The organism is Streptomyces sp. WAC 04229 (assembly GCF_003947455.1).
In the GTDB taxonomy this organism is placed as follows: Bacteria; Actinomycetota; Actinomycetes; order Streptomycetales; family Streptomycetaceae; genus Streptomyces.
Genome location: NZ_QHJH01000001.1, coordinates 56,395 through 114,065 on the forward strand (window position 1 = coordinate 56,395; position 57,671 = coordinate 114,065).

The 57,671-nt window shown below is 72.5% G+C and carries 43 protein-coding genes and 2 pseudogenes (2 of these 45 only partly in view); 26 read left to right on the forward strand and 19 right to left on the reverse strand.

Annotated features, from left to right (window positions below; all coding sequences use genetic code 11):
• Positions 1-562 carry the 3' portion of a calcium-binding protein gene (locus tag DMH12_RS00255; RefSeq protein ID WP_125489453.1) on the forward strand. 209 nt of this gene lie to the left of the window's left edge, so the window shows 562 of its 771 coding nt (coding positions 210-771); the start codon falls outside the window, past its left edge; the stop codon is at positions 560-562.
• 186 nt (positions 563-748) lie between these two features.
• Here DMH12_RS00255 and DMH12_RS39525 read toward each other — a convergent pair.
• Positions 749-868: pseudogene (locus tag DMH12_RS39525) on the reverse strand (TetR/AcrR family transcriptional regulator); the annotation flags it as partial.
• Between the two features lie 397 nt (positions 869-1,265).
• Entirely contained in the window at positions 1,266-1,892 is a 627-nt protein-coding gene (locus tag DMH12_RS00265) for a TetR/AcrR family transcriptional regulator (RefSeq protein ID WP_125489454.1), read from the reverse strand.
• A gap of 162 nt (positions 1,893-2,054) precedes the next feature.
• Between DMH12_RS00265 and DMH12_RS00270 the strand changes: the two genes are divergently transcribed.
• Positions 2,055-2,834, forward strand: a complete 780-nt coding sequence (locus tag DMH12_RS00270; RefSeq protein WP_125489455.1) for an SDR family NAD(P)-dependent oxidoreductase — start codon at positions 2,055-2,057, stop codon at positions 2,832-2,834.
• 82 nt (positions 2,835-2,916) lie between these two features.
• Here DMH12_RS00270 and DMH12_RS00275 read toward each other — a convergent pair whose 3' ends face one another.
• Positions 2,917-4,725, reverse strand: coding sequence for an NAD(P)/FAD-dependent oxidoreductase (locus tag DMH12_RS00275; RefSeq protein ID WP_125489456.1), 1,809 nt, complete (start codon positions 4,723-4,725; stop codon positions 2,917-2,919).
• Between the two features lie 171 nt (positions 4,726-4,896).
• Here DMH12_RS00275 and DMH12_RS00280 point away from each other — a divergent pair, with 171 nt between their 5' ends.
• Positions 4,897-5,925 (forward strand): SMP-30/gluconolactonase/LRE family protein, encoded by a 1,029-nt coding sequence (locus tag DMH12_RS00280; protein WP_125489457.1) that lies wholly within the window; start codon positions 4,897-4,899, stop codon positions 5,923-5,925.
• Between the two features lie 12 nt (positions 5,926-5,937).
• On the opposite strand, the gene DMH12_RS00285 is transcribed toward DMH12_RS00280, so the two are convergent.
• Both DMH12_RS00285 and DMH12_RS00290 read right to left on the reverse strand, forming a co-directional pair.
• Positions 5,938-6,531, reverse strand: coding sequence for a TetR/AcrR family transcriptional regulator (locus tag DMH12_RS00285; protein ID WP_125489458.1), 594 nt, complete (start codon positions 6,529-6,531; stop codon positions 5,938-5,940).
• Between the two features lie 78 nt (positions 6,532-6,609).
• Positions 6,610-7,344: a D-Ala-D-Ala carboxypeptidase family metallohydrolase gene (locus DMH12_RS00290; protein WP_125489459.1), complete on the reverse strand. Its 735-nt coding sequence runs from the start codon at positions 7,342-7,344 to the stop codon at positions 6,610-6,612.
• 178 nt (positions 7,345-7,522) lie between these two features.
• Here DMH12_RS00290 and DMH12_RS00295 point away from each other — a divergent pair, with 178 nt between their 5' ends.
• Positions 7,523-8,080 (forward strand): glycoside hydrolase family 25 protein, encoded by a 558-nt coding sequence (locus tag DMH12_RS00295; RefSeq protein ID WP_122617579.1) that lies wholly within the window; start codon positions 7,523-7,525, stop codon positions 8,078-8,080.
• A gap of 4 nt (positions 8,081-8,084) precedes the next feature.
• Here DMH12_RS00295 and DMH12_RS00300 read toward each other — a convergent pair.
• The 7 genes and pseudogenes from DMH12_RS00300 to DMH12_RS00330 form a co-directional block, all read right to left on the reverse strand.
• Positions 8,085-8,756, reverse strand: a pseudogene (locus tag DMH12_RS00300) (NADPH-dependent F420 reductase); the annotation flags it as partial.
• 188 nt (positions 8,757-8,944) lie between these two features.
• Complete coding sequence (locus tag DMH12_RS00305; RefSeq protein ID WP_064729931.1) at positions 8,945-9,160, reverse strand: EF-hand domain-containing protein; 216 nt, start codon at positions 9,158-9,160, stop codon at positions 8,945-8,947.
• Positions 9,161-9,252: 92 nt separating this feature from the next.
• Positions 9,253-9,864, reverse strand: a complete 612-nt coding sequence (locus DMH12_RS00310; protein WP_125489461.1) for an ADP-ribosyltransferase — start codon at positions 9,862-9,864, stop codon at positions 9,253-9,255.
• A gap of 98 nt (positions 9,865-9,962) precedes the next feature.
• Entirely contained in the window at positions 9,963-10,466 is a 504-nt protein-coding gene (locus tag DMH12_RS00315; protein ID WP_163015966.1) for an ATP-binding protein, read from the reverse strand.
• Between the two features lie 262 nt (positions 10,467-10,728).
• Entirely contained in the window at positions 10,729-11,496 is a 768-nt protein-coding gene (locus DMH12_RS00320) for an enoyl-CoA hydratase/isomerase family protein (protein ID WP_125489463.1), read from the reverse strand.
• Positions 11,497-11,601: 105 nt separating this feature from the next.
• Positions 11,602-12,810: an Ig-like domain-containing protein gene (locus DMH12_RS00325; protein WP_125489464.1), complete on the reverse strand. Its 1,209-nt coding sequence runs from the start codon at positions 12,808-12,810 to the stop codon at positions 11,602-11,604.
• 149 nt (positions 12,811-12,959) lie between these two features.
• Positions 12,960-14,186 carry an Ig-like domain-containing protein gene (locus tag DMH12_RS00330; RefSeq protein WP_125489465.1) on the reverse strand — a complete coding sequence of 409 codons (1,227 nt, stop codon included), beginning with the start codon at positions 14,184-14,186 and terminating at the stop codon, positions 12,960-12,962.
• A gap of 155 nt (positions 14,187-14,341) precedes the next feature.
• Here DMH12_RS00330 and glgX point away from each other — a divergent pair, with 155 nt between their 5' ends.
• Entirely contained in the window at positions 14,342-16,609 is a 2,268-nt protein-coding gene (gene glgX, locus DMH12_RS00335) for a glycogen debranching protein GlgX (RefSeq protein ID WP_125489466.1), read from the forward strand.
• A 27-nt stretch (positions 16,610-16,636) separates the two neighbouring features.
• Here glgX and DMH12_RS00340 read toward each other — a convergent pair whose 3' ends face one another.
• Genes DMH12_RS00340 through DMH12_RS00355 form a run of 4 tightly spaced genes read right to left on the reverse strand, consistent with a single transcriptional unit; the run spans position 16,637 to position 20,244 of the window.
• Positions 16,637-17,326: a response regulator transcription factor gene (locus DMH12_RS00340; RefSeq protein ID WP_125489467.1), complete on the reverse strand. Its 690-nt coding sequence runs from the start codon at positions 17,324-17,326 to the stop codon at positions 16,637-16,639.
• Complete coding sequence (locus DMH12_RS00345) at positions 17,316-18,569, reverse strand: sensor histidine kinase (RefSeq protein WP_185832068.1); 1,254 nt, start codon at positions 18,567-18,569, stop codon at positions 17,316-17,318. The genes DMH12_RS00340 and DMH12_RS00345 overlap by 11 nt, the downstream gene beginning before the upstream one ends.
• 26 nt (positions 18,570-18,595) lie before the next feature.
• The gene (locus DMH12_RS00350; protein WP_125489469.1) at positions 18,596-19,345 is read right to left on the reverse strand and encodes an ABC transporter permease; all 750 of its coding nucleotides are present in this window, start codon (positions 19,343-19,345) and stop codon (positions 18,596-18,598) included.
• Positions 19,342-20,244: an ABC transporter ATP-binding protein gene (locus DMH12_RS00355; protein WP_185832069.1), complete on the reverse strand. Its 903-nt coding sequence runs from the start codon at positions 20,242-20,244 to the stop codon at positions 19,342-19,344. Before DMH12_RS00355 ends, DMH12_RS00350 begins: the two co-directional genes overlap by 4 nt.
• A 171-nt stretch (positions 20,245-20,415) precedes the next feature.
• Between DMH12_RS00355 and DMH12_RS00360 the strand changes: the two genes are divergently transcribed.
• The 7 genes from DMH12_RS00360 (at position 20,416) to DMH12_RS00390 (ending at position 32,583) form a co-directional block, all read left to right on the forward strand.
• Positions 20,416-22,281, forward strand: coding sequence for an ABC transporter ATP-binding protein (locus DMH12_RS00360; RefSeq protein WP_125489470.1), 1,866 nt, complete (start codon positions 20,416-20,418; stop codon positions 22,279-22,281).
• Complete coding sequence (locus tag DMH12_RS00365) at positions 22,278-24,149, forward strand: ABC transporter ATP-binding protein (protein ID WP_125489471.1); 1,872 nt, start codon at positions 22,278-22,280, stop codon at positions 24,147-24,149. The genes DMH12_RS00360 and DMH12_RS00365 overlap by 4 nt, the downstream gene beginning before the upstream one ends.
• 37 nt (positions 24,150-24,186) lie before the next feature.
• On the forward strand, positions 24,187-25,959 hold the full coding sequence (locus DMH12_RS00370; protein ID WP_125489472.1) for an ABC transporter ATP-binding protein: 1,773 nt from the start codon (positions 24,187-24,189) through the stop codon (positions 25,957-25,959).
• Positions 25,956-27,725 (forward strand): ABC transporter ATP-binding protein, encoded by a 1,770-nt coding sequence (locus DMH12_RS00375; RefSeq protein ID WP_125489473.1) that lies wholly within the window; start codon positions 25,956-25,958, stop codon positions 27,723-27,725. The genes DMH12_RS00370 and DMH12_RS00375 overlap by 4 nt, the downstream gene beginning before the upstream one ends.
• A gap of 291 nt (positions 27,726-28,016) precedes the next feature.
• Complete coding sequence (locus DMH12_RS00380; RefSeq protein WP_185832070.1) at positions 28,017-30,065, forward strand: M4 family metallopeptidase; 2,049 nt, start codon at positions 28,017-28,019, stop codon at positions 30,063-30,065.
• A gap of 303 nt (positions 30,066-30,368) precedes the next feature.
• A complete protein-coding gene (locus tag DMH12_RS00385) occupies positions 30,369-32,006 on the forward strand; it encodes a M4 family metallopeptidase (protein ID WP_125489475.1) in 1,638 nt (545 codons plus the stop codon).
• A gap of 70 nt (positions 32,007-32,076) precedes the next feature.
• Entirely contained in the window at positions 32,077-32,583 is a 507-nt protein-coding gene (locus tag DMH12_RS00390; protein ID WP_125489476.1) for a DUF1990 family protein, read from the forward strand.
• A 37-nt stretch (positions 32,584-32,620) separates the two neighbouring features.
• Here DMH12_RS00390 and DMH12_RS00395 read toward each other — a convergent pair whose 3' ends face one another.
• Positions 32,621-35,239 carry a glycosyltransferase family 1 protein gene (locus DMH12_RS00395; RefSeq protein ID WP_185832071.1) on the reverse strand — a complete coding sequence of 873 codons (2,619 nt, stop codon included), beginning with the start codon at positions 35,237-35,239 and terminating at the stop codon, positions 32,621-32,623.
• Between the two features lie 414 nt (positions 35,240-35,653).
• On the opposite strand from DMH12_RS00395, the gene DMH12_RS00400 reads away from it, so the two are divergent.
• The 7 genes from DMH12_RS00400 (at position 35,654) to DMH12_RS00430 (ending at position 46,830) form a co-directional block, all read left to right on the forward strand.
• On the forward strand, positions 35,654-37,702 hold the full coding sequence (locus DMH12_RS00400) for an alpha-1,4-glucan--maltose-1-phosphate maltosyltransferase (protein ID WP_125489478.1): 2,049 nt from the start codon (positions 35,654-35,656) through the stop codon (positions 37,700-37,702).
• On the forward strand, positions 37,699-39,417 hold the full coding sequence (gene treS / locus DMH12_RS00405) for a maltose alpha-D-glucosyltransferase (RefSeq protein WP_125489479.1): 1,719 nt from the start codon (positions 37,699-37,701) through the stop codon (positions 39,415-39,417). The genes DMH12_RS00400 and treS overlap by 4 nt, the downstream gene beginning before the upstream one ends.
• A 28-nt stretch (positions 39,418-39,445) precedes the next feature.
• Complete coding sequence (locus DMH12_RS00410) at positions 39,446-40,807, forward strand: maltokinase N-terminal cap-like domain-containing protein (RefSeq protein ID WP_125489480.1); 1,362 nt, start codon at positions 39,446-39,448, stop codon at positions 40,805-40,807.
• Between the two features lie 3 nt (positions 40,808-40,810).
• Positions 40,811-43,033, forward strand: a complete 2,223-nt coding sequence (glgB, locus tag DMH12_RS00415) for a 1,4-alpha-glucan branching protein GlgB (RefSeq protein ID WP_125489481.1) — start codon at positions 40,811-40,813, stop codon at positions 43,031-43,033.
• Positions 43,034-43,105: 72 nt separating this feature from the next.
• Positions 43,106-44,197: a glutamate--cysteine ligase gene (locus DMH12_RS00420; RefSeq protein WP_125489482.1), complete on the forward strand. Its 1,092-nt coding sequence runs from the start codon at positions 43,106-43,108 to the stop codon at positions 44,195-44,197.
• 132 nt (positions 44,198-44,329) lie between these two features.
• On the forward strand, positions 44,330-46,240 hold the full coding sequence (locus tag DMH12_RS00425) for a long-chain fatty acid--CoA ligase (protein ID WP_125489483.1): 1,911 nt from the start codon (positions 44,330-44,332) through the stop codon (positions 46,238-46,240).
• Between the two features lie 155 nt (positions 46,241-46,395).
• Positions 46,396-46,830, forward strand: a complete 435-nt coding sequence (locus tag DMH12_RS00430; RefSeq protein WP_125489484.1) for an ATP-binding protein — start codon at positions 46,396-46,398, stop codon at positions 46,828-46,830.
• Positions 46,831-46,839: 9 nt separating this feature from the next.
• Here the strand turns inward: DMH12_RS00430 and DMH12_RS00435 are convergent, their stop codons facing one another.
• Together DMH12_RS00435 and DMH12_RS00440 are read right to left on the reverse strand one after the other, a co-directional pair.
• Positions 46,840-47,292, reverse strand: a complete 453-nt coding sequence (locus DMH12_RS00435) for an ATP-binding protein (protein ID WP_125489485.1) — start codon at positions 47,290-47,292, stop codon at positions 46,840-46,842.
• Between the two features lie 53 nt (positions 47,293-47,345).
• Positions 47,346-47,711 carry a PRC-barrel domain containing protein gene (locus DMH12_RS00440; protein ID WP_125489516.1) on the reverse strand — a complete coding sequence of 122 codons (366 nt, stop codon included), beginning with the start codon at positions 47,709-47,711 and terminating at the stop codon, positions 47,346-47,348.
• A gap of 312 nt (positions 47,712-48,023) precedes the next feature.
• On the opposite strand from DMH12_RS00440, the gene DMH12_RS00445 reads away from it, so the two are divergent.
• From DMH12_RS00445 to DMH12_RS00475, 7 genes are all read left to right on the forward strand, one after another.
• Positions 48,024-52,022 (forward strand): HAMP domain-containing protein, encoded by a 3,999-nt coding sequence (locus DMH12_RS00445; RefSeq protein ID WP_125489486.1) that lies wholly within the window; start codon positions 48,024-48,026, stop codon positions 52,020-52,022.
• A gap of 217 nt (positions 52,023-52,239) precedes the next feature.
• On the forward strand, positions 52,240-54,654 hold the full coding sequence (locus tag DMH12_RS00450; protein ID WP_125489517.1) for a SpoIIE family protein phosphatase: 2,415 nt from the start codon (positions 52,240-52,242) through the stop codon (positions 54,652-54,654).
• A 114-nt stretch (positions 54,655-54,768) separates the two neighbouring features.
• Positions 54,769-55,161: an STAS domain-containing protein gene (locus DMH12_RS00455; RefSeq protein ID WP_125489487.1), complete on the forward strand. Its 393-nt coding sequence runs from the start codon at positions 54,769-54,771 to the stop codon at positions 55,159-55,161.
• 151 nt (positions 55,162-55,312) lie between these two features.
• Entirely contained in the window at positions 55,313-56,203 is an 891-nt protein-coding gene (locus DMH12_RS00460; protein ID WP_125489488.1) for an STAS domain-containing protein, read from the forward strand.
• Positions 56,200-56,631: an STAS domain-containing protein gene (locus DMH12_RS00465; protein WP_125489489.1), complete on the forward strand. Its 432-nt coding sequence runs from the start codon at positions 56,200-56,202 to the stop codon at positions 56,629-56,631. The genes DMH12_RS00460 and DMH12_RS00465 overlap by 4 nt, the downstream gene beginning before the upstream one ends.
• Positions 56,631-57,071 (forward strand): anti-sigma regulatory factor, encoded by a 441-nt coding sequence (locus DMH12_RS00470; protein ID WP_125489490.1) that lies wholly within the window; start codon positions 56,631-56,633, stop codon positions 57,069-57,071. The genes DMH12_RS00465 and DMH12_RS00470 overlap by 1 nt, the downstream gene beginning before the upstream one ends.
• Positions 57,071-57,671, forward strand: partial view of an ATP-binding SpoIIE family protein phosphatase gene (locus DMH12_RS00475; protein WP_125489491.1) — the 5' portion only. It continues 464 nt past the right edge of the window; 601 of the gene's 1,065 nt are visible here — the first part of the coding sequence; the start codon lies at positions 57,071-57,073; its stop codon lies off the right edge, out of view. The genes DMH12_RS00470 and DMH12_RS00475 overlap by 1 nt, the downstream gene beginning before the upstream one ends.

The window sequence follows — 57,671 nt, forward strand, 5'->3', positions numbered from 1 at the left end:
GCGGATCGGCATCAGGGACGTGGTCCCGCTCGAACCGGGCGACCACTGCGCGTACGCCAGAGCCGAGGACACCACCTCCGTCGTCTGCAAACTGCCCGCCGACAGCCCCCGGCCCGACCGGATCGACGCCTTCCTCGGCGACGGCGACGACACGATCGCCGCCTTCACCCCCGGGGTCAACACCGTCAGCGGCGGCCCCGGCGACGACGAACTGCACGCCCACACCGCACGTACGGTGCTGGGCGGCGCGGGTGACGACACGGTCATGGGCCCCGCCACCCTGCACGGCGGCGACGGCATGGACCACCTCATGGGGGACGACGGCGACCAGCGGATGTGGGGCGGCCCGGGCGACGACATGATCGAGGGCTACGGCGGTGACGACACCGTGTACGCCGGCTCTGGCGACGACCACGTCATGGGCGGGGACGGCCGCGACAGTGTCCTCGGCGGCCCCGGCGACGACATGCTGCACGGGGAGGACGGCGACGACCTCGTCTGCGGCGGCACCGGAAAGGACACCCTCGACGGCGGGGACGGCCGCGACATCGTCCTCCCGTGAAGGCACCTCCCCCCGGCACGAAGAGCGTCGCGGGCGCCGAGCCGCCGTCGTCGGCCACCGCCGTCCGAGCCGCGTCAACCAGGCCCAGGGCTCCACCCAGGGGTCCCGCACGGTCACACCGTCAGCGGTCCCGCCGGCGGCAACCTGTACGCCTTCGAGGCACTGGGGCGGGGCGTACGGCAGTCCAACGGCGGCGATGTCCGCTCCCTGCTCCGCCGCTGCCTGCTCGATCTGCCGCACGTTCTCGTCCAGGACCGCCGTCGCCACGGCGGCCCGGTCGGGGAAGTGGCACGCGGACTGGCCTACTGGGCCGCCGGCCGGCGCACCGCGCCGCAGTCGGGCCCACGCACGGGAACCGCCACACCGGCCGCGGCCCTCGGCCTCGTACCCCGCCTGGCCGGCGGCCCGGGCAGCATGCGCACCTACTTCGCCCGCCTCGCCGAAGACCCCCGGTGGTGGACAGCGGCCGGGAGCCTGCGGGCGGCCACCGAACCGCGGGACGCCGCACGCCTGCTCGACGAACTCGTCCACTCCGCAGTCGGGTTCTACGCGGCCAACGGCCGGGGCATCATGCTCGTCCACGCCGCGACCGCCCCGAACGGGATCGCCCGAGTCCTGCCGGTCCTGCCGAAGCAGCTGTGGGCACCCAGCGTGAACGCCGCATGGACGGCCTCAGCCGCCGTGGTCGCCTGTGGCCGCCGTGTCAGACGATTCCGGCCGCCGCGACGGCGAGCGCGGTCCGCACGGCCCTCGCCAGGTCCGCCCGCGCGGTCGCGGCGTCGGCGCCCGGCCCGGCCGGGCGAAAGGCGTGGTGCTCGACCGCCGCGCGCAGGGCGGCGTTGAGCATGGCGGCCCAGACGGCCGGCCGCAGGTCGCCGGCGGGGAGCCCGGCCCGCTCGGCGAGGGCCCGCGCGAAGACGGGCTCGGCCTCGTCGTGGGTCTGCAGCCAGACCGCGCGCAATCCCGCCTCGGTCCGGGCCAGGCGGAGCAGGGCGCCGACGTCGGGGCCGGGCAGCGCGGCGTCGCCGGCCCACAACTCGCCGAAGGCGTCCGGCAGGGGGCGTCCGCGTTCCCAGTGGAGCAGGGCCTCGGCGATCGTGTCGACGCCGGTCGCCAGCAGTGGCCGTACGCAGCTCTCCTTGGTGGGGAAGTAGCGCCAGACGGTGCGGGCCGAGACCCCGACCGCCCGTCCGATCTGCTCTCCGGTGGTCGCGGCCACACCTTGGGCCACGAACAGGTCGACCGCCGCCCTGGCGATCTCCAGCCGGATGGCGCTCTTCCGTTCCTCGGTCAACGGCGGCCGTCCGGTCCGTCCGCTGGCTGCGGTCATCTTTCCTCCGGCCCCTGTGGTCGTCGATGCCGCGTCCATTCTCCCTCCCGGTTCCGGGCGCCACGACTTTCTGTCACTCAGCGACACAAAGGAGCTAGGATGCCGGTGCGGTGGCGCGGCGTCGCACCGCACCGACAGGCACCTCAGTGGACGGAGCACTTCATGAACGGCGACACCGCCGACATCGGCCATCCGAACGGACGCGGCGTGATCGTCACCGGAGCCGGATCGGGCATCGGCCGCGCGGCCGCCCTCGCCTTCGCCGGCCAGGGCGACCGTGTCGTGGTGGCCGACCTCAACGCCGGCGGGGCCGCGGCGACCGTCGAGGAGATCGAGCGGTCGGGCGGCACCGCGGTGGCCGTCACGGGCGACCTGAGTGAGCAGAGCGTGGTGGACCGCGTCACGGCGACGGCCGTCGAGCGGTTCGGCGGCGTGGACGTCCTGGTGAACAACGCGGGGATCATGGACAGCATGTCGGCCCTGGCCGACGTGAGCGACGCCGAATGGGAACGGCTCATCCGGGTCAACCTCACCGCCCCCTTCCTGCTCACCCGCGCCGTCCTGCCGCACATGCTGGCCGCGGGCCGGGGCGCCATAGTGAACACCGCGTCCGAGGCAGCCCTGCGCGGCAGCGCGGCGGGTGCCGCGTACACGGCGTCCAAGCACGGCGTGGTGGGGCTGACGAAGTCGCTGGCGGTGATGTACCGCAACAACGGCATCCGGTCCAACGCGATCTGCCCGGGCGGCACGGCGACCGCGATCGGAGTGCAAGCCGATGCGACGGCACACGGCCCGTCGGCGATCGGCCCGCACTTCGTCAACCTCGGCCGGGTGTCGCAGCCGGAGGAGCAGGCGGCCGTGATCCTGTTCCTCGCCTCGGACGCCGCGAGCAACATCAACGGCGCGATCCTGCCGGTCGACGACGGCTGGTCCGCCGTCTGACGGGCTTCGAGCCGGGCTCCCGTCAACGCACTCCGCCGGAGGCCCGTTGACGGCCTCCGGCGTCCCTGGCCGCAACGGACGCTCAGGTCCGCGCCCGCCCGCCGGGCGTGAGGACCTCGTCCACCGACGTCTCGCGCCACGCCTTCAAGAGCTCGTGGAAGGCGAACGCGCCGTGCGGGTAGGCGTTCGGGCCGTTGGGCCGGCCGCGCCCCTCGCCGTTGTAGTAGCCGGGGGTGCACTCGGCGTGGAACCACTCGTGGTCCGGGGCGTGCTCGGCCAGCACCGCGAGCCAGGCGTCCTCGGCCTCGCGGGACGGCTCGATCACCGCACCCCGGTCCTCGGCGGCGGCCACCAACGCCGCCGCGTGCACGGCGTGTTCGTCGAGCACGTGGGTGAAGTTGACGCTGGCTGCACCCTGGACGCCCCCCAGTTGGATCAGGTTCGGGAAGCCGTTGCTCGTGAACCCGTGCAGCGTGCGCGGCCCCCGCTCCCGCCAGGCGTCCCGCAGCGCGACCCCGCCCCTGCCGTACACGGGCAGTCGGCCGGAGTGCACGCCGGAGTTCCCGACGGAGAATCCGGTCGCGAAGATCAGGCAGTCGAGGGCGTACTCGGTGTCGCCGACCACCACACCCCGTGCGGTCATCCGCTCGATGCCCTGCGTGTCGGCGGTGTCGACCAGGGTGACGTTGTCCCGGTTGAAGGCCTGGAGGTACAGGTCGGAGAAGGTGGGCCGCTTGCAGGCGTACCGGTACCAGGGCTTGAGCAGCTCGGCCGTGTCCGGGTCGGCGACGACCTGCTCGACCCGGGCCCGGATCTCGTTCATCTTCGCGGCGTCCGCGGCCTCGTAGGCCGCCTCGAAGGCCACCGGGTCCCCGTGCCGCCGGAAACTCGGCAGGAGCTTCTCCAGGAGGCCGGCCGACGAGGTCCACCGGTCCGCCACGAGGTCGTCGTCGACGTCCTCGCCGGAGACGATGCCCAGGAAGTTGTCCCGGCGTTCCCGCGCCCAGCCGTCCCGGTCGGCGCCGACGTCCCGAGCGGTGGTGCGCCGGTTGCCGCGGACGTCCACCGTGGACGGCGTGCGCTGGAAGACGTAGAGGTGTCCGGCGTCCTCGGCCAGCTTGGGGACGACCTGGACACCGGTGGCGCCGGTGCCCACGACCCCCACCCGCTTGCCCGCGAGACGGGTCAGACCGCCCTGCGGGGTCCCTCCCGTGTACGCGTAGTCCCAGCGCGACGTGTGGAAGGTGTGGCCCTCGAACTCCTCGATCCCGGGGATGCCGGGCAACTTGAGCTCGGTCAGGGTGCCGGTGGCCGTGACGACGTACGTCGCGCGGAACTCGTCGCCCCGGTCGGTCGCGACGGTCCACGCATCACAGGTGTCGTCCCAGGTCAGGGACGTCACCGCCGTGGAGAACAACGCGTCGGCGCGGAGGTCGAACTTCTCGGCCGTCCGCACCGCGTGCCGGCGGATCTCCTCGCCGGGCGCGTACTTCCACTCCGGCACGTACCCGGTCTCGTCCAGCATCGGCAGGTACACGTGCGACTCGACGTCGCAGTGGATGCCCGGGTACCGGTTCCAGTACCAGGTGCCTCCGAAGTCGCCGCCCTTCTCGACGACCCGGATGCGGCCGACGCCCTGCTGACGCAGCCGCGCGCCCGCGAGGATGCCGCCGAAGCCGCCGCCGACGACCACGACGTCCACGGTGTCCCGCAGCGGCTCCCGCCCGGTCGCCGCGTCCGCGTAGGGGTCCTCGGCGTAGTAGCCGAAACGGGCCTCAGCGGCGAGGTACTGCCGGGCGCCGTCGGGCCTTACCCGATGTTCCCGTTCGAGGCGGTAGCGCCGCCTCAGCGCGGCCAGCGCGTCGGGGGACAGCGCGTCGGTGTTCGTCATGTGGGGGGCCTCGATCCTTCCGGTTCACTGCCAGACGCCCGCTCCGTCCGTGAAGTGTGCGCAGGAGCAACGGACTTGAGCAGGCATGCACTACCGTAGCAAGTACCGGACAGTGTTGTCCGGTTGCGATCGAGACAGCTTCCGCATCCCCCGGACAGGAAGAGTGACCCCATGCGACGACGCCCGATCCGATCCCTGACCGCGCTCGCCGCGGCCGGCCTGCTGGCCCTCACCGGGTGCGGCACCGCCACCGGCAGGGGCCCGGCCGCGGACACGCCGGCCGCGACCGGCGAGGGCAGGACCGTCCGCGCGGAGAAGGTCGTGCGGCTGACGCAGGCCCACGAGGAGACCGGCATGACCCTGCTGGAGGGACCCACCTTCGACGAGAACGGCGACCTGCTCGTCGTCGACGTCACCGCCCCCGCCGGCGAGCCCAAGGTGCTGCGCGTCGACGTCCACCGCAAGACGTCGCACGCCGTCCACACCGACGACCGCGGCACCTACACGTCAGCGCAGTTCAGCCCGTACGACGGACGGACCTACCTGACGGACTTCTCCCACGGCGACATCGTCAGCCTGGCCCCGGACGGCGGCGACCCGCGCACCTTCTTCTCCGGCGAGGTCGACGGCGCCCCGATGAACCCCGACGACCTCGCCTTCGACCGGGAGGGAAACCTGTACGTCAGCGACTCCCGCGGCATGTCCGAGGGGGAGGCGAAGGGCCGCGTGGTGCGCATCGACCGGACCGGGAAGAACGCCACCGTGCTGGCGGCCGGGCTGGCGGCGCCGAACGGGATCTCGTTCGACGCGCGGTACCGCGGACTGTGGTTCAGCGAGCTGACGGAGAACCGGATCTCCTACCTTCTCCTGGACGACGGGGGCCGTGTCGCCTCGCGGCACACCGCCATCCGGGTCGACGCCGGCGTCGCCCAGACCGACTCGATCGCCGTGGACGCGGACGGCAACCTCTACCAGGCCCTGCACGGCCGCCCCGCGATGGCCGTGTACAGCCCGCACGGTGAACGTCTGGCGACCGTCGAGGTCCCCGCCCGCGCCGCCGCCGGCCTCCAGTCCGCGACCAATGTGGCGATCACACCCGGAGGGACCAAGGCCTACCTCACCGTCAGCGGTCCCGCCGGCGGCTACCTGTACGCCTTCGAGGCACTGGGGCGGGGCGTACGGCAGTCCAACGGCGGCTGAACGCGCCGCCGGTCACCCCTCGTAGGGCCGCACCGCACCCACCTCGACACCGAGCAGCCGCCAGGCCGCCAGCGCCCGGCGCTCCCTGTGCTCACGGGTGGGGCCGGTGACGGCACCGGAGACCATCGCGACGGCGACCATGAGGTCCTCCCGCTCGCCGCCCAGCCGATGTCCGGCCGGCAGGTGTGCACGCAGGGCCCGCTCGACCCGCGCGGACAGGGCGGAGGCGTACTCCGGGACCGCGGACACCTCACCCGCCCTGTCCGCGTGCAGCAAGCTGATGAAGGCCGCCGACTGCGTCTGGTGCCACGTCAGGACACCCAGGACTCCGACGATGTCCGCTCCCGGCTCCGCCGCGGCCTGCTCGATCTGCCGCACGTTCTCGTCCAGGACCGCCGTCGCCACGGCGGCCCGGTCGGGGAAGTGCCGGTACAGCACCCCTTGGCCGACGCCGGCCCGACGCGCGATCGCGGACAGCGGGGCGTTCAGTCCGGAGTCGGCGTAGATCTCCCGAGCGGCGGCGATCAGCGCGGCCCGGTTGCGGGCGGCGGCCTTGCGCCCGTCGTTCGCGGGCCGTCGTTCGTCGCGCGTGCGTTGCTGCGTCACCCCGAGAGGGTATCGGGCGGGTGCCGGGGCCGACCGTGACCGCACGCCGTGCCTGCTGACGGGCCCGGCCCCGGCCCGTCAGATGCCGCAGCTCGGCGCCGACCAGTACGGCGAGGGGTCGAAGGCCACGTGGGTGTGGTCGTTGTGGCCGGGGTAGCCCGGGCCGAGGATCTCCGAGAAGCCGTGGGTCCTGGACTGCTGCGCCAGGCGGCAGAAGCTGGGGGATCCGGTGAGGTCGGCCGCGTCGCCGTAGAGGTGCCGGCTGGTGGCCGCGCCGCCGACGGCGTTGTTGCAGGCGCGGGAGCGGAAGCCGCTGGAGATGGTGATCGGCACGTCCCCGAGGGCGTGCCGCATCGCCTCCAGCTTCCACATCGTCTTCAGCGCGTTCGCCTTGGCGGTGGCCGCGGAGACCGCGCCGCCGGACCAGTCGGAGTTGCACTTGTTGAGTTCCGCGTAACTGAAGTGCACCGGGGTGCAGTCCGCGTCCTGGAGCGAGTAGATCTTGTTGAAGGTGGCCGGCCCGGCGACGCCGTCCGCGGCCAGTCCGTAGGCGGACTGGAACTTCTTCACGGCGGCGGTGGTGCGGGCGCCGTACTGGCCGTCGTAGGAGAGCCGCTCCCCCGAGGTGACCCAGCCCGCGACCCTGATCTGGAGCTGGGTCACGTCACCGCCGGAGGATCCCTGGGAGAGGGTGCGGTTCCAGGTGTAGCAGGAGTCCGCCTGGGCGGCGGTGGCGGTGGCTCCCACACCCACCGCCGCTCCAGCCATGAGCATGACAAATGAGAGCAGCAGGCGTGACGCGCGTCTGAACATCCCGGCCTCCCGACCGTCGAGCCGAACATGGACCGGACCAGCGTGCGGTACGGGGCTACGCGCGTCAACAGCGCCCAGGGCAAGCGAAGTCGACGTTTCCTCTTCGGGGTGGGGATCACCCGTGCGATGGTGGGGAACAATCAACTCCCGTTCCCCCACAGCCCCTCAGGGAGGTCCCATGCTGCGCGGCATCGATGTCAGCGCGTACCAGTCGTCCAGTTACGGCACGGACGGCCTCTCCTTCGTCTTCGTCAAGGCGACGGAGGGCCGCACATACGTCAACCCGAAGCTCGCGGCGCAGACGGAGCGCGGCCGCGACGCCGGACTCGTCGTCGGCTTCTACCACTTCCTGTGGCCGGGCAACCTCGACGCCCAGGCCTCGTACTTCGTCTCCAAGGCCCCCGACCGCAAGGGCGACATCCTCGCCGTCGACTGGGAGACGACGGGCGAGGGCACCCATGCGAGCAACGCGGAGAAGGACAGCTTCATCCGGAAGGTGCGGGCACTGCGGCCGGACAATCGGGTCATTTTGTATTGCAATAGGAACTTCTGGCTCAACGTCGACACGACCTCGTACGCCGGAGACGGCCTCTGGATCGCCGACTACGTGACGGCGGGCAAGCCGCGCATCCAGGCGGACTGGCGCTTCCACCAGTACACGGACGACCCGGTCGACACCAACGTCGCGGACTTCGCGAGCAAGACGGCGCTCAAGGAGTGGGCCCAGAGCGCCTGAGAGGTCAGCCCCGGAAGTCCGCCGGGCGCTCCGGGGACGCCTCGGCCAGCGCCTTGGTGACGCCGTCGACACCCTCGCGCAGGCCGTACACCGGGGTGCCGGGCTGCTGGCGCCAGGAGTCGTCGATGCCTCCGGCGTCCACGGTGTCGAAGCCGAGCTGGTCGATCAGGGTGCGGACCTTCGACTTGGCCGCCCCGTCGTCACCGGAGACCGGCAGTGCGAGGCGGTCGGGGGCGCCGGCCGGGCGGGGGCGGTCGAGGATGTCCTGGGCGTAGGTGCCGTTGAACGCCTTGATCACCGGATGCCCCAGGTGGCTCTCGGTCCAGCGGCTCTCGGTGAGCCCCTCGTCCTCGATGCCGGCGATTCTGCCGTCCCGCTGCGGGTAGTAGTTGCCGGTGTCGATGACCGCCACGCCGTCGGCCGCCCCGTCGAACAGGCCCGACGGCAGGTCAGGGACCGCCTTCAGCGGAACCGTGACGACCACCACCTCGGCGCCGCGCGCGGCCTCCGTGGCCAGGACCGGCGTGGCACCGGTCTCCTCGGCCAGTGCGGCGAGTGTCTCGGGTCCCCGCGAATTGGCCACGGAGACGTCGTGCCCGAGGGCGGTCAGCCGCCGGGTGAGGTTGCCGCCGATGTTGCCCGCACCGATGATGCCGATCTTCATGATGCCGAGTCGCCTGGCCCTTCGGGGATCGTGTTCCGGGTCGACGGCGCGCGGACCGCACCGACGAGCCGGTCAACCCCGGCCCCGGGCGGCCTATTCCGGTGCCGGCCCGGCTTCACTCCACCGCAGCAACCGCGGGTACGCGTCGGGGGCGCCCCGGCCCGGCCGGAAGGCGCCCCCGACGTGCGGGTGTCGCGGGTTCAGGACTTGTTCAGGGGGGCCCAGAACTCCTCGAACGACATCAGCTTGTCGCCGTCGAGGTCGCGGTTGGCGATGATCGCCTCGGCCACCGACTCGGTGACGTTCCAGTCGCCGCCCTGGGCGAGCGCCTTCTTGAACTCGGCGGCGGTGATGTAGCCGTCACCGTCCGTGTCGATGCGGTCGAACTGCCTGCGTGCTTCCTCGATGTCCGCCACCGGTCCGCCCCTCATTCCTGCTCGGCTGTGCTGCTCTGCTCGCCCCGTGGACGAATCTGTCGCGGGTCAGAATATCTGCCCGCGCCGGGGCGTCAGTGCCAGGGCCGGTAGTGCGGGTTGCTCTCGCAGTCGCTCATGATCTCGGTCTTGGTCTGCCGGTCCACCGGACACACCCCGATGATGTACTGCCGCTGGATGCCGCCGGGGAAGGCGACCTCGACCTGGTCGGCCCACTTGTGCTTGTCGCCGATGGTCTTGTTGACGTCGATGCCGCCGGGGGCGTCGATGTAGTAGTTGTAGCCGGACTTGTACCAGGTCTTGTACAGGTCGTGGTCGTAGCTCGTCGAGACGTACGGCGAGGGCTGGTTGACCAGGACGTACTTCTCGACGTCGTACTGGCCGTTGTACACGTCCTTGGCGTGGAAGCCCTCCTCGAAGACGACCTGCGGGCCCCGGCTGTCGCTGCGGTAGAGGGTGCCGCAGGTGGTGCGCCAGACCGGCTTGGGGGTGATGCGGTCGACGTCGACGCCGCGGTCGGCGGCGGCCTTGGTCTTGTCGTCGAACTGGGGGCAGGCCGGTGCGGCCTTGGCGGGCGCCGTCGCGGTGGCGGCCGAGCCGGGGACGGTGGCGGCCGAGGTGGCGAAGACGGCGGCGAGCGACAGGACGGCGGCGGCGGCCCTGCGGCGCAGACGAGTGGTGATCATGAGGTCCACGATCCCGTTACCGGAGCAGCGCGTTCCGCATTCTCACCCGTAGGTGGCGTGTCCGGCGAACGGGGTTGCTAACGGCGGCAGATGACCACTCACCGGTCCACGACCCGCATCTCGAACCACGTGGTCTTGCCGCGCGGCAGCAGGTCGACGCCCCAGCGGTCGGACAGCTTGTCCACGAGGAAGAGGCCCCGCCCGCTGATGTCCGTCTCCTGCACCGGCATCAGACAGGGCAGCCCCCGGGAGGGGTCGCGGACCTCGACGCGGATCCAGCCGGGGCGTCGGCGCATGTGGAGGCCGAACACCCGTGCGCCGGTGTGCCGGACGGCGTTGCCGACCAGCTCCGAGACGAGCAGGACGGTGTCCTCGGTGACCTTGGGGCCGAGCTGCCACTGACGCAGCGCCACCACCTGGGCGAGCCGGCGGGCGGTGGCGGCGGACTCGGGGCGGGACGGTAACGGAACCTCGTGCTCCGTGGGGTTGCCGAACAGCTCCAGCGCCTGGTGCGCGCGTTCGTCCTCCACCGCCGGCGACCAGCGCGCCGCGGTCGCACGTCCGGCTCCCCGCGGCTGTTCCGTACCCTCCAGCCCCGCCATGCCCCCATCATGGCCGCCCCCGGGGGCCTCCGGGGCCGTTCCCGGGGAATACACCCCCGCGCGGGCGTGGCCCGACGGAGGCCGATCGGCATATGCCGGAGGCAGCTCGACAGCGGGAAAGGCCGCACTGACCTGGGCGGACGACTCGGCCGGAGACAAGCGGCGGCCTCCCTCGACACGACACGCTTAATGGTGCGTTAAGGCTGCCATAAACCGCCCCATCGAGGGACCCGGATCAGACATCGCGTCAATTGCAAGCCTGTCAGCCGAACTTCGCCTTCCCGGGACCCTCCTCCACGAAGCTGCGCATGCCTCGTTCGCGGTCCTCGGTGGCGAACAGACCGGCGAACCAGTTGCGTTCGACGGCGAGGCCGGTCTCGATGTCCGTCTCCAGGCCCGTGTCGACGGCCTCCTTCGCCGCGCGCAGCGCGATGGCCGGCCCCTTGGCCAGCCGCGCGGCCCAGGCGTGCGCCTGCGCGTAGACCTCACCGGCCGGGACCACGCGGTCGACCAGGCCGAGCGTCAGCGCCTCGTCGGCCTTCACCTGCCGGCCGGTGAAGATGAGGTCCTTGGCCCGGGAGGGGCCGACCAGCCGGGAGAGCCGCTGGGTGCCGCCGGCGCCCGGGATCAGGCCGAGCAGGATCTCGGGCTGGCCCAGCTTGGCGTTCTCCCCGGCGATGCGGAAGTCGGCGCAGAGCGCGAGTTCGCAGCCGCCGCCCAGCGCGTAGCCGGTCACGGCCGCGACCACCGGCTTGGGGATGCGGGCCACCGCGGTGAAGGAGTCCTGCAGGGCACGGGCGCGCGCGATCATCGCCGCGTGGTCCATCGCCTGCATCTCCTTGATGTCCGCGCCCGCCGCGAACACCTTCTCGCCGCCGTAGATCACCACGGCGCGCACGTCGTCGCGGCGGGTGGCCTCCTCGGCGAGTTCCTTGAGCCGGTCCTGCGTGGCGACGTCCAGGGCGTTCATGGGCGGGCGGTCCAGGCGCAGCGTGCCGACGCCTTCGGCGACTTCCAGATTCACGGTCATGCTCCGCAGGTTAGCGGGCGTTCACGCGCCGTGGGGGCGCGGGTGTTTGTCGGCTTACGGCCCGTGGTGGGCTGCTCGCGCAGTTCCCCGCGCCCCTTACGGGGCTTACGCCTTCCACTTCTCCCAGGACATGTTCCAGCCGTTGAGGCCGTTGTCCGGGGCGATGGTCGCGTCCTCTGAGTTCTTCACCACGACCACGTCGCCGATCATCGAGTTCTCGAAGAACCACGCGGCCGGCGCCTTCTCGTCCCAGCCGCCGCGCACGTCGCGCAGCCCGATGCAGCCGTGGCTGGCGTTGCGGTTGCCGAAGGCGTCGCCGCCCCAGTAGTTGCCGTGGATGAAGGTGCCGGAGGTGGACAGGCGCATGGCGTGCGGGACGTCCTTGATGTCGTACTCGCCGCCGTAGCCGACCGTCTCGCCGTTCATCCGGGTCACCGCGAGCCGCTCGGTGATGACCATCTGGCCGTTCCAGGTCTCGTAGCCGGGCGAGCCGGTGGTGACCGGGACGGTTCTGATCGTCTTGCCGTCCCGGACGACCTTCATGGTGTGCTTCTTGGCGTCGACGACGGAGACCTGGCTGCGGCCGACGGTGAAGGAGACGGTCTTGGCCTGCTCGCCGTAGACGTCCTCGCGGCCCTCGACGCCGTCGAGGTTGAGGTCGACGGTGACCTTGGTGCCGGGCTTCCAGTACTTCTCGGGCCGGAAGTCGAGGCGGTCGTTGCCGAACCAGTGGCCCGCGACCTCCACGGCCGGCTCGGTCTTGATGCGGATGGCCTTCTCGACCTCCTCGGGGTTGGTGATGCCCCGGGTGAAGCGGATCGAGAACGGCATGCCGACGCCGACCTTCGAACCGTCCTCCGGCGTGAAGGTGCCGATGAAGGTGTTCTCGGGCGTCAGCGTGGTGAAGCGGGAGTCCTCGGCCGCCGAACGCCCCTCGGCGTCCTTGGCGACCGCGTGCACGGTGTACGTGGTGGAGGCGGCCAGGTGGGTGGACGGCGTCCAGGTGGCGCCGTCCCCGGATATCTTCCCGTCGACCTTCGCGCCGTCGGCGTCCTTGACCACGACCTCGGTGAGCTTGCCCTCGGCGGCCGCGACCTTGAGCGCGCCGCTGGTGTCGACGGCCTTGGCCCCGTTCTTCGGCGCGATGGTGACGACGGCCTCGGACTGCTTGCTCTGTGCCGCGGTGGAGCCCCCGTCCTTGGCGTTCTCGCCGTTCCCGGCACCGCCCCCCGAGCCCGATCCGCCCCCGCCGCACGCGGTGACCGCCAGCATCAGCACGGCGAGCACCGCCCCCGATATCGGACGCACGTTCAACTTGTCTCCCCTCGCCGGGCCCGGTCCGGCCCGCACCCCTGTGCGCCCGCGCGCACCGGCGCATCGTAACCGCAGGCCAGGGGGACAGGGGACTGGTGAAATGTCACCGTTCCGTACCGAGTTGACGCAGGGGCGACGGGGTGACGGGATCACTTCACGGCGCTGCCGGCCTTCCACTTCTTCCAGCCCATGTTCCACCCGCCGAGTCCGTTGTCCGGGGCGACCGTCTTGTCCTTGCTGTTGACCACCTCGACGACGTCGCCGACGAGGCTGCGGTCGAAGAACCAGCCCCCGGGGGTGTCGGAGCCGCCGCCCTTGTCGTCGCGGAGCCCGATGCAGCCGTGGCTGACGTTGGCCCGGCCGAACGTGTCCTCGGGCGCCCAGTAGTTGCCGTGCAGGAAGGTGCCGGAACTGGTCAGGCGGATGGCGTGCGGGACGTCCGGGATGTCGTACTCGCCGCCGAAGCCGACCGTGCGGCTGTTCATGCGGGTGACGTCGAGCATCTCGGTGATCACCATCCTGCCGTTGTACGTGGGGGTGGAGGGCGCCCCCGCGGTGATCGGCACGGTGGCCAGCAGCGAGCCGTCGCGGCGCACCTCCATGGTCCGGCCGGACGCGTCGACCCGCGAGACCTGGCTGCGGCCGACGGTGAAGGAGACCTTCTTGTGCTGGAGCCCGTAGGTGCCGGGCGCGCCCTCGACGTCGCGGAGGTCGAGGTCGACGGTGACCTCGGTGCCGGGCTTCCAGTACTCCTCGGGGCGGAAGTCGAGGCGTTCCTTGCCGAACCAGTGGGGCCGGACCTCGACGGCGGGCTTCGCGGTCACCGAGACGGCCCGTTCGACGGCGGCCCGGTCTTTGATCTCCCGGTTGAACTCCAGCGAGACGATCATTCCGGTGCCGACGACCGAGCGGTTCTCGGGCGCGACGTACGCGATGAAGCGCTCTTCGGGGACGTAGGTGGTGAAGGTGGTGTGCCGGGCCGAGCGGTGCCCGCCGCCGTCCAGGGCGACGGCGTCGACCGTGTACTTCGCGGCGAGGGCGAGCCGGTCGTCGTGGGGGCGCCAGCTGAGGCCGTCGTCGGAGATCCGGCCGGGCACCGGTGTCTCCTGCGCGTCCTGCGACCTGACGACCTTCACCGACTCCAGCCGTCCGTCGGGCACCCGCACCGACAGCTTCTTCTCCGGCCGGACGGCCTTGCTCCCGTCGTCCGGGGTGACGCGGATGACGTCCTCGGCGGCGGGTGGCTTGCCGAACACGCCGCCGATGCCGCCGCCGTCCGAGGTGCATCCGGCGGCCCCGGCCAGCAGTCCTGCCCATGTCAGTACGGCGGCCAGAGCGGCCCCCGCGCGCCGTGCGCGCCCATGTACGTGCCTCACATCCACCCGTAACGACCGGCCCGCCCCGGGGAAACGTGAGTGCGAGCCAACCGGTGGGCAGAACTGTGGGGAGGACGACGCGACGGGGAGCAGCGGCCGGGACGCCGCACGCCCTCTTGCCGGACGTCGTTCCATGAGCCGTGGGAGGCTGACAGGTGTCCAGCGCAGCCGAGCAGGAGGCGGTGGCCGGGAATCGGGCCGCCGACGACGCGCGCCCCTCCGTCGTGGTCAACGGCGCCCGGCGCGCCGCACCGCCGCCCACCGTGCCGGCCTGGCCGGGCACCCCGGTGCCGCTGGGCGCACGCTTCCGGACCGGCCCCGGCCAGGTGGCGGGGACGAACTTCGCGCTGTGGGCGGGCGGGGCGGAAGCGGTGGAGCTGTGCCTGTTCGACGGGCCGGGGCCCGGGAGCGGGGAGCGCCGGGTGCGGCTGACCGAGCTGACCCACGAGATCTGGCACGGTTTCGTGCCGGGCGTCCTGCCGGGGCAGCGTTACGGCTTTCGGGTGCACGGCCGCTGGGATCCGTGGACCGGTGCCCGCTGGAATCCGGCGAAGCTGCTGCTCGACCCGTACGCGCGCGCCGTGGACGGCGACTTCGGGCTGCCGCCGCAGGTGTACGGGCACGTTCGGGACTGGCCGGAGCAGCGGGTGGCGGACACCGTGCGCGACGAGCGGGACTCGGCGCCGTACGTCCCGAAGGGTGTGGTGGTCGACGACGGCGGTCCCGACGACGAGTGGACGTACGACCGGCGGCCGAAGACGCCGTGGGCGGACTCGGTCATCTACGAGCTGCACGTGCGCGGCTTCACCAAGCTGCACCCGGGCATCCCCGAGGAGCTGCGCGGCACGTACGCGGGCCTCGCGCACCCGGCGGCGATCGAGCATCTGACGCGGCTGGGCGTGACGGCGGTGGAGCTGCTGCCGGTGCACCAGTTCGCGCACGAGAGCCATCTGCTGGACCGCGGGCTGAAGAACTACTGGGGCTACAACTCGATCGGCTACTTCGCCCCGCACGCCGCCTACGCCGCCTCCGGCACCACCGGTGAGCAGGTCGGCGAGTTCCGGCGGATGGTTCGGGCGCTGCACGCCGCGGGCATCGAGGTGATCCTCGACGTGGTCTACAACCACACGGCGGAGGCCGGCGAGCTGGGCCCGACGCTCTCCCTGAAGGGCATCGACAACCGCGGCTACTACCGCCTCCAGGCCGACGCCCGCCGGTACGCCGACTACACGGGCTGCGGCAACACGCTGCACGTCGTCCAGCCGCACGTCCTGCGCCTGATCACCGACTCGCTGCGGTACTGGGTGACGGAGATGGGCGTGGACGGCTTCCGCTTCGACCTGGCGGCGGCGCTGGCCCGCTCGATGCACGACGTCGACATGCTCTCCCCGTTCCTCGCGGTGATCGCGCAGGACCCGGTGCTGCGCCGGGTGAAGCTGATCGCCGAGCCGTGGGACGTCGGCTCGGGCGGCTACCAGGTGGGCGCCTTCCCGCCGCTGTGGACGGAGTGGAACGACCGCTACCGCAACGCGGTGCGGGACTTCTGGCGGCACGCGCTGCCGGACGTGCGGGAGATGGGCTACCGCCTGTCGGGCTCCAGCGACCTGTACGCGTGGGGCGGGCGCAGGCCGTACGCGTCGGTCAACTTCGTCACCGCGCACGACGGCTTCACGCTGCGGGACCTGGTGAGCTACGAGCGCAAGCACAACGAGGCGAACGGCGAGGGCAACCGGGACGGCACGGACGACAACCGGTCCTGGAACTGCGGTACGGAGGGGGAGACGCAGGACGCGGAGGTACGGGCGCTGCGGCGGCGCCAGCTGCGCAACCTGCTGACCACGCTGCTGCTGTCGACCGGGGTGCCGATGCTGGTCGCGGGCGACGAGATGGGCCGCACCCAGCGCGGCGGCAACAACGCCTACTGCCAGGACAACGAGATCAGCTGGGTGGACTGGAGCCTGCTGGAGGACCCGGAGTGGCGCCCCCTGTTCGAGCTGGCCTCCCGCCTGATCGCCCTGCGCCACCGGCACCCCGTGCTGCGCCGCCGGGCCTTCTTCTCCGGCCGCGCGCACTCCGCGGACGGCCTGCGCGACCTGGCCTGGTTCACCGCCCGGGGCACGGAGATGACGGAACGGGACTGGTACGCCCCCGCCGCCACGCTCGGGATGTACCTGTCCGGGCGGGACATCCCGGGGCGGGACGAGCGCGGCGACCCCATCGTCGACGACAGCTTCCTGGCCGTCCTGCACGCGGGCGAGGAGCCGGCCGGCTTCGTCCTGCCGGGCGCCCCGTGGGCGGAGCGGTACGAGGTGGTCGTCGACACCGGCCGGGAGGAGCAGGGCGAGGCGCCTGACGCCGCGTATCCGGCGGGGGCGGAGATCACGGTGCCGGGGCGGACGGTGCTGCTGCTGCGGGCGGGGTGAGCGCGGGACGGGGCGAGTGGCGGCCGGTCAGCCGAGGATGCGCCGTTCGTAGGCCGTCGCGACGGCCGCGGCCCGGTCGCTCACGCCGAGTTTGCCGTACAGGTGGGTGAGGTGGGTCTTGACGGTCGCCTCGCTGATGAACAGCTCCCGGGCGATCTCCTTGTTGGAGGTGCCGCGCGCGACCAGGACCAGGACCTCGCGTTCGCGGGCGGAGAGGGGCTCGCCGCCGGGGGCCTTCGGGGTGCGGACGGCGGAGACCAGCCGGGAGGCGACCGCCGGGGAGAGGACCGTGCGTCCCTCGGCCGCCGCCCGGACCGCGGTGAACAGCTCGTCGCGGGGCGCGTCCTTGAGGAGGTAGCCGGTCGCACCGGCCTCGATCGCGGGCAGGGTGTCGGAGTCGGTGTCGTACGTGGTGAGTACGAGCACCCGGGCCCGGGCACCGCGCCGGGTCAGCTCCCGGATGGCGTCCACGCCCGAACCGCCCGGCATCCGCAGGTCCATGAGGATCACGTCGGGGTCGAGCACGGCGGCCCGGGCCAGCGCCTCGACACCACTCGCCGCCTCGCCCAGGACGCGGAAGCCCGACGCGGACTCGAACATGCCGCGCAGGCCGTCGCGGACCACGGGGTGGTCGTCGACGACGAGGAGGGTGATCACGGCGCCTTCGGTGGTCACGTCTCCGGTCGTCACGTCGCGGGGCGGGGCGTCATCGGTCATGGCGTACCAACGGTACGCGAGCGGAGACGGCCGTGCCGTGCTCCGGTTCCGCCTCCACCGTGAGCGAACCGGCAATGCGCTCGGCGCGGGCCCGCATGCCGTCGAGGCCGAAGCCGCCGCCGGGGGTGCGCTCACACGGGGTCAGCGGGTCGAAGCCCCGGCCGTCGTCGCGGATGTCGAGGGTGACCTCGTCGCCCATGTAGGAGAGGGTGACGCCCACCCGGTCGGCGGCGGCGTGCCGGGCGGTGTTGGACAGGGCCTCCTGGGCGATGCGCAGGAGCGTCGCGGCGACCTCGTCGTGGAGGTGCTCGGCGGTGCCGGTGACGGTGAAGGCGGCCCGGACGCCGGTGCGTTCGCCCCACTCCGTCACCGTCTTCTTCAACGCGACCGGCAGCCCCGCGTCGGCCAGCGCGACCGGCGACAGGTTGTGCACGGAGCTACGGGCCTCGCCGAGGCTGTGCCGGGCCAGGGCGAGGGCCCGGTCCAGGTGCTCGCGGCCGAGGTCCCGGTCCGGGGCGGCCGCCACGACCTGGAGTTGGGCGATGATGCCGGTCAGGCCCTGGGCGAGGGTGTCGTGGATCTCGGCGGCCAGCCGTCTGCGCTCGTCGGCGACGCCGGCCTCCCGGGCCTGGACGAGGAGCTGGGCGTGAAGGGCGGCGTTCTCGTCGAGGGCCTGCTGGAGCGCGGTGTTGGTGCGCTCCAGTTCCGCGATGGTCCGGACCCGGGCGCGGCTGCGGGCCTCCTCCCTCTCGGCCAGGCGGGCGAACACCACGAGGAGTACGACGTTGACCGCGAGGATCGCGCCGAACAGCATCCACCCCGTGGTGTCGTCCGGCGGCATCCCGCCCGACTGCGAGCCCGCGATCGTCACCGCCGTCAGGAAGAGCCCCGCCCTGAGCAGCCGGGGCGGCAGGAGCCGGTCCCCTCCGAAGTAGCCGGCGTAGGCGTAGAAGCCGAAGAGCGGGTTGAGCCAGACCAGGACGAAGGCCACGGCGCAGCGCGTGAAGTAGAGGCACCCGCTCGCCAGGTCCGGCCCGGGGCGGCTGCGGGCCGTTCTCGTCCACCACAGCTGCGTGCCGACCGCGACCGCGATCAGGGCGGCCGCCAGGTACCACTCGGGCGCGGTCATGCCGACCAGGTCGGAGGCGGCCGCGGCGACGGCCGTGCCGACGGCGAGCAGGCCGTACGGCCCCCACTGGTGGAACGCGGTCCACTGGCGCTCGACGGTGCCCGCTTCGGTCATCGGGCCAGTGTCGGCCATCGGCATGTTCATTCCCAGCGGAACCAGCGCGAGGCCGCCGCCGTGAGCAGCACCGTCCAGGCCACCAGCACCGCCAGGTGCGACCAGCCGGGCCAGTCTCCGGCGGCGGCCTCGTTGAGGGCCTGCGCGGCGGCGCCGAAGGGGGTCCAGCCGACGACGCGGGCCAGCAGGTCCGGCATGGCCTGCACCGGCAGCCACACACCCGCGCAGAACATCGCCGGGAAGAGCGCGGCCGACCCGAGCGCACCGGCGATCTTCGTGGTGCGGGAGAGCGCCGAGAGCACGGCGCCCAGGGAGAGCGCGGCCGACACGGCGAGGAGCAGCGCCAGGAGGTAGCCGAGGGGCTGCTCGGGCAGGCCCACGTCGAAGACGAGTCGTCCGACCGCGAGCGCGAGCAGCGCCGAGACCAGGGCGGCCGCGCCGCACACCACCATCTGCGCGGACAGCAGCGCCGCCGGACGGACCGGGGTGGCGGACATCCGGCGCAGGATGCCGCGCTCGCGGTAGCCGGTGAGGACCTGCGGCATGCCCTGGAGACCGCCGACGGTCAGACCGAGCAGCACGGCCACCGGCACGTAGGCGTCGACCGGGCGCAGCCCGCCGAAGGAGGCGTCGGCCTCGCGGAAGGACGGGATGGAACCGAGGATCACCAGCAGCAGCGTCGGGAACACCAGCATCCAGAACAGGGCGCCGGGTTCACGTCGGAACAGGCGCAGCTCGGTCCTCAGTACGGCGGTGTCGAAGACGTCGGTGGTCATGCGGTGGCCTCCGTGAGGTCCAGGAAGGCGTCGTCCAGCGTGGTGTCGGTGACCCGGAGCTGGTGGGCGGTGACGCGGGTGCGGGCGAGCAGGGTGACGACGGCGTTGACGGTTTCGTCGGTGCCGGACAGGGTGACGCGGCCGTCCCTGAATTCGACGGAGGCGAGTTCGGGCAGGGCCCGCAGGTCCGCCTCGTCCAGCGGCGCGGACGGGGTGAAGCTGATGACGGTGGCGCCCGCCGAGCGCCGGATCAGTCCGGCCGGGGTGTCCAGCGCGACGACACGGCCCCGGTCGATCACCGCGATCCGGTCGCACAGGCGCTGGGCCTCCTCCATGAAGTGGGTCACCAGCAGGACGGTGACGCCGCCCGCGCGGATGTCCTCGATCAGCCGCCAGGTCTCCCGGCGGGCACGCGGGTCGAGGCCGGTGGTCAGCTCGTCCAGGACGACGACGCGGGGGTCGCCGACCAGCGCGAGCGCGATGAACAGGCGCTGCTTCTGGCCACCGGAGAGCTTGGCGAAGCGGGTGTTCAGCATCGGGCCGAGGTCGAGCCGCTCGGCGAGCGGACGCCAGTCGGCAGGCTTCGGGTAGAAGGCGGCGTACAGCTCCAGGGCCTCGCGGACGGTGAGCTTGGGCTGGATCTCGCTCTGCTGGAGCTGGGCGCCGAGGAGCTCGGCCACCCGCCGGTGGTCGGCGACGGGGTCGAGGCCGGTGACCCGGACCCGGCCCGCGTCGGGGACGCGCAGTCCCTCGACGCACTCCACGGTGGTGGTCTTGCCGGCGCCGTTGGGGCCGAGGACGCCGAAGATCTCGCCCTCCTCGACGGCGAAGGAGACACCGTCGACGACGGGGCGGCCGCCGTAGGACTTGCGCAGGTCGGTGACTTCGATGACGGGCATGGCACCAGCGTCCCGGCGGGCCGGGGCCCGGCACATCGGCCGACGCGCTCGAAGGCGCATCAGCCGATCGGTTGATGCGCCGGTACGACCCCGGCGAGGCTTCCGTACGACCCCGGGCGGGCGCGAAAACCCGGTGGGCAGTGCCAGTGGCAAACCGTAGGCTCGCTGCTGATGTCCACGAAACCTTCCCCCGCCACGGATCTCGCCCCGGACGCCGCCCCGGACGCCACCGGGCCGCGTTCCACCGTTCGTGCCCTGCTGCGGCTGTGGCCCTACGTGCGGCCGGTGCGCGCGCGGTTGGGGACCGCCGCGGTGATAGCTGTCCTCGCCTCCTGCGTGGGGCTGGTGATCCCGCTCGTCCTGAAGTGGATGGTGGACGGGCCGGTCGCCGACCGCGATCCGGCGGGGGTGTGGCTCGGGGCGCTGTACCTGCTGCTCCTCGGGCTGGCGGAGGCGCTGCTGTTCGGGTTCCGGCGGTGGCTGGTGGCCCGGCCGCTGGCGGGGGTCGAGGCGGGGATGCGCGCGGACCTGTACCGGCACCTGCAACGCCTGCCGGTGGCCTTCCACGATCGCTGGGCCTCGGGGCAGTTGCTCTCGCGCGGGACGACCGACCTGATGCTGCTCCGCATGTTCCTCGCCTTCCCGTTGACGTTCCTGCTGGTCAACGGCGTGACGATTCTGGTCGGCGTGGGCATCATGCTGGTCCAGGACTGGACGCTCGGACTGGTCGTCCTGGGGCCCGCCATCCCGGTGATGATCACCTGCGGGATCTTCGAGAAGAAGTACTCGGCGGTGGCGCGGCGCGCGCAGGACCAGGTCGGGGATCTGACGACCGTGGTCGAGGAGAGCGTGCTCGGCATCCGGATCATCAAGGGGTTCGGCCGGCACCGCAGCCAGGCCCGCGCCTTCCACGAGCTGTCCCACACGCTGCGGGGCACGGAGCTGCGCAAGGCACGGCTGCTGGCGTCCATCTGGGCCGTCATCGTCGTCCTGCCGGAGGTCGCGATCGGGGCGGCGCTGGTGGTCGGGTCGGTGCAGGTGGCGGACGGGTCGCTGTCGGCGGGGACGCTGGTGGCCTTCCTGTCCACCGCGCTGGCCCTGCGGTGGCCGGTGGAGTCCATCGGCTTCCTGCTGGCGATGAGCCAGGAGGCGGCGACGGCCACGGACCGGTACTTCGAGGTGATGGACGCCGAGGCCGAGACGCGGGGCGACGCCGCCCCCACCGCGGCACGACCGCCCGCGGCCGAGCGGGCCGACGGCCTGCGGTTCGAGAACGTCCGGTTCCGGTACCCCGACGCGGCTCCCGGCTCCCCGCCCCTCCTGACGGACGTCGACCTGCACATCCGCCCCGGTGAGTCCATGGCCCTGGTCGGCGCCACCGGCAGCGGAAAGACGACGCTGACCGCGCTCGTGCCGCGCCTGCACGAGGTGACCGGCGGACGGATCACGCTGGACGGCGAGGACATCACCGCGCTGTCCCGCGAGGAGCTGCGCTCGATGGTCGCCGTGGCCTTCGAGGAGCCCACCCTCTTCTCGGCCACCGTCGGCGAGAACGTGCTGATGGGCGCGGGCGACGGCGCCGGCGACGAGGAGCTGGGCCGGGCGCTGTCGGTCGCGCAGGCCGACTTCGCGCACGCGCTCCCCCAGGGCACCGGCACCCAGGTCGGCGAGCAGGGCCTCAGCCTCTCCGGCGGCCAGCGCCAGCGCCTCGCGCTCGCCCGGGCCGTGGTCGGCAGACCGAGGTTCCTCGTCCTGGACGACCCGCTGTCGGCGCTCGACGTGCACACCGAGGCCGCCGTGGAGGCCGCCCTGCGCGACGTCCTCGCGGACACCACCGCCCTGATCGTGGCCCACCGCCCCTCCACCGTCATGCTCGCCGACCGCGTCGCCCTGCTCTCCGGTGGCCGTATCGCGGCCGTCGGCACCCATCACGAACTGCTGCGCGGCAACGCCGAGTACGCCCACCTGATGTCCGGGCTCGACGGGCACGAGGTGCCCGACGCTCCCGGGGGACTCCAGAAGGAGGACGCCCGATGACCGCGCCCACGGCCACCGCGCCGAACCGGGAACAGCCGGACGGCGTGGACCCGGCCGGGAGGGGCGCAGGAGCGGACGCCGACCTGTTCGACCAGGACGTCCTGCCCAGCCCGCCCGGCGCGACCGGCAGCCTGCTGCGCTCCCTGCTGGCGCCCCTGAAGGCCCGCGTCGCCCTGACCACCGTCCTGCTGCTGCTCCAGCAGGCGGCGGTGCAGGCGGGCCCGCTGCTGGTGGCGTACGCCATCGACCGCGCTGTGCCGGCGCTGCGGGACGACGACCACGGACCGCTGGTCGCGGTCGGCGCCGGCTTCCTGCTGTGCTCGCTGGCGGCGGGCGGCCTCCAGTACGCGTTCATCGCGGCGGCCGCCCGGGTCAGCCAGGACGTCCTCCTCGACCTGCGCGGGCGGATCTTCCGGCACGCGCAGGCGCTGAGCGTCGACTTCCACGAGCGCTACACCTCGGGCCGGCTCATCTCCCGCTCCACCACGGACGTGGAGTCCCTGCGCGAACTGCTCGACGAGGGGCTCCAGGAGCTGGTGACGGTCATCCTCTCCTTCGTCTACATCGCGGCCCTGCTGCTCTGGCTTGACCTCGGTCTGGGCGCGGTCGCGGTGGCCTCGTTCGTCCCGCTGTACGCGCTGGTGCGGCTGTACCAGCGGCGCGCCGAGCGGGTGTACCGGCACCGGTCCACGGCGATCGCCGCGGTGATCGTGAAGTTCGTCGAGACGATGAACGGCATCCGTCCGGTGCGCGCCTTCCGCCGGGAGGCCGCCAACGACGCCGACTTCGCGGTCCTGAACCGGCGCCACGAGCGGACCAACGGCGACGCCCTCCTGGAGATGGCCCGTTACGTCGTCGGGTCCCGGCTGGTCGCCAACACGGCGGTCGCGGGCATCGTGCTGTGGGGCGCCTACCGGGTCGCGGGCGGCACGCTGGCGCTCGGTGTGCTGGCGGCGTCGGTGCTGTACCTGCGGCGGCTGTACGACCCGATCGACCGGCTCGGCATGTTCCTCAACTCGTACCAGTCGGCGGCCGCCTCCCTGGAGAAGATCGCCGGGCTGCTGGCCCAGACGCCCTCGGTGCCCGAACCGGCCGCGCCGAAGGAGCTGCCCCCGGCGGTCTCCGAACACCCCGGCCGCGAGGTGGTCTTCGACGCGGTGAGCTTCGGCTACCGCACCGGCGGCGAGGTGCTGCCCCGATTCGCCCTGACGCTCCCGGCCGGGCAGACGGTCGCCGTCGTGGGGTCGACCGGCGCGGGCAAGTCGACGCTGGCCAAGCTGCTCGCCCGGTTCTACGACCCCACCGACGGGCGGGTCCTGCTCGACGGCGTCGACCTGCGCGACCTGGCGGTGCCCGAGCTGCGGCGCGGGGTGGTGATGGTGACGCAGGAGGCGTTCCTGTTCTCCGGCACGGTCGCCGACAACATCGCGATCGGCCGGCCGGAGGCGACGCGGGAGGAGATCGAGCGGGCCGCGAAGGCGATCGGCGCCCACGACTTCATCGCCGCGCTGCCGGACGGCTACGACACCGACGTCCGCAAGCGCGGTGGCCGCATCTCCGCCGGTCAGCGGCAACTGGTGGCGTTCGCACGGGCGTTGCTCGCGGATCCGGCGGTGCTGATCCTGGACGAGGCGACCAGTTCGCTGGACGTGCCCGGCGAGCGTGCGGTGCAGCGGGCGATGACGACGGTGCTGAAGGACCGTACGGCGGTGGTGATCGCGCACCGGCTGTCGACCGTGGAGATCGCGGACCGGGTGCTGGTCATGGAGCACGGCCGGATCGTGGAGGACGGCCCGCCGGACGCACTGATCTCCGGCACGGGCCGGTTCGCGGATCTGCACCGGGCCTGGCGGGACAGCCTCGCGTGAGGACGGGCGGGCCCACGGGCCGCGGGGGGAGTCATCGGTGATCGACGCCTACGAGGATCCCGGCACGCCGGACCGCCGGGGCGGCTGGCGGTACCTGGCCTGGCTGGTCGCGCGGCAGTGGCCGCGCTGTCTGGCGGGTGCGGTGCTCGCCAGTACCTGGATGGTGCTGCTGGCGGCGACGCCGTACCTGATGGCGCGGGCCGTCGACCACGGCCTGGAACCCGGTGACATGGGCGCGCTGGCGGGCTGGACGGGCGCGCTGGCCGGGGTCGGCGCGGTCAACGCCTGCCTGGGCATGCTGCGGCACCGCACGATGACGCTGGTGCGGATGGACGCCAACTTCCGCACGGTCAAGGTGGTCGTGGGACACGCCACGCGGCTCGGCGCCGCGCTGCGCGGACAGGTGGGAACCGGCGAGGTCGTCACCATCGGCGTGGGCGACGTGCAGACCATCAGCACCTCGCTGACGGCCGTGGGGCCGGGCATCGGGGCGGTCGTCGCGTACGCGGCGGTCGGCGGTCTGATGCTGTCGGTGTCGACGCGGCTCGCCCTGGTGGTGCTGATCGGGGTGCCGGTGCTCGGGGTGCTGCTGGGCCCGCTGATGGGGCGCCTCCAGGGCCGGGAGACCGAGTACCGGGAAGGGCAGGCCGTGCTGACCGCGCGGATCGGCGACCTCGCGGGCGGGCTGCGGGTGCTGAACGGGCTGGGCGGCAAGGGCCTGATCGCGGACGCGTTCCGCCGGGACTCGGAGCGGCTGCGCGAGCGCGGCTACCGGGTCGGGGCGGTGACCAGCTGGATCCAGGCCCTCGGGGTGGGGCTGCCGGTGCTGTTCCTGGCGCTGGTCACCTGGCTCGGCGCGCGGCTGGCCGCGCAGGGCCGGATCAGCGTGGGTGAACTGGTGTCGGTGTACGGCTATGTGGTCGCGCTGGGCTGGCCGGTGTCGTTCCTCATCGAGATGGGCCACCAGCTCAGCCGTGGTGTGGTGGCCGCCCGCCGGGTGGTCGCCTTCCTGCGCCTGGAGCCCGAGCCGGACACCGGCACCCGGAACGCCCCCGCCGAGCCCTCGGCGCTGTACGACCCGGCCTCCGGCGTACGCGTCCTCCCGGGCCGGCTGACCGCCCTGGCCGGCTCCCGCCCCTCCGACGCCGCCGGGGTCATCGACCGCCTGGGCCGCTACACCCCGTCCGACGCGACGTGGGGCGGCGTCCCGCTGTCCGACATCCCCCTCCCCCGGATCCGCGACCGCATCCTGGTCGCCGAAGCGGAGGCCGACCTGTTCGCGGGCGTCCTGCGCGACGTAATAGGCGATCAGGACCCGCCCCTCAGGGGCGCGGGGAACTGCGCGACAAGCCACGACGCACCCGCAGACGCCCGACAGCAGCACCCGGCAGACGATTCGGCGCGCCTCGAAGCCATCCACGCAGCCGCCGCCGAGGACATCATCCGCTCCCTCCCCGACGGACTCGATTCACAGGTCGCGGCCCAGGCCAGCGACCTGTCCGGCGGCCAGAGACAACGCGTCCGCCTGGCCCGCGCCCTCCTCACCGCACCGGAGGTGCTCCTCGCCGTGGAACCGACCTCCGCCCTGGACGCCCACACCGAGGCAACGGTCGCGGCCCGCCTCCGGGACGCCCGCGAGGGCCGCACGACCGTGGTCGCGACCACCTCCCCCCTCGTACTGGACCGCGCCGACACGGTCGTGTACCTGGTCGACGGCAAGGCCGCCGCCACCGGTGCCCACCGCGAACTCCTCACCACGGAACCGGGATACCGCGCGCTGGTCGCGCGGGACGAAGAGGTGGTCGGATGACCTCCGCGGGACAACTCCCCGTCGCCGACCGCGCCGACGTCCGGCGCGCCGCGGCCCGGCTGCTCGGCGAGGACCGCCGCGCTCTCGCCGTCGTCCTCGGCCTCAACGCCCTGGCCGCCGCGGCCGGACTGGCCGGCCCGTGGCTGCTGGGCCGGATCGTCGACGAGGTGCGCGCCGGCGGCGGGGTCGGCGCCGTGGACCGGATGGCCCTCGCCATTCTGGTCTGCTCGCTGGCACAGCTGCTGCTGGCCCGCTGGGCCCGCTACGTGGGCCACCGCTTCGGGGAACGGACGCTCGCCCGGGTGCGGGAGCGGTACGTGGACCGGGCGCTCGCCCTGCCCGCGTCGGTGGTGGAGCGGGCCGGCACCGGCGACCTGACGACCCGCGGCACCGCCGACGTGACCACCGTCGGCACCACGCTGCGGGACGCCGGACCCGACCTGCTCGTCAACTCGGTGCAGGCGCTGTTCCTCATGGGCGCGGTGTTCGTGCTCGACCCGCTGCTCGGCGCGGTCGGGGTGCTGGGGCTGACGCCGGCCTGGGTCGCGCTGCGCTGGTACCTGCGCCGGGCGCGGGCCGGGTACCTGGCCGAGGGCGCGGCCACGTCGGAGGTGGCGGAGAGCCTCGCCGCCACGGTGGCGGGGGCCCGCACCGTCGAGGCGTTCCACCTGGCCGCCCGGCGCATGTCGACCAACCGGGAGGCGCTGGAGGTCTCGCGCCGCACCCGGATGCGGACGCTGTTCCTGCGCTGCGTGTTCTTCCCGGCGGTGGACGTCTCCTACGTCCTGCCGGTGGCGGGCGTCCTGCTGTGCGGCGGGTTCCTGCACGCGCGCGGGTCGGTGAGCCTCGGGGCGGTGGTGGCGTGCGCCGTGTACCTCCAGCAGCTGGCCGGGCCGCTCGACGAGGTGCTGATGCGGACCGAGCAACTCCAGGCGGGCGCGGCCTCCTTCGCCCGGGTAGAGGGGCTGGCCCGGGCCCCGCGGGCGGAGGCGGACGAGTCGGCGGTCCCGGCGGACGACCGCATCGACGTCCGCGGGGCGCGGTACGCCTACGAGCGGGGCGGCGAGGTGCTGCGCGGTGTGGACCTGACCGTGCGGCCGGGCGAGCGGCTGGCGGTCGTCGGTCCGTCGGGCGCCGGCAAGACCACGCTGAGCCGGCTCCTCGCGGGCGTCGACGCGCCGACCGCCGGCTCGGTGACGGTGGGCGGGGTGCCCGTGGTCGCCCTCGGTCCGGAACGGCTGCGCCGCCAGGTCGTGCTGGTCACCCAGGAGCACCACGTGTTCCTGGGCACGGTCCGGGACAATCTCCTGATCGCCGAACCGGAGGCCGGTGACGGTGCGTTGTGGGCGGCGCTCGCCGCGGTGGGTGCCGAGACCTGGGTGCGGGGGCTGCCCGGGGGCCTGGACACCGAGCTGGGTGCGAAGGGGCACCGGACGGACGGCTCGCAGGCCCAGCAGCTCGCCCTGGCCCGGGTGGTGCTGGCCGACCCGCACACGCTGATCCTGGACGAGGCCACCGCCCTGCTGGACCCGACGACGGCCCGGCACACCGAGCAGGCGCTCGCCGCGGTGCTGAAGGGCCGTACGGTCATCGCCATCGCGCACCGGCTGCACACCGCGCACGACGCGGACCGGGTGGCCGTCATGGAGGGCGGCCTGCTGACCGAACTGGGCACGCACGACGAACTGGTGACGGCCGGCGGGGCCTATGCGGCGCTGTGGGGTTCCTGGCACGGGGAGCCGTCCGAGCGGGCGGCTACTGACTGAGCGGGCAGTCAGTAGCGGGGCCCCGGGCGACGGTTCCGTTTATCGAACGTGAACTCCCGGTCAACGAACCATTTCCAGCCAACTTACTGACGCGCTCCTGACAAAGAGGGCGTGCTCCTGCCACTCTTCCGTCGGTCCCTTCACAGCGCCCCCACAGCTTCCTCACGAGCGTTGTGCGGCGACCAGCTCCCGCACGTGATCTCTGCGTATCGCACAGTTCCGCCCGGCCGGCCACCCGCCGACCGGTCTCCCCTGGCCGCGCACCCCGCGGCCACGCAGAAGGAGTCGGTGTTGAGCAGCAGTTCTCCCCACAGACGCACCTCCCACACCACGTCCCACACCCCCTCCCGCGTCGCGCACCGGCGTGCCGCGGCGGTCGCGCTGGCCGGTGTCGCCGCGCTGATCGCCACCGCGGTGCAGTCCGGCGCCGCCACCGCCGCGCCCGCCCAGGCCCCCGCACCGGGTGCCGAGTCGGTCACGCTGACCCCGGCCCAGCGCGCCGAGCTGATCCGCGACGCCAACGCCACCAAGGCCGAGACGGCCGGCGACCTGGGCCTGGGCGCCAAGGAGAAGCTGGTCGTCCGCGACGTGGTCAAGGACCGCGACGGCACGCTGCACACCCGCTACGAGCGGACCTACGACGGGCTGCCCGTCCTCGGCGGCGACCTGGTCGTGACCAGCGACGCCGGGACGACCGAGCGGGTCGTGAAGGCCACGTCCAAGGCGATCAGGCCGGCCACGGTGACGCCGAAGATATCCGCCGGCAAGGCGGAGCAGCAGGCCGTGTCCGTCGCGAAGGCCGCCGGAGCCGAGGGGGCTCAGGCCGACCGGGCCCCGCGCAAGGTGGTCTGGGCGGCGCAGGGCACCCCGGTCCTGGCGTACGAGACGGTCGTGGGCGGCCTCCAGGAGGACGGCACCCCGAACGAGCTGCACGTGATCACCGACGCCGCCACCGGCGCCAAGCTCTTCGAGTACCAGGCGATCCACAACGGCACCGGCAACACCATGTACAGCGGCACGGTGACGCTGGGCACCGCCCAGTCCGGGTCGTCGTACACGCTGACCGACACCACGCGCGGCAACCACAAGACGTACAACCTCAACCGAGGCACGTCCGGCACCGGCACGCTCTTCTCCGGCCCCGACGACGTGTGGGGCAACGGCCAGGCCTCCAACGCCGAGACCGCCGGCGCCGACGCCCACTACGGGGCCGCGCTGACCTGGGACTACTACAAGAACGTCCAGGGCCGCTCGGGCATCCGCGGCGACGGGGTGGGCGCCTACTCCCGCGTCCACTACGGCAACAACTACGTCAACGCCTTCTGGTCGGACAGCTGCTTCTGCATGACGTACGGCGACGGTTCGGGCAACGCCAACCCGCTGACGTCGATCGACGTGGCCGCGCACGAGATGACGCACGGCGTCACCTCCAACACCGCGGGCCTGATCTACAGCGGCGAGTCCGGCGGTCTCAACGAGGCCACCTCGGACATCTTCGGCGCGGCCGTCGAGTTCCACGCGAACAACTCCAGCGACGTCGGTGACTACCTCATCGGCGAGGAGATCGACATCAACGGCGACGGCACGCCGCTGCGCTACATGGACAAGCCGAGCAAGGACGGCGCGTCCAAGGACGCCTGGTACTCGGGGATCGGCAACATCGACGTCCACTACTCGTCGGGCCCGGCCAACCACTTCTTCTACCTGCTGAGCGAGGGCAGCGGCACCAAGACCATCAACGGTGTCACCTACGACTCGCCCACCTCGGACGGCCTCCCGGTCACCGGCATCGGCCGCGACAAGGCGGCGAAGATCTGGTTCCGCGCGCTGACCACGAAGTTCACGTCGACGACGAACTACGCGGCGGCCCGCACCGGCACCCTCGCCGCCGCCGGTGAGCTGTACGGCACCGACAGCACCGAGTACAAGCGGGTGCAGGACGCGTGGGCGGGCATCAACGTCGGCGCCCGCTCCGGCGGCGGCGGTGGCGGCACCTCCTTCGAGAACGCCGCCGACGTGGCGATCCCGGACAACGGCGCGGCGGTCACCTCGTCGGTCACCGTGACGGGACGGGCGGGCAACGCGCCGGCCAACCTCCAGGCGGCGGTGGACATCGTGCACACCTGGCGCGGTGACCTGGTGGTCGACCTGCTGGCCCCGGACGGGACCGCGTACCGCCTGAAGAACTCCAGCTCCTCCGACTCGGCGGACAACGTGAACCAGACGTACACGGTGAACGCCTCCTCGGAGACCGCCAACGGCACCTGGAAGCTGCGCGTCCAGGACGTGGCGGCCCGCGACACCGGCTACATCAACTCCTTCAAGCTCACCTTCCCGTAGGCCCGCACGCGGGTCCCCACGGTCAGGGCGCCGTCCCGGTGGTTCGAATCCCCGGGGCGGCGCCCTCCCGCGTCCGCCCTCTTTTTGCCAAGGCCATACGCGCCGAGGGTTGCCGCTTTGCCGAGGTCACACGGGTTCACACACCCGCAACATTCACCCGGACGTCAACTTTCGGCCAACATCATTCGACCCTCCTGACATGTACGCGCCCTCGGTGTCAGTCTTCGGTGATCCGCCGCACAACTTCGCAGCCAACTCCGGCCGGACCCCACGCCGACCGGATCCCCCACCGAAGGAGTCTGTGTGTCCCCCCACATCGCGCGCCACAAGCGCACCGCGCTCGCCCTCGCCACCGCGGTCGCCGCCGGCGCACTGCTCAGCACCGCACTGGGCGCGGGCAGCGCCACCGCGAGCCCCGCCCTCCCGGGCGCGCCCCTCCTGCTGTCGGACACCGCCCGCACCGCGCTCATCCAGGAGCAGCAGGCCGGCGCGGCCGGCACCGCGCGCGAGATAGGCCTCGGCGCCAAGGAGAAGCTGGTCGTCAAGGACGTGGTCAAGGACCGCGACGGCACCGTGCACACCCGCTACGAGCGCACCTACGACGGACTGCCCGTCCTCGGCGGAGACCTCGTGGTGCACCGCTCGGAGTCCGGCGCGGCCGAGGGCGTGACCAGAGCGACGAAGGCCGCCGTCGAGGTCGCCACCGTGACGCCGAAGGTCGACGCGGCCAAGGCCGAGCGGCAGGCGCTGTCCGCCGCCAAGGACGCCGGCTCGTCGAAGACGGCGGCCGACGCCGCGCCCCGCAAGGTGATCTGGGCGGCCACCGGCAAGCCGGTCCTCGCCTACGAGACGGTGGTCGGCGGCCTCCAGGACGACGGCACCCCGAACGAGCTGCACGTGATCACCGACGCCGCCACCGGCGCCAAGCTGTACGAGTACCAGGGCATCGAGACCGGCTCCGGCAAGAGCCTGTACTCGGGCGAGGTAACCCTCGGCACCACCAAGTCGGGTTCGTCGTACCAGCTGTACGACACCGGACGCGGCGGCCACAAGACGTACAACCTCAACCGGGGCACGTCCGGCACCGGCACCCTGTTCACCGACGCGGACGACGCGTGGGGCACCGGCACCGCCTCCGCCGACGCCAAGGACCAGACCGCCGCCGTCGACGCCGCCTACGGCGCGCAGACCACGTGGGACTTCTACAAGGACACCTTCGGCCGCAGCGGCATCAAGAACGACGGCAAGGCGGCCTACTCCCGCGTCCACTACGGCAACAACTACGTCAACGCCTTCTGGTCCGACGCCTGCTTCTGCATGACCTACGGCGACGGCACGGGCAACACCAACCCGCTCACCTCGCTGGACGTCGCCGGGCACGAGATGAGCCACGGCGTCACCTCCAACACCGCGGGCCTCAACTACAGCGGCGAGTCCGGCGGCCTCAACGAGGCGACCAGCGACATCTTCGGCACCGGGGTGGAGTACTTCGCGAAGAACTCCGCCGACAAGGGCGACTACCTCATCGGCGAGAAGATCGACATCAACGGCGACGGCACCCCGCTGCGCCACATGGACAAGCCCAGCAAGGACGGCGCGTCCAAGGACTACTGGTCCTCCGGCCTCGGCGGCGTCGACGTGCACTACTCCTCGGGCCCGGCCAACCACTTCTTCTTCCTGCTGGCCGAGGGCAGCGGGGCGCGCACGGTCGACGGGGTGGCGTACGACTCGCCGACCTCCGACGGCTCCACCGTCACCGGCATCGGCCGCGAGAAGGCGCTGCAGATCTGGTACAAGGCGCTGACCACGTACATGACGTCGACGACGAATTACAAAGCGGCCCGCACCGCCACCCTGAGCGCGGCGTCCGACCTGTACGGGGCCGACAGCACCGAGTACAAGACGGTGGGCGCGGCCTGGACCGCGATCAACGTGAGCTGACCGGCCCCAACACGCGGCGGACGGCACCCGGGACCAGTGGTTCCCGGGTGCCGTCCTAGTCTTGGTGCCCATGTCCTTCACGTACGACGACGTCGGCGCCACCCGCGAGCAGGGCCACTGCCCGCCCGGCTTCCGCCATATGCACGTACGCACCCGCCTCGGTGAGGGCGAACCGGTGTTCCAGCGCGCCGTGGAGGCCGTACTCACCTGGGAGATGCACCGGGAGATGGGCGTCGGCATCGACGCGAGCGCGGAACGGGCCGCGCCGGGCGTCGACGTCACCGTCACCCTCGCCGGGATGATCAAGGCACCCTGCCGGGTGGTGTGGACACTGGACGAGCCCCGCCGGGCCGGCTGGGCCTACGGCACGCTGCCCGGTCACCCGGAGTCCGGCGAGGAGGCCTTCGTGGTGGACCGCACCGGTGACGGCACGGTCTGGCTCACGGTGAGCGCCTTCAGCCGGCCCGCCAAGTGGTACGCCAAGGCCGGCGGCCCGGCCGCCCGGGCCTTCCAGCACGCCTACGCCCGCCGGTGCGGCAGCGTGCTGCGACGGCTGAGCGGCGGCGACGAGGACTGAACGCCCCGCCCGGCCGCCGCCGCCCGGCCGTCCGGGCTCACCTCATCAGCAGCCCCGCCGCCTGGGCCAGGTCGTCGGACGGCACCGCCACGAGCCCCGTCTCCGCGCCGGAGGCCAGCAGGCGGTGCGCGGGCAGCACGCGGACCGTGTAGCCGAACGGGCCGGTGCGGTCCAGGGCCAGCGGGCCCTCGTACACCCAGCGGCCCTCCATGTCGGGCCCGCCCACCGGCTTCAGCGGCACCTTCGACGCGTCGGTGATCCGGTCCTCGGAGTCCACCCGCCCGGAGACCGCCTGCACCTCGACGTCCTCCGGCGCGAGATCGCCCAGCTTCACCCGCACCCGCAGCCCGAGCGTCGAGCCCAGCTCCGCCAGCGCGGTGGCGGAGCCCGTCTCCACGTGGTCGACGCTCACGCCGGGCCAGGCGGCCCGTACCCGGGTCTTCCACTCCGCGAGGCCGCGGGCGGAGTCCGGGTCCATCGCGCGGTGGGCCTCGGCGGCCGGGGCGTAGAGCCGCTCGACGTACTCGCGGACCATGCGGCCGGCCAGCACCTTCGGACCCAGCAGGCTGAGGGTCCTGCGGACCATCTCGATCCACCGGTCCGGCAGCCCGCTCGCCGCCCGCTCGTAGAAGCGGGGGGCCACCCGCTGCTCCAGCAGGTCGTAGAGGGCGGCGGCCTCTATGGCGTCGCGCCGGTCCGGGTCGGTTCCCGGGCCGTCGGCGGTGGGGATCGCCCAGCCGAAGTCGGGCTGGAACCACTCGTCCCACCAGCCGTCGAGGACCGACAGGTTGAGGCAGCCGTTGAGCGCCGCCTTCATGCCGGAGGTGCCGCACGCCTCCAGGGGCCGCAGGGGGTTGTTCAGCCAGATGTCGCAGCCCGGGTAGAGCTTCTGCGCCATCGCCATGCCGTAGTCGGGCAGGAACACGATGCGGTGCCGCACCCGCGGGTCGTCCGCGAACCGCACCAGCTCCTGGACCAGCCGCTTGCCGCCGTCGTCGGCCGGGTGCGCCTTGCCGGCGACGACGATCTGGATCGGCCGCTCCGGGTGGAGCAGCAGGTCCATCAGCCGGTCGCGGTCGCGCAGCATCAGCGTCAGCCGCTTGTACGACGGGACGCGCCGCGCGAAGCCGATGGTGAGCACGTCAGGGTCGAGGACGTCGTCGATCCAGCCCAGCTCCGCGGTGCCGGCGCCGCGCTGCCGCCAGGAGGCGCGCAGCCGCTCCCGCACCTCCTCGACCAACTGCTCGCGCAGGGTGCGGCGCAGCTCCCAGATGTCCTGGTCGGGGATGTCGGCGACCGAGTCCCAGCGGTCCGAGCCGCCGACGGCCAGGGCGTCCTCGGCCCGCTGCGCGCCGATCTGCCGGGCGCCGAGCCGGAACACCTCGGGCGCCACCCAGGTCGGGGCGTGCACGCCGTTGGTGACGGAGGTGATCGGCACCTCGTCGGCGTCGAAGCCGGGCCAGAGTCCGGCGAACATGGAGCGGCTGACTCCGCCGTGCAGCAGGGAGACGCCGTTGGCCCGCTGGGCGAGCCTGAGGCCCATCACGGCCATGTTGAACAGGTTGGGTTCGCCGCCGGGGTAGGTCTCCATGCCGAGCCGCAGGATGCGCTCCACGTCGATGCGCGGCAGTTCGGAGTCGGGGCCGAAGTGGCGGGCGACCAGCTCGCGGTCGAAGCGGTCGATGCCGGCCGGCACGGGGGTGTGGGTGGTGAACACGGTCCCGGCCCGCACCGCCTCCAGCGCCGACCCGAACTCAAGGCCCTCGTCGCAGAGTTCGGCGATGCGTTCCAGCCCCAGGAAGCCCGCGTGGCCCTCATTGGTGTGGAACACCTCGGGACCGGCGTGGCCGGTGAGCCGGCAGTACGTGCGCACCGCCCGGACACCTCCTATGCCGAGCAGCATCTCCTGGAGGAGCCGGTGCTCGCTGCCGCCGCCGTAGAGCCGGTCGGTGACGCCCCGTTCGCCGAGGTCGTTCTCCTCGACGTCCGAGTCGAGGAGCAGCAGGGGCACCCGGCCGACCTGGGCCAGCCAGACACGCGCCCGCAGCTCCCGGCCGCCGGGCAGCGCGAGGGCGACGTGGGCCGGGGTGCCGTCGGGCTCCTTGAGGAGGGCCAGGGGCAGCTCGTGGGGGTCGAGGACGGGGTAGTGCTCCTGCTGCCAGCCGTCCCGGGAGAGGGACTGCCGGAAGTAGCCGTGCCGGTAGAGCAGGCCGACGCCGATGAGCGGCACGCCCAGGTCGCTGGCCGCCTTGAGGTGGTCGCCGGCCAGGATGCCGAGCCCCCCGGAGTACTGGGGCAGGGCGGCGGTGATGCCGAACTCGGGCGAGAAGTAGGCGACGGCGGCGGGCAGTCGGCCGGACTGGGCCTGGTACCAGCGGTCACCGGTCAGGTAGTGGTCGAGGTCGTCGGCCACCGCGGTCAGCCGGCGCAGGAAGCGCCGGTCCTCGGCCAGCTCCGCGAGGCGGGCGGGCGGCACGGTGCCGAGCAGTCTCACCGGGTCGCGGCCGGACGTGGCCCAGCTCGCGGGGTCGACGGACTGGAAGAGGTCACGGGTCTCCGGGTGCCAGGACCAGCGCAGATTGCGGGCCAGGTCACTGAGCGGCCGGAGGGGGTCGGGGAGAACGGGACGGACGGTCAGTCGACGGATCGCCTTCACCTCCACGACGTTACCGGGGCGATGTGTCCCTCGCCGGGGGCTTCGCCCGCCAACCTCCGATTCGGCCTGAACGGCCTCCCCGGCAAACGCCGGACGGGCTAATGCGGGCCGGCCCGGCGATATGGCCGGATCTCCTCCCGTCGGCCTTCTTGTGGCACTTCGCCCCCGCGCGAAAGGCTGCACATGTCGCGAAGGCGCTGATTGCGGCAACGGCATCCGGGAAGGCGTTGGGACAGGCCCGTCGTGCGTGTCGGCGCGTCATGTATGTCGACATACGCGCGAGTAGTTAACAAAGTGCCGGATTGCCCCCCAGAAGAGTGTGGGAAGGCTCCTGCGGTACGCCCCGCACGAACCCGCAGGACCCACCTCCCCAGAGTCATCCGCCCACCCATGTTGACGCGGACAGGAGCGGTCATGCCCGCCACGCACCACTCGTCACCGACCGAGCCGGACAGCACCGGCGCCGACCGGACCACCTCTGTCGGACGCATCCCCGTCCTGGACGTGCGCCCGGCCGTCCGGCAGGGACGCCGGCCCGCCAAGGCCGTCACCGGCGAGTCCTTCGAGGTCTCCGCCACCGTGTTCCGGGAGGGCCACGACGCGGTCGCCGCCAACGTCGTCCTCCGAGATCCGCGGGGCCGGCCGGGGCCCTGGACGCCGATGCGGGAGCTGGCGCCGGGCACCGACCGCTGGGGGGCGACCGTCACCGCGGGCGAGCCCGGCACGTGGTCGTACACCGTGGAGGCGTGGGGCGACCCGGTCTCCACCTGGCGGCACCACGCGCGCATCAAGATCCCGGCCGGCATCGACACCGGCCTGGTCCTCGACGAGGGGGCCCGGCTGTACGAGCGTGCCGCCGCCGACGTGCCCGGGAGCGAGGACCGGCGGGTGCTGCTGGCCGCCGTCGAGGCACTGCGGGACGAGACCCGGCCGGCCGCCACCCGGCTGGCGGCGGCGTTGACGCCGGAGGTGGACGCGGTGCTGGCCCGCCATCCGCTGCGGGAACTGGTCACCTCCTCCGACCCGATGCCCCTGCTGGTCGAACGCGAACGCGCCCTGTACGGCGCCTGGTACGAGTTCTTCCCCCGCTCCGAGGGCACCCCCGAACAGCCCCACGGCACCTTCCGCACCGCCGCCCGCCGCCTGCCCGCCATCGCCGCGATGGGCTTCGACGTCGTCTACCTCCCGCCCGTCCACCCCATCGGCACCACCCACCGCAAAGGCCGCAACAACACCCTCTCCGCCACCCCCGACGACGTCGGCGTCCCCTGGGCCATCGGCTCCCCCGAAGGCGGCCACGACACCCTCCACCCCGCCCTGGGCACCTTCGACGACTTCGACCACTTCGTACGCACCGCCGCCCAGCACGGCCTCGAAGTCGCCCTCGACTTCGCCCTCCAGTGCTCCCCCGACCACCCCTGGGTCCACAAACACCCCGACTGGTTCCACCACCGCCCCGACGGCACCATCGCCTACGCCGAGAACCCGCCCAAGAAGTACCAGGACATCTACCCCGTCGCCTTCGACGCCGACCTCGACGGCCTCGTCACCGAGACCGTCCGCGTCCTGCGCCTGTGGATGGACCACGGGGTGCGCATCTTCCGCGTCGACAACCCCCACACCAAACCCGTCGTGTTCTGGGAACGCGTCATCGGCGAGATCAACCGCGCCGACCCCGACGTCATCTTCCTGGCCGAGGCCTTCACCCGCCCCGCGATGATGCACACCCTCGCCCAGATCGGCTTCCAGCAGTCCTACACCTACTTCACCTGGCGCAACACCAAGCAGGAACTGACCGAGTACCTCACCGAACTCACGGGGGACGCCGCCTCCTACATGCGGCCCAACTTCTTCGCCAACACCCCCGACATCCTGCACGCCTACCTCCAGACCGGCGGCCGCCCCGCCTTCGAGGTCCGCGCCGTCCTCGCCGCCACCCTCTCCCCCACCTGGGGCATCTACAGCGGCTACGAACTGTGTGAACACACCCCCCTGCGCGAAGGCAGCGAGGAATACCTCGACTCCGAGAAGTACCAGCTCAAACCCCGCGACTGGGCCGCCGCCGCCCGCGAGGGCCGCACCATCGCCCCCCTCGTCACCAAGCTCAACACCATCCGGCGCGACCATCCCGCGCTGCACCGGCTGCGCAACCTCCGCTTCCACCGGACCGACAACGACGCGCTGATCGCGTACAGCAAGCGCCTCGGGTCCGACGCCGTCCTGGTGGTCGCCAACCTCGATCCGCATCGCACCCAGGAGGCCACGATCTCCCTCGACATGCCGCAGCTCGGCCTGGACTGGCACGAGACCGTGCCCGTCCACGACGAACTCACGGGTCAGACCTACCACTGGGGCCGGACGAACTACGTGCGCCTGGAGCCCGGCAGGGCCCCCGCCCACGTCTTCCACGTCCGCCGGCCGTCCGCCGCCGCACCCCAGAACGGAGGGTCAGGAGCCTCATGACCGTCAACGAGCCCGTGCCGGACACCTTCGAGGACACCCCGGCCAAGGACCGCGACCCGGACTGGTTCAAACGAGCCGTCTTCTACGAGGTCCTCGTCCGCTCCTTCCAGGACAGCAACGGGGACGGCGTCGGCGACCTCAAGGGACTGACCGCCAAGCTGGACTACCTGCAATGGCTGGGCGTGGACTGCCTCTGGCTCCCGCCCTTCTTCAAGTCACCGCTGCGCGACGGCGGCTACGACGTCTCCGACTACACCGCCGTCCTCCCCGAGTTCGGCGACCTCGCCGACTTCGTCGAGTTCGTCGACGCCGCCCACCAGCGCGGCATGCGCGTCATCATCGACTTCGTCATGAACCACACCAGCGACCAGCACCCGTGGTTCCAGGAGTCCCGCAAGAACCCCGACGGCCCCTACGGCGACTACTACGTCTGGGCCGACGACGACACCCAGTACGCGGACGCCCGCATCATCTTCGTCGACACCGAGGCGTCCAACTGGACCTACGACCCGGTCCGCGGCCAGTACTACTGGCACCGGTTCTTCTCCCACCAGCCGGACCTCAACTACGAGAACCCGGCCGTGCAGGAGGAGATGCTGGCCGCGCTGAAGTTCTGGCTCGATTTGGGCGTCGACGGCTACCGCCTCGACGCCGTTCCCTATCTGTACGCCGAAGACGGCACCAACTGCGAGAACCTGCCCGCCTCGCACGCCTTCCTCAAGCGCGTCCGCCGCGAGATCGACGCCCAGTACCCGGACACCGTGCTGCTGGCCGAGGCCAACCAGTGGCCCGAGGACGTGGTCGACTACTTCGGCGACTACGCCGCGGGCGGCGACGAGTGCCACATGGCGTTCCACTTCCCGGTCATGCCGCGCATCTTCATGGCGGTCAGAAGAGAGTCGCGCTATCCGGTCTCCGAGATCCTCGCCAAGACCCCGGCCATCCCGTCCGGCTGCCAGTGGGGCATCTTCCTGCGCAACCACGACGAGCTGACCCTGGAAATGGTCACCGACGAAGAGCGCGACTACATGTACGCGGAGTACGCCAAGGACCCGCGGATGCGCGCCAACATCGGCATCCGGCGGCGGCTCGCGACCCTGCTGGACAACGACCGCGACCAGATCGAGCTGTTCACCGCGCTGCTGCTCGCCCTGCCCGGCTCGCCGATCCTGTACTACGGCGACGAGATCGGCATGGGCGACAACATCTGGCTCGGCGACCGCGACGCGGTGCGCACCCCGATGCAGTGGACCCCGGACCGCAACGCCGGCTTCTCGACCTGTGACCCCGGGCGCCTCTACCTGCCGACGATCATGGACCCGGTCTACGGCTACCAGGTGACGAACGTCGAGGCGTCCATGGCCTCGCCCTCGTCGCTGCTGCACTGGACCCGGCGCATGATCGAGATCCGCAAGCAGAACCCGGCCTTCGGCCTGGGCACCTACACGGAACTGCCCTCCTCCAACCCGGCGGTCCTGGCCTTCCTGCGGGAGTACGAGGACGACCTGGTGCTGTGCGTGAACAACTTCGCGCGGTTCGCGCAGCCCACCGAACTGGACCTGCGCGAGTTCGCCGGACGCCACCCGGTCGAGCTGTTCGGCGAAGTCCGCTTCCCCGCCATCGGCGAGCTGCCGTACCTGCTGACCCTCGGGGGCCACGGCTTCTACTGGTTCCGGCTCACCCGAGTCGCATCCCGCATCGGCCGCCGCGCTTGAGCCTGGGCCGAGGAAAGGACGCGTCACCATGCCGAAGACCGCACCCCTGCGCACGAGACGCAGGCAACTCGCCGAGCCCATGGCGTCGCTCGGCGAGCTGCTGCGGGAGTGGCTGCCGCACCAGCGCTGGTTCGCCGGCAAGGACCGACCCGTCGCCGAGCTGGGTCTGCTGTCGATGACCGAGCTGTTCCCGGGCTGTCTGCACCTCCTGGTGCACACCGGACAGGGCCCCGCGCCCGCCCCGGGCGGCGCCCCCTCGGCCGGGGACTGCTACCAACTGCTGCTCGGCGTACGCGAGCAGCCGTCGCCGCGCCTGGGCCGGGCGATCATCGGTCAGGTACAGGACGGTCCGCTGGCCGGGCGGACGGTCTACGACGCGCTGCACGATCCGCGCACCGCGCAGCTCCTCCTGGAACGGCTGCGGCACCCCGGCAAGGCGGGACCGCTGCGCTTCGAGTCCGACCCCGCGCGGCCGGTGCCCGGCGGACTCGCGCCGCGCCTCCTGGACGCCGAGCAGTCCAACTCCTCGCTGATCTACGGCGACGAGTTCATCCTCAAGCTCTTCCGGCGCGTCCAGCCCGGCGTCAACCCCGACCTCGAGGTGCCGGACGCGCTGGCCCGCCAGGGCTGCGGGCGGGTTCCGGCGCCGGTGGCGTGGATGCGCACGACGCATCCCTACGAGGCGACCCTCGGCGTGCTCCAGCCGTTCCTGCACGACGCCTCCGACGGCTGGACCCTCTCCCTGAACGCGCTCGCGTCCGGGGACGACTTCACCGTGCAGGCCCACGAGCTGGGGCAGGCCATGGGGGACGTGCACCTGGCGCTGGCCTCCGCCTTCCCGGCCGGGGCTCCAGGGGAGAACAGCCGGACCGCGGCGGCGATGACCGAGCGGCTGACGGCCGCCGCGCACTGCGTCCCTGCGCTCCAGCCCTTCGTCCCGGGACTGCGGGCCGCCTTCGCCGCGCTGTCCACCTGCGACTCCGGACCGCCCGCCCAGCGCATCCACGGCGACCTGCACCTCGGGCAGGTGCTGCGGGCCGGCCGGGACTGGTTCGTCATCGACTTCGAGGGCGAACCGTCCCGCCCGCTGGCCGAACGGCGCAGCGCCCACTCCCCCGTCCGGGACATCGCGGGCATGCTGCGCTCCTTCGACTACGCAGCCCGGCAGCGTCGCCCCTGGCGCCCCGAGTGGGCGCGCCGCTGCCGGGAGGCGTTCTGCGCGGGCTACGCCGCCCGCGCGGGCTGGGACCCCCGTAAGAAGCACGGCCTGCTGCGCGCCTACGAGACGGACCGGGCCGTGTATGAGGTGCTGTACGAGGCGCGGCACCGCCCCGACTGGCTTCCCGTACCCATGGCGGCGATCGAACGACTCGCCGTGAGAGGAGACTGACCCGTGGCACTCCGCGACACCTCACTCCCCGAGCCGTCCGCACCCGTCCCGTCCACACCCGGCGCGCGCGGTACCGCCCCGCCGCTGGACCCCGCCGACCGGGGCCGCCTGCTGGCGGGCGCCCACCACGATCCGCACGCCCTGCTCGGTGCCCACCCGGTTCCCGGCGGGGTCGCCTTCCGGGTGTTGCGGCCCTTCGCCCGCGAGGTGAGCGTGGTCGTGGGCGGCGAGCGCCACGCCCTCGTCTCCGAGGAGGACGGCCTCTTCTCCGGTGTGCTGCCGCTGGCCTCGATTCCGGCGTACACCGTCGTCGTGGCGTACGAGGAGGGCGAGCACGAGGTCCACGACCCGTACCGCTTCCTGCCCGCCCTGGGCGAGCTGGACCTGCACCTGATCTCCGAGGGCCGGCACGAGGAGCTGTGGCGGGCGCTCGGTGCGGAGCCGATGAGCCACGAGGGCGTCACCGGCACCCGGTTCACGGTGTGGGCGCCGAACGCCCAGGGCGTGCGGGTCGCCACCGACTTCACGCACTGGGACGGCACCGCGTTCCCGATGCGCTCGCTGGGCTCGTCCGGGGTGTGGGAGCTGTTCCTGCCGGGCGTCGGAGAGGGCACCACGTACAAGTTCGAGATCCACTCGCGCCACGGCCAGCGGTTCCTCAAGGCCGACCCGATGGCCCGCGCGGCCGAGGAGCCGCCGAACACCGCGTCCGTGGTGACCGCCTCGCGGTACGAGTGGGGCGACGCGGAGTGGATGCGGACCCGGGCCGCCACGCCCGTGCACGAGGCGCCCTTCTCCGTCTACGAGGTCCACCTGGCGTCCTGGCGGCCGGGGCTCACCTACCGCGAGCTGGCCGAGGAGCTGCCCGCGTACGTCAAGGACCTGGGCTTCACCCACGTGGAGCTGATGCCGGTCGCCGAGCACCCCTACGGCCCGTCGTGGGGGTACCAGGTCACCGGTTTCTACGCGCCCACCGCGCGCCTCGGCTCGCCCGACGACTTCCGCTTCCTGGTCGACGCCCTGCACCGGGCCGGCCTCGGCGTGATCATGGACTGGGTGCCGGCGCACTTCCCGAAGGACGACTGGGCGCTGGGCCGCTTCGACGGGGAACCGCTGTACGAGCCCGGGGACTCCCGGCGCGCGGAGCACCCGGACTGGGGCACGTACACCTTCGACTTCGCCCGGACCGAGGTGCGCAACTTCCTCGTGGCGAACGCCGTGTACTGGTGCGAGGAGTTCCACATCGACGGGCTGCGGGTCGACGCGGTCGCCTCGATGCTCTACCTGGACTACTCGCGCGACTCCGGGCAGTGGGAGCCCAACCAGTACGGCGGCCGCGAGGACCTGGCGGCCATGGCGTTCCTCCAGGAGATGAACGCGACCGTCTACCGGCGCTGCCCCGGCGTGGTGACCATCGCCGAGGAGTCGACGGCCTGGGGCGGGGTGACCCGGCCCACCGACACCGGCGGGCTCGGCTTCGGCCTCAAGTGGAACATGGGCTGGATGCACGACTCGCTGGAGTACGCCGCGCACGAGCCGGTGCACCGCAAGTACCACCACCACGAGATGACGTTCTCGATGGTGTACGCGTACAGCGAGAACTACGTCCTGCCGATCTCCCACGACGAGGTGGTGCACGGCAAGCAGGCGCTGGTGTCGAAGATGCCGGGCGACTGGTGGCAGCGGCGGGCGAACGTGCGCGCCTACCTCGGCTTCATGTGGGCCCACCCCGGCAAGCAACTGCTCTTCATGGGACAGGAGTTCGCGCAGGGCGCCGAGTGGTCCCAGGAGCAGGGGCCGGAGTGGTGGCTGCTGGACGAGGGGTACCACTCGGCGGCCGACCACCGCGGGATCCAGGACCTGGTCCGCGAACTCAACACCCGCTACGCGCGCACCCCGGCGCTGTGGCAGCGGGACACCGACCCGGCCGGTTTCCGGTGGGTGGCGGTGGACGCGGCCGAGGACAACGTCTTCGCGTTCCTGCGGTTCGACGCGGACGGTGCGCCGCTGCTGGCGGTGTCGAACTTCTCCCCCGTCGTCCGGCACGAGTACCACCTGGCCGTTCCCGGCGAGGCCGTCGCCTGGCAGGAGGTGCTCAACACCGACGCCGGGGAGTACGGCGGCAGCGGGGTGACCAACCCCGGTCCGGTCAAGCCCGAGGACGGCGCCATCCGGATCACGCTGCCTCCGCTGGCCACGGTGTGGCTGATGCCGTACGCCCTGTGAGACGACCAGGTGTCCGACCGGCTGCCCGGGGCAGTCGGTGGGTCCCGGAAGCCCACAGAGAGGCGGCACCACGTGCGCACCGTCGGAGTGGAGGAGGAACTCCTCCTGGTCGACCCCGCGACCGGAGAGCCACGGGCGCTGTCCGCCGCCGTGCTGGCCAGGGCGTCGCTGGACGACGCCGGACAGGACGTGTTCGAGAAGGAACTGCACGAGCAGATGCTCGAGTTCGCCACCCATCCGCAGGCGGACATGGAGCGGCTGCACACGGAGATCGTCCGCTGCCGTGAGGAGGCGGGCCGGCACGCCGGGGGGATCGGGTGCGCCGTCGCCGCACTCGCCACCTCACCGCTGCCGGTGACCCCGTCCATCGGCGTGAACCGCCGCTACGAGTGGATGGCCGACCAGTACGGCGTCGTCGTCCAGGAGCAGCTGGTCCTCGGCTGCCACGTGCACGTCTCGGTCGGCTCCGACGAGGAGGGCGTCGCGGTCATCGACCGGGTGCGGCCCTGGCTGCCGCTGCTGACCGCGCTGAGCGCGAACTCCCCGTACTGGCAGGGGGAGGACTCCTCGTACAGCAGCTACCGCAGCCGGGTCTGGCAGCGGTGGCCGTCGGCCGGTCCGACGGAGCTGTTCGGTTCGGCCGAGCGCTACCACCGCCGGGTGGCGGACATGCTCGCCACGGGCACGATCCTCGACGACGGGATGGTCTACTTCGACGTCCGGCTCTCCCAGCGCTATCCGACGGTCGAGTTCCGGGTGGCGGACGTCTGCCTGGACGCGGGGACCGCGGTCGTCCTCGCCGCCCTCGCCCGCGCGCTGGTCGAGACGGCCGCCCGGCAGTGGCGCGCGGGCACCGAGCCGGACGGGCACAGCGTGAGTCTGCTCCGCCTGGCGGCCTGGCGGGCGGCCCGCTCCGGGCTGACGGAGGAGCTGCTGCACCCCGCGACGATGCGGCGGATGCCCGCCGCGGTGGTCGTACGGGCGCTGGTGCAGCACGTCGAGGAGGCGCTGGCCGACCACGGTGACCTCGACCGGGTGCGCGAGGGCGTCGAGACGCTGCTGCGCCACGGCAACGGCGCCCGGGTGCAGCGCGAGCTCTTCGAGCGCACGGGCAGTCTGCGTGAGGTCGTCACCGCGTGCGTGCGCCGGACCCAGGCGGCCTGAACCGAGATCACCGGGCGGACACACTTCTGCCGTCCCGGCCCCCCGCGGCCTGCGGCTCGGCTAGATTCCGAGCACCGCCGGCCACGGTACTCGTGGGTGGTGTCACCGTCCGTACACGTCAGGAGCCAGCGTATGCGCGACCTCGCTCCCGCTCCCCGGCCCGTCCCGCCGCTGACCGGCGGACTCGCCGACAGCCTCTTCGAGACGGCCGCCCGCACGCCGACCCTGCCGATGCTCGCGCGCCGCCGCGGTCCCGACTCCGCGGTCTGGGACGAGGTGACGGCGGTGGAGGTCCGCGACGAGGTGGTCGACCTGGCCAAGGGGCTGATAGCGAGCGGGATCCAGCCGGGCGACCGGGTGGCGATCCTGGCCCGTACCCGGTACGAGTGGACGGTCTTCAGCCACGCCCTGTGGACGGTGGGCGCCGAGGTCGTGCCGATCTACCCGACCTCCTCGCGCGACCAGGTCGAGTACATCCTTCGGGACGCCGGCTGTGTGGGCGTGCTGGTCGAGGACGAGCAGAGCGTGATGACCGTCGGCTCGGTGTGCGCGTCGCTGCCGGCCCTGCGGCACGTCTGGCAACTGGACGCGGGGGCGCTGGACGCGCTCGTGGCGCGCGGCGAGTACCTCCCGTTCGCCACCGTCGACTCCATGCGCCGCATCGTGCTGCCGGACTCCACTGCCGTCGTCGCCTACACCTCGGGGTCGTCGGGCCGGGCCATGGGCTGTGCGCTCAGCCACCGCGGGCTGGCCCTCCCCTGCGACACGCTGATCGCGGGCTGGGGCCACACGGTGGCGCCGGAGGGGGAGCAGGGCGCGGTCCTCGCCTACCTCCCCTTCGCGCACGTGTACGGGCTGATGATCCAGACCCTGTGTGTGCGGGGCGGGCTCCTGATGGCCCACGAACCCGCGATGACCGGCGAGGCGCTCTCCTCGGCCCTGCGTTCCTTCCGTCCGACGTATCTGTACGCCGTCCCGTCGGTGCTGGAGAAGCTCTACAAGACTTTCCTGCGCACGGCCCAGCAGGCGGGGCGCGGGGCCCTGTTCGAGCGGGCCGCCGGCACGGCGCGGGACTTCGCCGGGGCGCTGGAGCGCCAGCGGCTGGGCAGGGGGCCGGGGCCCGGCTTCGACCTGCGGCTCCAGCACGCCCTGTACGAGCGAACGGTGTACCGCCGGCTGCGGAACGCGCTGGGGGGACGGGTGCTGCGGGCGACGTCCGGCGGCTCGCCGCTCAGCCGCGAGCTGTCCCTCTTCTGGGAAGGCATCGGTGTCTACGTCCACGACGGCTACGGTCTGACGGAGACCAGCGGCGGACTGACGATGCAGCCACTGGGCCGGGAGAAGTCGGGCACCGTGGGGCAGCCGTTGCCCGGCGTGGAGATCCGGCTGGCCGACGACGGGGAGATCCTCGTGCGCGGGCCGTCGCTGTTCCAGGGGTACGTCGGCGACGAGGCCGCCACCCGCCAGGTGATGCGCGGGGGCTGGCTGGCCACCGGCGATCTCGGGCACCTGGACGACGAGAACTATCTGGCGATCACCGGCCGCAAGAAGGACGTCATCATCACCAGCGGCGGCAAGAGTGTCGCCCCGGCCGCCCTGGAGCAGCGGCTGCGGATGCACCCGCTGGTGCACCAGGCGGTGGTGGTCGGCGACAACCGGCCCTGTGTCGGTGCCCTGATCACACTGGACCCGGAGTTCCTGACGCACTGGCGGGCGGCGCTGGCCGCGCAGGGCGACACCGCGGCCCGTGAGGCACGCGAGGAGAACGCGCTGCGGGAGGAGGTCGCGCGGGCCGTGGCCGCCGCCAACAGCGCGGTGTCCCGCTCGGAGTCCATCCGGGTCTTCCGCGTCCTGCCGGAGCCCTTCGACGTGGCGAACGGGCTGCTCACCCCGTCGATGAAGCTGCGCCGGGACGAGATCGTGCGGACCTACGCCCTGGAGATCGACGCGATGTACGAGGCGCGCTCGCACCGCCGACCGCCGCAGCCGCCGCCCGAGGAGCCGGCCGGCTGGGAGGAGTCGGACAGCGTGTTCCTGCGCTGAACCGCGCCCGGGGGTGACAGGGCCGTCACCCCGGGTCGCACCGGCAGGACCGGGCACACCGACGCGAATGGCCTCGGCCGTCTCGGGAACTAACAAACGAAGGGAATGCGAAGGAAGGACGACGCCCGGCCGGTGCCGGGCCCGGGGAAGGCGAGATGGCAGCCGAGTCGCGTAGGGACAGGACACTGGCTTCCGAGGAGATCACGAGCCGCACGGCAAGCTTCACCGGGGAACTGCACAATGTGACCGGTGCGCGGCTGGTCGCGGAGGAGTTCCTCTACGACCTGGCCCGTGCGGCGCCTCCCGCGGCGCCCGAGCACTGGGACGACATCCTCCTCGTGGTCACGGAACTGGCGGCCAACGCCGTGCAGTACGCCCCCGGGCCGTTCCAGCTGCGGCTGCGCCGTACCTTCGACGGCGTGCACGTGGTCATGCACGACACCAGCGTGACCGAGCCCGCTCCGCGCCCCTTCCATCCGAGCAACGGCGGCGGCGGCATCGGCTGGCATCTGATCCACACCCTGTCCGACCAGGTGAGCGTCGTCACCGGTGAGCGGGGCAAGGACATCCACGTCTTCCTGCCCTGGTGACCTCGCGGGTCAGGGGCTCGCGGGGCGCAGGGGAACCAGCACGCTGATCGTCTTGCCGCCGCCCTCCCGCAGGTCCACGGCGATGTCCCGGGCCAGCCGGGCGACCAGCGGCCAGCCGTAGCCGCCTCCGGGGTGCGTGGTGGGGAAGGCGTACACCGCCCGGGGCACCACCGCGCTGTGGTCGTGCACGGCGATCCACAGTCCCTCGGGCGTCGGCCGCACCTCGAAGCCGGCCAGTCCGCCACCGTGCCGGATCGCGTTGGTGACCAGCTCCGAGACCACGAGCAGCAGGTCGACGACGTCCTCGTCGCGGACGATACGGCCGGGGCCGCCCCACTGGGCGCGCGCCACCGACTCGGCGTACGCGCGTGCCGCCGCCGCGCTGTCCACCACGGCCGGCGCCGGCACCCCCACCGGGGCGGCAGCGGGCGAGGCCGTGATGATCCCTTCACTTGGTTCCATGTCGTGGGTCCCCGTTTTCAGCGTGTTTCCGCGTGCTCTCTTCCGGCGCCCGGTCAGGTCGCGGGAGTCTCCCGCGGCGGCAGCCGATGGTAGTAGTCGCCGACGGACGCCAGGTAGTCGCGGTCCATCGTCTCGCTGTCGGTCCGGAACCGCGGCGCGGCCTTCACCTCGGCCCTGGTGCAGGTCAGCGTGACCGTGCGGGACTCGGGATCGATGCCGCGGACCACGCCGACCGGCACCAGCACGCTCCGGCCGAACACCCAGACTCCGGTGTCGACGACCAGGTGCTGCATGCCGAAGTGCTCTGCCTGCCGGTCCACGTGCCCGATGGTTCCGTCGTCGGCGACGACGGTGCAGTCCGCCAGGTCCTGTCCCTCCACGTGACCGCTGTCCGCCGCGTACGACCAGATGCTCTCCATCGGCACGCTGTCCCTTCCCTCCCGTTTCGGCGACCTCCGCGGAGCCGGTCCGGCCCCACAGCAGCAGATACCCGGCCGGAGCCACCGCATTCGGGCCCGCGGGCCGATCGGGGGCGGCGGAACGCCCCCGCGCAGGGGGGCGGCCCCGCTTTGTCCGCACCCCGCACCTGGGTTAATCTCGGGCGTATTTTCTCTTCGTGCGGATCCGTGAACAGCGGAAATGCCACGCAACAGCCCGGACCCACCCAATCGGTCCGGAGGGGGTCCGAGTCCTCGCTCCGAGGGCTCCTGGGGAGCGGAACGAGGGTGCGCATGACCAACGACAGCGCCGGGGCCGTCGACGCGGTTCCGGCCGATCAGGAGTTGCGCCGCCTCCTGGCGGGCCTGACGGCCGTGCGCGACGGCGACTTCGGCACCCGTCTGCCAGACGACGCCGACGGCCTGATGGGCGACATCGCCAAGGTCTTCAACGGCATGGTCGACCAGTTGTCCGTGTTCACCTCCGAGGTGACCCGGGTGTCCCGCGAGGTCGGCACGGAGGGCACCCTCGGCGGACAGGCGAAGGTGCCGGGGGTCTCGGGCACCTGGGCCGACCTGACGGACTCGGTCAACGCCATGGCGGGCAACCTGACCACGCAGGTGCGTGACATCGCCCAGGTGGCCACCGCCGTGGCCAAGGGCGACCTCTCCCAGAAGATCGACGTCGACGCCCGCGGCGAGATCCTCGAACTGAAGAACACCATCAACACGATGGTCGACCAGCTCTCCGCCTTCGCCGACGAGGTCACCCGCGTCGCCCGCGAGGTCGGCACCGACGGACGCCTCGGCGGCCAGGCCGACGTCCAGGGCGTCAAGGGCACCTGGCGCGACCTCACCGACTCGGTGAACTTCATGGCGGGCAACCTGACCAACCAGGTCCGCAACGTCGCCCAGGTGGCCACCGCCGTGGCCAAGGGCGACCTCTCCCAGAAGATCACCGTGGACGCCCGCGGCGAGATCCTCGAACTGAAGAACACCATCAACACGATGGTCGACCAGCTCTCCGCCTTCGCCGACGAGGTCACCCGCGTCGCCCGCGAGGTCGGCACGGCCGGGAATCTGGGCGGCCAGGCCCGGGTGCGCGGGGTGTCGGGCACCTGGAAGGACCTCACCGACAACGTCAACGTGATGGCGTCGAACCTGACCGGTCAGGTCCGCTCCATCGCCCAGGTCGCCGCCGCCGTGGCCCGGGGCGACCTGTCGCAGCGGATCACCGTCGACGCCAAGGGCGAGGTCGCGGCGCTGGCCGACGTGATCAACACGATGGTCGACACCCTGTCCGCCTTCGCCGGCGAGGTCACCCGCGTCGCCCGCGAGGTCGGCACCGACGGACGCCTCGGCGGCCAGGCCAACGTGCCGAACGTCGCCGGCACCTGGAAGGACCTCACCGACAACGTCAACTCGATGGCCAACAACCTCACCGGCCAGGTGCGCAACATCGCACTGGTGACGACCGCGGTGGCCCGGGGCGACCTGTCGAAGAAGATCGACGTCGACGCGCGCGGCGAGATCCTCGAACTGAAGACGACGATCAACACGATGGTCGACCAGCTGTCCGCCTTCGCCGACGAGGTCACCCGCGTCGCCCGCGAGGTCGGTACCGAGGGCCGGCTCGGCGGTCAGGCCGAGGTGGAGGGCGTCTCCGGCACCTGGAAGCGCCTCACGGAGAACGTCAACGAGCTGGCGGGCAACCTCACCCGCCAGGTCCGCTCGATCGCCCAGGTGACCTCCGCCGTCGCCGAGGGCGATCTGACCCGCTCCATCAACGTGGAGGCGTCCGGCGAGGTCGCCGAGCTCAAGGACAACATCAACTCCATGGTGGAGTCCCTGCGCGAGACCACCCGGGCCAACCAGGAGCAGGACTGGCTCAAGACCAACCTGGCCCGCATCTCCGGCCTGATGCAGGGCCACCGGGACCTGCCCGTGGTCGCCGAGCTGATCATGGACGAGCTGGTGCCGCTGGTGTCGGCGCAGTACGGCGCGTTCTACCTGGCCGAGGACGGGGACCAGGGTCCCGAACTGCGGCTGGTCGGCTCCTACGGGTATCCGGAGAGCACGGCCAGGCCCACCCGGTTCGCCTTCGGCCGCACCCTGGTCGGCCAGGCGGCGCGCAGCCGGCGCACCATCCTGGTGGACGACCTGCCGGCCGGCTACCTGACCGTCTCCTCGGGGCTCGGCGAGATCGTGCCGACGGCCCTGGTGCTGCTGCCCATCGTGGTCGAGGGGCAGGTCCTCGGCGTCATCGAACTCGCCTCGGTCGCCCCGTTCACGCAGATCAACCAGGACTTCCTGGAAATGCTGATGGAGACCATCGGCGTGAACGTCAACACGATCGTGGCCAACGCCCGTACGGACGAACTCCTGGCCGAGTCGCAGCGCCTCACCGCCGAACTCCAGGCCCGCTCGGCGGAGCTGCAGGTGCAGCAGGAGGAACTCCAGCACTCCAACGCCGAGCTGGAGGACAAGGCGTCCCTGCTGGCGACGCAGAACCGGGACATCGAGGCGAAGAACCTCCAGATCGAGCAGGCCCGGCAGGAACTGGAGGCACGGGCCCAGCAGCTGTCGCTGGCCTCGAAGTACAAGTCGGAGTTCCTGGCCAACATGAGCCACGAACTGCGCACCCCTCTCAACAGCCTGCTGATCCTCGCCCAGCTGCTCGCCCAGAACCCCTCGCGCAACCTCACCCCGAAGCAGGTCGAGTACGCGGGCATCATCCACTCCGCGGGCTCGGACCTGCTCCAGCTGATCAACGACATCCTGGACCTGTCGAAGGTCGAGGCGGGGAAGATGGACGTCGCCCCGGAGCGGGTGACGCTGCGGCAGCTCATCGAGTACGTCGAGGCCACCTTCCGGCCCATGACGACGCAGAAGGGCCTGGAGTTCACGGTGGCGACGGCCGCCGGCGCGCCCGCGGACCTGCTGACCGACGACTCCCGGCTGCGTCAGGTGCTGCGCAACCTGCTGTCCAACGCGGTGAAGTTCACCGAGCGGGGCGGCGTGGAGCTGGCCGTGGAACCGGCACCGGACGACGAGGTGCCCGCCGGCGTGGTCCGGGGCGGTGCCGTGGTGGCCTTCCGGGTGAAGGACACGGGCATCGGCATCCCCGAGCAGAACCTGGAGTCGATCTTCGGGGCGTTCCAGCAGGCGGACGGCACGACGAGCCGCAAGTACGGCGGCACCGGGCTCGGCCTGTCCATCACCCGGGAGATCGCCCAGCTGCTCGGCGGCGCGGTCACCGTCGACAGCACGCCCGACCGCGGCAGCACCTTCACGCTGTTCCTGCCCGTGACCCGGCCCGACTTCGAGGAGCTGCTGGTACGGGGCCCGGACCGGGTGCCGGACGAGTCGTCCGCAGACGTGCTCGACCGGCCGGCACCGGTGCCCGAGCTGACGAGCGGCGGTCACCGGCCGCGTCCGCGGCGGCTGCTGGTCGTGGAGGAGCGCCCTCGCGGTCTGCTCACCCTCGTCGCGGAGAGCGTGATCGCCGATCTGACGCACGGGCGGGACGAGGCGGGCGACCGGCCCCCGCTCGACGTGATCACCGCCGTGGGGGCGCAGGAGGCGGCCGGCGCGCTGGCGGCCGAGCCGTGCCACTGCGTCGTCCTGGAGCTGGGCATGCCGGACGAGGAGGCGTCCCGGTTCCTGCACGCGCTGCGGGGCGACTCCGCGCTGGCGAGCGTGCCCGTGCTGGTGCACAGCGGTCACCGCGTGGACGCGGCCCTGGAGGAGGACCTGCGCTCCGGCGCGGCGGGCGGGGTGCTGGAGTTCCTGTCCAGCCTCGACGAGCTGCGCGAGCGCATCGCCCTGCACCTGGCGGCCGAGGAACCCGGGGACGTACTGACCCTGGTCCGGCCGGAGGAGCCCCGGCGCGCGAGTACGCACCTCGGGGAGGACTCCCCCACCGGGCGCACCGTCCTCGTCGTCGACGACGACGCGCGCAACCTCTTCGCGCTCAGCGGGATCCTGGAGCTGCACGGTTTCCGTGTCCTGCACGCGGAGAACGGCCGCCGGGGCATCGAGAAGCTGACGCACCACCCGGAGGTCGCGCTGGTCCTGATGGACGTGATGATGCCGGAGATGGACGGCTACACGGCGACGGCGGAGATCCGCCGGATGCCCGAGTACGCCGAGCTGCCGATCATCGCGGTCACCGCCAAGGCGATGCCCGGCGACCGGGAGAAGAGCCTCGCCTCGGGCGCCAGCGACTACGTCACCAAGCCCGTCGACACCCAGGACCTCATCGCCTGCGTCCGACGGTGGCTGCCCGCATGACCACACCGGCCCCCGTCCCGTACCAGGGTGGGCCCCACGGAGCGCGGCGCGGCCCGTCGCGCTCCGTGGCCCTCGCCGGCCGAGGAGCGTCCCCGTCGTGAGCAACTCCGAGCAGTCCCGCGAACCGGCCGCCGCCGCACCGCGGGAGACGTCCGCCGCACCGCCCCCGGCGCCCGGGCCCCCGCAGTCCTGCGCGCTCGACGGACCGGCCGTCGGCATGCGTGCCCTGACCCCGCTGTCGCCCGTGGGCCGGCTGGCGGCCACCGTCGACCGGCTCAGCAGCGAGGTACGGGCCGCCCAGGCGGAGGCCGAGGGCCGGGCCCTGATCGAGCTGGCCAAGGGCATCCTGGTGGCGCGGCTCGGCTGCGGCCCGGCCCAGGCGGCGCGGCAGCTCGCCGAACTGGCCGAGCAGTCCCGGGCGACGCCGCTGGAGTTCGCGGTCGACGTGATCAACCAGGCGGCACGGGACCGGATGTCGGAGGTGACGGACGCCTTCCTCACGGCGACCGCCGCCGTGCGCTCCGAGTCCGACCGGGACCTCGGGACCGACGGGGACGGCGGGGACTGCGGGCGAGACCGGCAGCCCGGGGAGGCCGGGGCCGACTCCGCCGCCGTACGCCTGCGGGCCGCCGAGAGCGGCGCGCTGGCCGCGGGCGACACCCAGGCCGTGGCCGACTCCCTGCTGGAGCAGGCGTTGCGCCCGCTCGGCGCGGTCGCGGTGGCCATCTGGGCGGCCGGGTACGACGGGTCGCTCACCCTGGCCGGCAGCGCGGGGTTCTCCCCGGCCGAGGCCACCCGCTGGCGCTACGTTCCGCCGGACGTGGCGACGGTCGCCCGGTCCGGACTGACCGAGCGGACGGGGCAGTGGATCACGTCCCTGGCGGAGACGGGGCTGCCCAGCGTGGGCCGGCACCAGTATCCGGACGGCGGCAGGGTCGCCGTGCCCGCCGGCACCGGAGGACGCCTGCACGGCGTGCTGGAGATCGCCTGGCCGGCGCCGCTGGTGCCACAGCCGCCGCAGGTGGTGCGCCAGGTGGAGGCCCTGGCGGAGCTGTGCGCGCACACCCTGGAGTCGTACACGCCGCCGAACGGCGCCGGGCAGCAGCCGCGGGTCATGCCGGACGCGGTGGAGCTGATGGACCTGGCCGACGGACTGTACGACCCCGCCCTGGTGCTGGTGCCGCACCTGGACGCCGAAGGCCACCTGGCGGACTTCCGCATCCAGCACGTGAACGAGAGCTTCATGGACCCCGCCGGACGGCCGCGTGCCGTCGTGAGCGGCGCCCTGCTGCTGGAGGCGTACCCGATGGCCGCCGGGGACAGCGAGCTGTTCCGGAACGTGGAGCGGGTGTACGCCACCGGTGAGCCGTTCCGGGCCCGGAGGATGAACCTGACCGCGCTGGTGGACCAGGTGGCGCTCTCGGCGGTCGCGGACATAAGCGCCAGCCGGCACGGCAACGCCGTCCTCCTCATCTGGCGGATCGAGGACGAGACGGCCCGGCTGGCCAGCCTCCTCCAGCACGCCCAGCGCCTCGGCCGCATCGGCGGTTTCGAGGAGAACCTGCTGACCGGCGAGATCACCTGGAACGGGCAGCTCTTCGACCTCTACGGACGTCCGCGGACGAGCACCCCGGTGCGGCTGGAGGAGCTGGCCGCCCACGCCCATCCGGACGACGCGGTCGCCATCGGGCGCTTCCTGCGCACGCTGCTGCACCACCGGCGGCCGGCGTCGGCGGCGTTCCGGCTGCAGCGGCCGGACGGCGTGACCCGGCACGTACGGGTGGTGGCCGAGCCGGTCCTGGACACCGACGACCGCCTGCTCGTCGTACGGGGGGCCTATCAGGACATCTCCGCCCAGCACTGGACCGAGGTGGCGCTCGCCGCGACGCGCGACCAGCTGGCCCACACCGAGCAGCAGGCCATCGAGCGCAACCGGCTGACCCTGCAGTTGCAGCACGCCATCATGCCGCCGGCGCAGACCCCGTTGAAGATGCCCGAACTCCAGGTGGCCGTCCGCTACCGGCCCGCGGAGACGGAGCAGTTGGTCGGCGGCGACTGGTACGACGCCGTGATGCTGCCGAACGGGCTGGTGCTGCTGTGCGTCGGCGACGTGGCCGGACACGGCATAGAGGCGGCGACCAGCATGGTGGTGCTGCGCAACGCGCTGCGCGGGCTGGCGGTGACCGGGGCCGGTCCGGGCCAGCTGCTGTCCTGGCTCAACATCGTCGCGCACCACCTGACGGGCGGTGTCACCGCGACCGCGGTGTGCGGGCTGTACGACCCGGCCCGGCGCACCCTGCGCTGGGCCAGGGCGGGCCATCTGCCGCCGGTGCTGGTGCGCGGCGTACGGGCGGAGCGGCTGCCCCTGGTCCGGGGGATGCTGCTGGGCGCGGTCGCGGAGGCGGCGTACGAGGAGGCCGAGGTGCAGCTGGCCGGCCAGGACACGCTGCTCATGTACACCGACGGCCTGATCGAGCGCCGGGACCGCTCCGTGGAGGAGGCGCTGGACCAGTTGCTGACCACCGTCAGCCCGACGCCGACCACCCTGGACCAGCACCTGGACCGGCTGCTCACCTACAGCCGCTCGGACACCGACGACGACACGTGTCTGGTGGGCATCCGGGTCGGCTGAGGGCGGTCCGCGAACCCGTCCCGGCGGCCGTGCATGGGACCGGGATTCGGGGGTAATCGCCGGGCGCGGCGGATCACGACGGTCCGCCGCGACGCCGCGTTGTTGGAGGTACACGTGCCCATCGCCCAGAACCCGTTGTCCGTCGAGGTGACGCTGCCGCGGGAGGAGATCGCGCTGCTGAAGGTGGCGGGCTACCTGGACGTCGACACGGCGACCGAACTGCAGCATCACCTGGCCAACCAGCTCCACCACGGCCGACGGCACTTCCTGCTGGACCTGTCGGAGGTCCCGTTCATGGACTCCTCCGGCATGAACATCATCCTGCGGGTCTACCAGGAGGCCCGGGAGCTGCCGGGCAGTGTGCACATCATCGCACCCGCCCCGGCGGTGCGGCGCGTCCTGGACCTGACCGGGGTGAGCATCACCGTGCCGGTCTCGGAGAGCACCGAGGAGGCCCTCTCGCGCGTCGACGCGCAGCCGGAGGGTCCCGACCTGCCGGAGGTCTGAGCACCCGGCCCCGCCGCGCGGGGACCGGTCGTGCGGGAGCAGGTGTCGTGCGAGGTCGGAGGGTGGTTACAGTTGTCGCCCGGCAGAGTCACATCACCGCCGCACCGCTTCGCGCGCTGCGGGCGGCAGGAGCGGATGAGGAGTGGAACAGGTGCCGGAAGAGGGAACCGCGGGATCGCCCACGCTTGAGATCAGGGACTTCCTGCGGCGCCGCCGGGAGCAGATCGCCCAGCGCTGGGCGGACGAGCCCTTGTTCCGGGCCGTGTTCACCGTCTCGCGCGACGAGGCGGTCGAGGCGGGCAAGGCCGTGGTGGACGCGCTGGCTCAAGTCGCGGACGCGGAGCGGGTGGAGGATCCGGACGCCGCGGGATTCACCACGGTGCGCGAGCAGTTGGCGCGGATGGGCGCGGCCCGCTCCCGGGCGGGCCTGAGCAGCGCGCAGGTGTCGGGCGAACTGGCCACGCTGCGTTCGCCGGTCGAGAACCTGCTCCTGGCCGATCTGCCCGACGACTCCATCGAGCACACCCGTTCCTGTCTCGCCACGCTGGGTGTGCTGATGGGCACCCTGCGCGTCGTGGTGATGCAGACGGCGCTCAGCGAGGGGCAGGCACTGATCGACCGGCAGCGGCTGCAGTTGCTGGAGGTCGCCACTCCGGTGATCAAGCTGTGGGACGGCGTCGTGGCCGTGCCGCTGATCGGCACGCTGGACAGCGCCCGCAGCCAGGTGGTGATGGAGACTCTGCTGGAATCCATCGTGGAGCAGCAGGCGCGCTTCGCGATCCTGGACATCACCGGGGTCCCGACGGTGGACTCGCTGGTGGCCCAGCACCTGATGAAGACGGTCGCGGCGGCCCGGCTGATGGGCGCCGAGTGCATGGTCTCCGGCATCCGGCCGGCGATCGCGCAGACCATGGTCCACCTCGGTCTCGACCTGGGCAACGTGCCCACCCGTGCGAGCCTCGCCGACGCACTGGCGTACGTGCTGCACCAGCTCGGGGTCGGCATCGTGGCGCCCGGCGCGAACGGAGCGGTCACGCGGTGAGCGAGGGCTTCCCGGCACCCGGCGGGGCTCCCCTGGCGGGTCGGCTTCCGGTCCTGCGGCTCGGTGACGTCCTGCTGGTCACCCTGCAGGGAGACCTGCACGACAGCACGGCGCAGCAGCTCCAGGAGGATCTCGCCGAGACCATCGTGGGCAGTGGCGCCACGGGTGTGATCATCGACATCTCCGGCGTGGAGATCGTCGACTCCTTCCTCGGCCGCGTGCTGGCCGAGATCGCCGGGCAGAGCGGCCTGCTCGCCGCGCGCACCGTGGTGGTCGGCATGCGGCCGGCGGTCGCCATCACGCTGGTGGAGCTGGGTCTCACGCTGCCGGGCATGCGGACGGCGCTCAATACCGAGGCGGCCATGGAGTTCCTCACGGGGCAGGCCCCGACGTCCCGCTCCAGCGGCCTGCGCCGGGAGACTCAGTGATGCACACTGCCGCGGGCTCCCAGGCCCGCCTGCCGATCCGTTCGGACATGGATCTGGTGTGGGTGCGACAGCATGTGCGCCAGGCCGCCGCACAGACCGGCTTCGGGCTGGTGGACCAGACCAAGCTGGTCACGGCCGCCAGTGAACTGGCTCGCAACACCCTCGTGTACGGCGGTGGCGGAACGATGGAGACGGAGCAGCTGACCGACGGGGGCGCCCGGGGGCTGCGGCTCACCTTCGCCGACGAGGGGCCGGGCATCGCGGATCTGGAGCAGGCGCTCAGCGACGGCTTCACCTCCGGTGAGGGCCTGGGCCTGGGGCTCGGCGGAGCCCGGCGGCTGGTGCACGAGTTCGCGATCGAGAGCGCCCCGGGCACGGGCACGACGGTACGGGTGACGTCCTGGGTGGGCAGACCCCCGCGGCCGCGCGAGGAGTCCTGATGCCACGCGTGTGGGACGTGCCGGTGCACGACTCGACCCGGGTGCGTGACGTCCGGGTGGCCGCGGAACAGGCGGCGGCGCTGGCCGGACTGGACGAGCGGCGCACCGCCACCGCGGCGCTGGTGGCGACCGAGCTGGCCACCAACCTGCTCAAGCACGCCGGGGGCGGCCGGGTCCTCATCGACGTCGTCGCTCCGCCCGTCCTCGCCGGCGGCCGGGACGGGGCCCGGCTCGTGCAGGTCACCACGGTGGACCACGGCCCGGGGATCGCCGACGTGCCCGCCGCCCTGGGGGACGGTTTCACCACGGCGCGCTCCCTCGGTGCCGGTCTGGGCACCTGCGCGCGTCTCTCGGACCACTTCGACCTGCACAGCGTGCCGGGGCGGGGCACGGTGGTGGCCGCCCGGATCGGCGCCGTACCCGACGGCCCGGCCGCCGAGCCGGGCCCGGCGGACCGGGTGCGGGCAGGCGGCGTCAACCTCCCCTTCGGCGGGGCGCAGTACTCCGGCGACGCCTGGGCCTGGGTGCGCGCGGGCGACCTGGTCACGCTGATGCTGGCCGACGGTCTGGGCCACGGCCCGGAGGCGGCCCATGCCTCGA

Excerpts from the sequence above, each read along its gene's own strand:
- DMH12_RS00445 (WP_125489486.1), top strand. The coding sequence starts at position 48,024 with ATGACCAACGACAGCGCCGGGGCCGTCGACGCGGTTCCGGCCGATCAG.
- DMH12_RS00470 (WP_125489490.1), top strand. The coding sequence starts at position 56,631 with ATGCACACTGCCGCGGGCTCCCAGGCCCGCCTGCCGATCCGTTCGGAC.
- DMH12_RS00450 (WP_125489517.1), top strand. The coding sequence starts at position 52,240 with ATGCGTGCCCTGACCCCGCTGTCGCCCGTGGGCCGGCTGGCGGCCACC.
- DMH12_RS00440 (WP_125489516.1), bottom strand. The coding sequence starts at position 47,711 with ATGGAGAGCATCTGGTCGTACGCGGCGGACAGCGGTCACGTGGAGGGA.
- DMH12_RS00365 (WP_125489471.1), top strand. The coding sequence starts at position 22,278 with ATGACCGCGCCCACGGCCACCGCGCCGAACCGGGAACAGCCGGACGGC.
- DMH12_RS00270 (WP_125489455.1), top strand. The coding sequence starts at position 2,055 with ATGAACGGCGACACCGCCGACATCGGCCATCCGAACGGACGCGGCGTG.
- DMH12_RS00360 (WP_125489470.1), top strand. The coding sequence starts at position 20,416 with ATGTCCACGAAACCTTCCCCCGCCACGGATCTCGCCCCGGACGCCGCC.
- DMH12_RS00410 (WP_125489480.1), top strand. The coding sequence starts at position 39,446 with ATGCCGAAGACCGCACCCCTGCGCACGAGACGCAGGCAACTCGCCGAG.
- DMH12_RS00340 (WP_125489467.1), bottom strand. The coding sequence starts at position 17,326 with ATGACCGATGACGCCCCGCCCCGCGACGTGACGACCGGAGACGTGACC.
- DMH12_RS00435 (WP_125489485.1), bottom strand. The coding sequence starts at position 47,292 with ATGGAACCAAGTGAAGGGATCATCACGGCCTCGCCCGCTGCCGCCCCG.
- DMH12_RS00355 (WP_185832069.1), bottom strand. The coding sequence starts at position 20,244 with ATGCCCGTCATCGAAGTCACCGACCTGCGCAAGTCCTACGGCGGCCGC.
- DMH12_RS00430 (WP_125489484.1), top strand. The coding sequence starts at position 46,396 with ATGGCAGCCGAGTCGCGTAGGGACAGGACACTGGCTTCCGAGGAGATC.
- DMH12_RS00375 (WP_125489473.1), top strand. The coding sequence starts at position 25,956 with ATGACCTCCGCGGGACAACTCCCCGTCGCCGACCGCGCCGACGTCCGG.
- DMH12_RS00275 (WP_125489456.1), bottom strand. The coding sequence starts at position 4,725 with ATGACGAACACCGACGCGCTGTCCCCCGACGCGCTGGCCGCGCTGAGG.
- DMH12_RS00290 (WP_125489459.1), bottom strand. The coding sequence starts at position 7,344 with ATGTTCAGACGCGCGTCACGCCTGCTGCTCTCATTTGTCATGCTCATG.
- DMH12_RS00315 (WP_163015966.1), bottom strand. The coding sequence starts at position 10,466 with ATGGCGGGGCTGGAGGGTACGGAACAGCCGCGGGGAGCCGGACGTGCG.
- DMH12_RS00280 (WP_125489457.1), top strand. The coding sequence starts at position 4,897 with ATGCGACGACGCCCGATCCGATCCCTGACCGCGCTCGCCGCGGCCGGC.
- DMH12_RS00345 (WP_185832068.1), bottom strand. The coding sequence starts at position 18,569 with ATGACCGAAGCGGGCACCGTCGAGCGCCAGTGGACCGCGTTCCACCAG.
- DMH12_RS00310 (WP_125489461.1), bottom strand. The coding sequence starts at position 9,864 with ATGATCACCACTCGTCTGCGCCGCAGGGCCGCCGCCGCCGTCCTGTCG.
- treS (WP_125489479.1), top strand. The coding sequence starts at position 37,699 with ATGACCGTCAACGAGCCCGTGCCGGACACCTTCGAGGACACCCCGGCC.
- DMH12_RS00295 (WP_122617579.1), top strand. The coding sequence starts at position 7,523 with ATGCTGCGCGGCATCGATGTCAGCGCGTACCAGTCGTCCAGTTACGGC.
- DMH12_RS00390 (WP_125489476.1), top strand. The coding sequence starts at position 32,077 with ATGTCCTTCACGTACGACGACGTCGGCGCCACCCGCGAGCAGGGCCAC.
- DMH12_RS00320 (WP_125489463.1), bottom strand. The coding sequence starts at position 11,496 with ATGACCGTGAATCTGGAAGTCGCCGAAGGCGTCGGCACGCTGCGCCTG.
- DMH12_RS00350 (WP_125489469.1), bottom strand. The coding sequence starts at position 19,345 with ATGACCACCGACGTCTTCGACACCGCCGTACTGAGGACCGAGCTGCGC.
- DMH12_RS00425 (WP_125489483.1), top strand. The coding sequence starts at position 44,330 with ATGCGCGACCTCGCTCCCGCTCCCCGGCCCGTCCCGCCGCTGACCGGC.
- DMH12_RS00400 (WP_125489478.1), top strand. The coding sequence starts at position 35,654 with ATGCCCGCCACGCACCACTCGTCACCGACCGAGCCGGACAGCACCGGC.
- DMH12_RS00265 (WP_125489454.1), bottom strand. The coding sequence starts at position 1,892 with ATGACCGCAGCCAGCGGACGGACCGGACGGCCGCCGTTGACCGAGGAA.